The sequence below is a fragment of the Embleya sp. NPDC127516 genome (assembly GCF_044765325.1).
Lineage (GTDB): Bacteria > Actinomycetota > Actinomycetes > Streptomycetales > Streptomycetaceae > Embleya.
In genome coordinates this window covers 299892-356960 of sequence record NZ_JBIWJT010000006.1, presented here as the reverse complement: position 1 = coordinate 356960, position 57069 = coordinate 299892, and the positions used below count along the sequence as shown (strand labels likewise).

Here is a 57069-nt window from a genome sequence, read left to right as displayed (position 1 = left end):
TCGGGGATCGCCGGAGCGGCCGGCCCGCAGGGGACTAGAGTCCGGACGGCACGTATCGAGGGGGGAACTCGCACATGCGCATATCGGGCGTTCGTCTGCCGAAAACCGCTTCCGTCCTGCTTCCGGGGACCGTCGCGTTGACCTTGACCCTGATGTTGACCCTGACCGGATGCGACGGGGACGGCGGCGGGAAGTCCGATCGGCCGAAGTCGTCGCCGAGCGGCACCGCGCCGGCGAGCACGCCGCCGGCCACGTCCGCGCCGCCGAGTTCGGCGTCGCCGAGCAGCAAGGCGCCCGGTACGACGTCGCCGAAGGCCACGGCACCGCTCAGCACTGCTCCGGCGCCGGTGCCCGGCGGCTCGAACGCAACCGGCTCGGGCGGCGGAGCGAGCGGAAGCGGTTCCAACGGGGGTTCCGCGTCGGGCGGTTCCACGGTCGGCGGCTCCTCCGGCACGGGTTCCTCCGGCACGGGCTCGACCGGAACCCGCTCGACCGGCGGCTCCGGTGCGAACGGCAGCACGAGCGACGGCAGCAGCACCGGCGGCGGCGGAGCGGTCTACTACAAGAACTGCACGGTGGTCCGGGCCGCGGGTGCCGCGCCGATCCGCCGCGGCGATCCCGGCTACGGCCCCCACCTGGACCGCGACGGGGACGGAGTCGCCTGCGAATGACCCGGCCGCCAGCGCCCGAGCGGCGTCCGGGCCGGCCTGCAGGCCCGCGTCCCGACAGCCGTCCCGACCGGCTCGACCCCACCGACCGCCTTCGCGTCGGTCGGTCCGACACGGCAGGATGTCTTCGAGCGCGGGGGGGCGAACGGGTGAGGGTGGAAGGGCGATAGCGTGGCGAGTCGGCGGAGCACCGGCGTGCTGGGGACCTGGGCCGAGTTGCAGCGGCAACAACAGCGGCAACGCGAGGCCGAGTTGCGCGCGCAACAGCAACAACTGCGGGCCGATGAACGCAATCGGCGCGAGGCGCAGAAGGCCGCCGCACGGGCCGACCGCGAGGCGCAGCGCGCGTATCAGCAGTCACGCGAAGCCGAAGTGGCCCGGCGGACCGCCGAGATCGAGGACCGGGTCGCCGAGTTGCAGGGAGTACTCCGGGCTCGCCTGAGCCAACCCGGCTTCCGCATCGACCGGCTGCGGGCCGCCGTGGAGATTCCACCGTTCCAGCCCGGTGAGCTCGCCCGACCGATCCCGATGCCCGACCCGGCGCGCTACCAGCCGGCCGCGCCGTCCGGCCTGGGCAGTTTCGCGCCGGGCGCGCAGTCGCGCTACGAGCAGGACCGCGCGCAGGCGCAGGCGCGGTACGAGTACGACCTGCGCGCCGCGCAGGCGGCCGAGTACCAGCGGCAGCAGCGATACAACGACTATCACCGGCAGTTCCAGGACTGGGCGAACGGGCAGCGCGCGCTCGCCGCGCAGCGCAACGAGCAGGTCGACGACCTGGTGCGGCGACTCGCGGCGCGTGATCCCGAGGCGATCGAGGACTACTTCGAGGGCGTGCTGCTGGCGTCGCCGGACTGGCCCGAGGGCTTCTCCGACCATGCGACGGTGGCCTTCGACGCCGCCGCGCGCCAACTGGTGGTCGACCACGAACTGCCCACCACCGATGTGGTGCCGGGCATCGCGCGGGTGCGCTATGTGAAGACCGACGACCAGGAGAAGGAGGTCGCGCGCACCGCGACCGACCGGCGCGCGATCCACCGCGACGTGCTCGCGCAGAGCGCGATCCGGATACTGGCCGAGCTGTTCTTCGCCGACCACGAGGGCATCCTCGATTCGGTGGTGCTCAACGGCTTCGTCCAGGCGGTCAATCCGGCCACCGGGCGACACGGGCGCACGTACCTGCTCACCGTGACCGCGCAGGCCCGGGAATTCCGGGAGGTGAGCCTGGATCGGGTGGACGCGCTCGCGTGCCTGGAGGCGATGCGCGGCACGTTGTCCGCGCGCCCGGACCGGCCCACCCCGGTACAGCCGAGCCGGCTCGCGGACAGCGTCGCGTCCGCGCCGGCGCCCGCCCCCACCCCCGTGCGGTCCGGCTCCGGCGACGACGAGCCGGACCTGTTCGTGATGGACCCGATCGAGTTCGAGAACCTGATCGCCGAGTTGTTCCAGCGCATGGGCATGCAGGTCGAGACCACCGCGCGCAGCGGCGACCAGGGGGTCGACGTGGTCGCGGTGGACCCGGACCCGATTCGCGGCGGCAAGATCGTGGTGCAGGTCAAGCGCTACCGCAACACCGTCCCGCCGACCGCCGTGCGCGACCTGGCCGGCACGGTGCAACACCACGGCGCGAACAAGGGCCTGCTGGTCACCACGTCCGGATTCGGGCCCGGCAGCCACGAGTTCATCCGGAACAAGCCACTGGGCCTGGTCACCGGACCGGAACTGGTGGGCCTGCTCGCGCAACACGGGCTGCGGGGCCGTCTGGGTCCCGGCGCGGGCGGTGGTCCGACCGCCGCGCCCGGCAGCCGGATCCTGGTCCAGCTCGCGTGGCAGCCGGGCAACGCACCGCCGCTGGACCCGTGCGCCTTCGTGTGTCAGCGCGGGCGGGTGCTCAGCGACGAGCACTTCGTCTTCTTCAACAACCCGGCCAGCCCCGACGGCGCGGTCCGGATCGGCGACGGCGTGGCCTTCCTGGTGGACCTGGCCCTGCTGCCCGCCCGGGCCGACCGGCTGGTGCTGGCCGCCGCCGTCGACGAGGAACAGGCCCCCGGCGGCGACCTGGCCGGCCTGCGCGGAGCCAGGCTGACCCGCCTGGACCAGGCCGACGGCCACCGCATCGGCGAGACCTCCGTACCCACCCGCCGCCCGGGGGAGACCGCCATGGTCCTGGGCGCGTTCGTGCGCACCGACGACACCTGGACCTTCTCCCCGACCACCAACGGCTTCCGCAACGGCCTGCTGGGCGTGGCCGAATCCCACGGCGTCGAGGTGGAGTAGGGCCGGACGCCCCGAGCCGACGACGAGGCAGGCGCCCGGCCCTCGCGGCCCGCGGCACGGGCGCGCGGCAGCGTCCCGCCGGCGGTTCGCCCACCTGCTCGGCGCCGGCCCGGTACCTGCGCGGGTTCGTCGTACCCGTCTGTCAAGATTCCTGGTGTGGCGAGCAACGATCCGGAGGCGGGCGGCAACGAGGAGGACGAGCAGCTCACGCTCGGGGTCGAGCAGGCGCGGCGGGCGGTCCGGGCCGCGCGGGCGCGCAAACCCAAGCCCAAGGCGTCCGCCGAGCGCCTGCCGGTGGCGCGGGTCCTGGTGGACAAGGGCCTCGTACATCTGGACCGCCTGTTCGACTACTCGGTGCCGGCCAAGCTGGCCGAGGTGGCCCAGCCCGGAGTGCGGGTGCGGGTGCGGTTCGGGGCCAAGGTCGTGGACGGTCGGCGGCAGGGCGGCGGGCTGATCGACGGCGTGATCGTCGAGCGGGTCGAGCGCAGCACGTACGGCGGGCCGCTGGCGCCGCTGGCCGGTGTCACCTCGCCCGAGATCGTGCTCGCGCCGCCGATGATCGAGCTGGCCCGCGCGGTCGCGGACCGGTACGCGGGCACCCTCGCCGACGTGGTCCAGATCGCGCTGCCCGCCCGGCACGCGCGCGCCGAGGCGGAGCCGTCCGGGGAGCCCCTGGTCCGCCCCGCCCCGCCGCCCCCCGGGCCGTGGACGCGCTACCCCTCGGGCGCCGCGCACCTGGCCGAGCTCGCGGCGGGCGCATCGCCGCGCACGGTGTGGACCGCGCTGCCCGGCCCGTACTGGCCCGACGAGATCGCCCGCGCGATGGCGGCGACCCTGGCCGGCGGCCGAGGCGCGCTCGCGGTGGTCCCGGACGCCAAGTCGGTGGACCGGGTGGACGCGGCGCTGACCGCGCTGCTGGGACCGGGCCGGCACGTCGCGCTCACCGCGGGCCTGGGGCCGCAGGAGCGCTACCGGCGCTGGCTGGCGGTCAACCGCGGGACGGTGCGCGCGGTGGTCGGCACCCGGGCGGCGATGTTCGCGCCGGTGGTGGAACTGGGCCTGGCCCTGGTCTGGAACGACGGCGACGACTCGCATGCCGACCTCAACGCGCCCTACCCGCACGTGCGCGAGGTGCTGGCGATGCGTGCCGCGCGCGAGCACGCGGCGTTCACCGTCGGCGGGCACGCCACCACGGTCGAGGCCGCGCAACTGGTGCGCTCCGGGTGGGCCCGGCCGCTGGACGCGGACCGGGCGGCGGTGCGCGCCGCGGCCCCGCTCGTGCGCACCGTCGGCAGCGATCTGGACCTGGCCCGGGACGAGGCCGCGCGGGCCGCGCGGCTGCCGAGTCTGGCGTGGGAGGTGGCGCGCAACGCGTTGCGGACCGGACCGGTCCTGGTCCAGGTCCCGCGCCGGGGCTACCTGGTCCGCACCTCGTGCCAACGGTGCCGCGAACCCGCGCGTTGTGCACACTGCTCGGGGCCGCTCGAACTGCCGTCCGGGGACGGCGTGTTGACCTGCGGCTGGTGTACCCGTCCGGCGCCGGCCTGGCACTGCCGGGTGTGCGGCGGCGATCGCATCCGGGCCGGGGTGATCGGCGCGCGCCGGACCGCCGAGGAGTTGGGCCGCGCGTTTCCCGCCGTGCCGGTGCGTACCTCGGGCCGGGACGCGATCCTGACCACCGTGCCGGACCTGCCCGCGCTGATCATCGCCACGCCCGGCGCCGAACCGGTCGCGCCGAGCGGCTACGCGGCGGCGTTGCTCCTGGACGGCTGGGCCCTGCTCACCCGGCCCGACCTGCGGGCCGGTGAGGAGGCGCTGCGCCGCTGGCTGGACGCGGCAAGCCTGGTCCGGCCGGCGGGGGAGGGCGGCACGCTGGTGGTGGTCGCCGAGTCCACGCTGCGCCCGGTGCAGGCGCTGGTGCGCTGGGACCCGCAGGGGTACGCGCTGGCCGAACTGGTCGAGCGCGCCGAGTTGAACCTGCCGCCGGTGTCGCGGATGGCGTCGGTCACCGGGCCGCCGGCCGGCATCGCCGACTTCCTGGCGGTGCTTCGGCTACCGGACGCGGTGGACGTGCTGGGCCCGGTCCCGGTCGCCCCGACCGCGCCGCGCACCCCGCCGCCGACGGCGCCCGCCAAGCCCGACCCGCGCGCCGCGCGCACCCGCGCCGAACTCACCCGCGCCCTGTTCGGCGACACCCCACCGCCCGACCGCCGCCCGACCGCGGCCCCCGCCCCGCCGCCCCGGCACGAACGGGTACTGCTGCGCATCGAACCGGGGCGAGGCGCGGAGCTGGCCCACGCCCTCAAGGCGGCCCAGACCCTGCGCCTGGCCCGAGCCGCCCCCGACCCGGTACACATCAGAATCGACCCACCCGACATCGGCTGAGAGCCGCCGCGATGCCGAGCGGTACGCGGCGGGCCGTATGCGCCGCGTCATGCACGCCGGGCCGGCGGCGAGACCGTCGGGCGCGCGGGTGGCGCACCAAGCGTTCGGGAATCCTTGCGCCCGCCGGGCGGGTGAGGTGCTCGTCGGGGCATGCGTGTGCGGCGGCTCGTGCCGGCCGGTCGCCCGCGCGACCGGCGGGTGGGGACTCGACCGGCGTGCCGCGTGCGGTGGGTGATGCGCAGCAGGCCCGCACGCGTGCCGGGCCGGGTGAGGCCACCGTCGCGGCGCGCGCCTGCGGCAGGTGGCGCGTGTCGGACGCCGCACACGCGGGGAATCGCGCCCCCGGGTCAGGTGCGCTGGGCCCGTCGTGCCGGGACACCGCCCGGCCTCGCCCGCCGGCCCGGCTTCCCCGCCCGGCCTCGCCCGCCGGCCCGGCTTCCCCGCCCGGCCTCGCCCGCCGGCCCGGCTTCCCCGCTCGGCCTCGCTCGCTCGGCCGTGAACCGCGCGGTCAACCGGCCGGGTCGCCCGGCCGGTTGACCGCCGTCCTTCCCCCGCCGACCCTCACCCCCAGCGGGTTCGGCTCCCGCAGGACTTCGTCATCGGTGCCTGTGCGCAGCGCAGGGATTCCGCGTCGGCCACGCGCTCGTGGAGCAGCGCGCCGGCCGCGTCGTAGGCCCGGATTCGGGCCGGCGCGGTGTCGTTGCCCGGCACGGTCGCGAGCCACACGCCGTTGCGTACCACCGCGCCCACCGTCTTCCCGTCGGGCAACTCGACCACGACCCGCGCCACCGCGCCGGTCGTACGGCCCCACCACGTCGTCGGGGTCGGCGCGACCATCGGGAGCGGCTCGGCCGCGGCCGGGTCCAGAGGGAGAGGTTGTGCCCCGGGCAGCAGCATGACCTGGGTCCGCCGCACCTCGAACGCCCCCGCGAGGATGCCGTCGGCGGCCGTCGGCGCCGGCAGTTCCGGCGGGGACTTCTCGCCGTGGCACACCACCAGGTCCGGCTTGTCGGCCTTGCCGAGCACGAACGGGCGCAGCCCGCCGGCCGCGTCGTGCTCCCACGCGGTGAAGTACGGCCGGAACGCCGCGTCCGGCTCGCGCACCTTCCACACCTGCCGGTCGGGCGCGGTGGCGGTGTCGGTCGGGCGCGGAGTCGAGGTGGGCGGCACGTTCCACCCGGTCGGGGTCCACGACACGGCCGTGGGGGGCGACTGCGGCGGCGGACCGTACGGGCCCGCCGCGTTTCCCGGCGTGTGCGCGGGCAGGTCACCGGCATCGGCACCCAAGGGAGTGCCGGGTGGCAGGGTGTGGCCGATACTCGGCGGGGCGGACCCGGGCGCGCGCGCTCCCGGCGGCGGCATCGTCGGACCGCCCGGGTCGAATCCGGTCGGCGGCGGAGGCGGAACGGCGGCTCGACGGCCGAGTTCCAGACACGAGTTCAGCGCGCGGGTCGCCACGTCCCACGGCACCGGATCGCCCGGCTTCGCCGCGTCCTGGGGCACCCCCCGGATCGGGTCCTGCCCGGCCACCGGGCCGGCCGGCGACAGATCCTGCGGGCCCTGCCACGGTTGCGCGGCCAGGATCCCGGCCGCGCACACCGCGAGCACCGCGCCCGCGGCGACGCCCGGCATCAGGGCCCGGCCCCGGGACGTTTCCCCGGTGTCGAGAATCGCGAGCAGTTCGCGCCTGCGTCGCTCGTGCCCCGGCAGTCGGTCCTGGCTGTACGGGCTCATCGTGCCTCCTCGATGCCTCGGTACGTGCCCGCGTGCACGCCCTCTTCGGCCAACAGGCCGCCCAATCGTTTCCGCGCCCGGTGCATCCGCGCCTTGACCGTGCCCAGCGCGACGCCGAGCGCGGTCGCGGCTGCCTGCTGGTCCAGGCCGCCCCAGACGCACAACTCCACGACGTCGCGCTCGTGCCGGGGCAGTCGTGCCACCGAGCGCCGCAGCGCCTGCGCCGCGTGTTCCTCGTCGATCCGCCGGGCGACCTCGTCCGCGTGGTCGGGGACGTCCGGCGGCAGCGGTACGCGCGCGGCCAGCGTGCGATAGCGCTTGAGCGCGCGCCGCCGGTTCGCGAGCGTGCGATTGGCCGTACCCAGCAGCCACGGCAGCGCGCTGTCCCGGTCGAAGCTCACTTCCATGCGGCGGCGCCAGGCGGTCAGGAACACCGCCGACGTCAGGTCCTCGGCCTCGCCACCGTCCCCGATCCGCCGCAGCACATGCCCATACACCGCCCCCGCGTGCCGGTCGAACACCACCGCGAACGCATCGCGATCCCCCGTCCGGACCCGAGACCACAACACGTGGTCCCCGTCCTCCTGCACCTGATCCGTCGTCACACCCCGAGAGTGTCCGCCCCACACACCGAGGTTGCCTCAGCTCCCGAGGCCCACTCCGGATCCCGCTCCGGATTCGCCCCGCCTGCCGCCACGAAATCCCACCCCGCATCCCGCTGCCGAACCCCGCCCACCCCCTCCCGACCCGCGCCCGCCGGGCCCCACCCCCGCGCCCCCGACCCATGCCGCGGTGTGTGCGCCGGCCGCGGCTCGGGCGCTCAGTAGACTTGCCGCTCTCCGGTTTCGATCGACCGGCGCCACCGCGCGGCCGCACCGCGCCGGAACGCCGCCGCGCGCCGGCGACGTTCGTCACCACGACCGACCACCGATGGGGGAGCACACCCGTGGCAGTCCAGCCGATTCGTCTGTTCGGCGACCCCGTCCTGCGGAGCAAGGCCGACCCGGTCACCGTGTTCGACAAGGAACTGCGGCGCCTGGTCGCCGACCTCACCGACACGATGCGCGACGCGCCCGGCACCGGCCTGGCCGCACCCCAGATCGGCGTCGCCCTGCGGGTGTTCACCTACCAGGTGGACGGCGAGGTGGGTCACCTGATCAACCCGGACCTGGACCTGTCCGACGACGAACAGGACGGCCCCGAGGGCTGCCTGTCGCTGCCGGGCCTGCGCTACGACACCAAGCGCGCGTACGGCGTGGTCGCCAAGGGCTTCAACATGCACGGCGACCCCGTCACCATCGAAGGCACCCAACTGCTGTCGCGGTGCATCCAGCACGAGACCGACCACCTCGACGGCATCCTGTTCATCGACCGGCTCGACCGCGAGCAGCGCAAGGCCGCGCTCCGCGCGCTGCGCGAGGCCCAGTGGGCCGGGCAGGCGCCGCCGCAGGTCAAGTTCTCCCCCCACGGCACCTTCGGGAAGGCCCTCTAAACCCCCATGCGCCTAGTCTTCGCCGGCACCCCCGAGGTCGCCGTACCCGCACTCGAAGCCCTGCTGGAATCCCGGCACGAGGTGGTCGCCGTCGTCACCCGACCCGACGCCCCCGCCGGCCGGGGCCGCAAGCTCGTCGCCAGTCCGGTGGCCGAGCGTGCCGCCCGGGCCGGGATCGAGATCCTGCGCCCGACCAAGCCGCGCGACCCGGAGTTCCTGGCCCGGCTCGCCGAGATCGCCCCCGACTGCTGCCCCGTGGTCGCCTACGGCGCGCTGCTGCCCAAGGCCGCGTTGGAGATTCCCGCGCGGGGCTGGGTCAACCTGCACTTCTCGCTGCTGCCCGCGTGGCGCGGCGCGGCGCCCGTGCAGCACGCGGTGCTCGCGGGTGACGACATCACCGGCGCGTGCACCTTCGACATCGAGCAGGGCCTGGACTCGGGCCCCGTCTACGGCACCGTCACCGACGAGATCCGTCCCACCGACACCAGCGGCGACCTGCTGGAGCGGCTGTCCCGCTCCGGCGCGCGGCTGCTGGTGGCGACCATGGACGGCATCGCCGACGGCAGCCTGGAGGCGCGCCCCCAGCCGCCGCACGGCGTCACCCTCGCGCCCAAGCTGACCGTCGAGGACGCGCGCGTCGACTTCACCGCGCCCGCCCTGCGGGTGGACCGCGTGGTGCGCGGCTGTACGCCCGCCCCCGGCGCCTGGACCACCTTCCGCGGCGAGCGCCTCAAGCTCGCCCCGGTGCGTCTGCGCGGCGGCGACAACGCGCTGGCGCCCGGTGAGATCGCGGTGGAGAAGAAGGTGGTCCGGGTGGGTACCGGCAGCCACGCGATCGAACTCACCCAGGTCCAGCCCCAGGGCAAACGCATGATGGCCGCCACCGACTGGGCCCGGGGCGCACACCCCGAGCCCGGTGAAACCCTCGGCACGAACTGAGCACCGTGACCAACGCCCCCGCCGCACGCCCCTATCGCCGCCCGCGTCCCGACGCCGCGCGCCTGGCCGCCTACGACGTCCTGCACGCGGTCGGCGAACGCGACGCGTACGCCAACCTGGTGCTGCCCGCGCTGCTGCGCGAACGCAGGATCATCCCGCGCGACGCCGCCTTCGCGACCGAACTCGTGCACGGCACGCTGCGCCGCCAGGGCACCTACGACCAGATCGTGGCGGCCTGCACGGACCGGCCGATCAAGGAGATCGACCCGCCGGTGCTGGACGTGCTCGCGCTCGGCGTGCACCAACTGCTGAGCATGCGCACCCCCGTGCACGCCGCCGTCTCGGCGACCGTGGAGCTGGCCCGCGCGGTCCTGGGCGACGGCCGCGCCAAGTTCGTCAACGCGATCCTGCGCCGGGTGTCCAAGCAGGACCTGGAGACCTGGCTGCGGCAGATCGCGCCGCCCTACGACGAGGACCCCGAGGGCCACCTCGCGGTCCTGCACTCGCACCCGCGCTGGATCGTGCAGGCGCTGTGGGACGCGCTGGGCGCGCGCGGCAACCCGCACGACCGCGCCGCGATGGAGGCGCTGCTCGCCGCCGACAACATCGCCCCGGTGATCTCGCTGGTCGCCCGCCCGGGCCGGGTCGAACTCGCCGAACTCCACGAGGCCGGCGCCACCCCCGGCCGCTGGTCCCCGTACGCGGCCACCCTCCCCGAGGGCGACCCGGCCGGGATCAAGGCGATCCGGGACGGCCGGGCCGCGGTCCAGGACGAGGGCAGCCAATTGGTCGCCGTCGCGCTGGCCAACGCCGAGGTCGAGGGTGCCGAGAGCCGCTGGCTGGACCTGTGCGCGGGCCCAGGCGGCAAGGCCGGCCTGCTCGCGGCGATCGCCACCGGGCGCGAGGTCTCGCTGCTGGCGGTCGAGCGCCGACACCACCGCGCCCGGCTGGTGCGCAACGCGATCGGCCACCTGACCCACCATCAGGTGATCACCGCCGACGGCACCCGGCCGGCCTGGCAGCCCGGCAGCTTCGACCGGGTGATCGCCGACGTGCCGTGCAGCGGCCTGGGCGCGCTGCGCCGCCGGCCCGAGTCGCGCTGGCGCCGCAAGCCCGAGGACATCCCCGAACTGGGCGAACTCCAGCGCGCGTTGCTGCGCAGCGCGGTGGCCGCGGCGCGACCCGGCGGGGCGATCGCGTACGTCACCTGCTCACCGCATCCGGCGGAGACGCGCGTGGTGGTGGACGACATCCTGCGCGCGGGCGAGGCCGAGCTGGTCGACGCCCGGCCGCTGTTCCCGGGTGTGCCGCACCTGGGCACCGGCCCGGACGTACAACTGTGGCCGCACCTGCACGGCACCGACGCGATGTACCTGGCGCTGCTGCGCCGCACGGGCTGAGCACCCGAGGGCCGGCCGGCCGGCGCTTCGCACCCGAGAGCCCGGGCCGGCCGGCGCTTCGCCACGCGCGGATCGGGCCGGCGCGAGGCCCGGGCCGCCACCCACGCGGGCGCCTGTTCACCCACACGCGTCACGCGATCACCCGTACGGACGGGTGACCCGTGGCTGAATTCGGTACAAGTGGGGCATAACGGCGAGAGCGGTCATCACTTTCGGCTCGGCCGCACCGGTCTCCCTCGGGTCCCAGGAAATCCGAGGGCGACCGGCAGCCGCCACCGCAGGAGCCGCCGCACCCATGTCCACGCTCGCCCCCAGCACCCCGCGCCCCGGCCTGCTCGCCCGCACCGGGGGAGCGGTCCGCGGCGAGTGGGGCAGGCTCACCTCGGTTCCGATACGCGAGTTGCGCGCGCACGGCGTGTGGGCGATCCCGCTCACCTGCTGCACGGTGCTGCTGACCCTCGGCTTCTGGCTCGCCTGGCGCACCGCGTGGGGCGGCGACGTGGTGCGCGTCCTGGGCGGCGTGAGCGCGGGCATCCCGCTGCCGCTCGCGCTGCTGCGCACCCCCGTGTCGCTGTTCGTCCCGGCGCCGGACCTGCCGGTGTGGGGCGCCCTGATCCAGGTGCTGATCCTGTTCGGTCTGGCCGAACTCGACCTGGGCGCACGGCGAACCCTGGTGATCGCGTACCTGGCCACCCTGTGCGGCACGCTGACCGCGCGGGTGATGATCGCGCTCGGCCCGGACCACCCGCTGGGCATCGACGCCCGACACGGCGACGTCCTGGACACCGGCCCCTCGGCCGCGGTGGTGGGCCTGGTGGTGTGCATCGCGATGGTGCGCCGCGCGCCGATCCTGCTCGCCGGCGTGTGGATCCTGATGATCGTCGAGGTCGTGGTCAAGCCGAACCTGGCCGGCCGCGAACATATCGCCGCGATGGCCGGCGTCGCCGTGTGCACCTGCGCCTACCTGGCCTGGCAACGCCGCAGCGCACCCGCCTGACGCCGGCGCGCGGATAGGGCCTCCCGCCCCGGCGAGGACGACGAGAGGCCCAACCTTCACTCTTTGTGACGAAGCCCGCGAGGCCCCGGGTGCCCCACGCCGAGGCCGAATCCCGCAGCCCTGTTCACGCAGCGCAACGGGCCGGCGGAAGCGACACCACATCCGCCCTAGTGAGCGCAGCGCTCCGCGGCCCCCGCGGCCAGCGCCCGCAGCCGGTCCACCGCCGCCCCCGGATCACGCCCGTCGAACACCGCCGACCCCGCCACGAACACGTCCGCGCCGGCCTCCGCGCACATCTCGATCGTCTTCGCGGACACCCCGCCGTCCACCTGCAGCCACATCTGCAGGCCGTGCTTGGCGATCAACTGCCGGGTCCGGCGGATCTTCGGCAGCATGATGTCCAGGAAGCTCTGCCCGCCGAAACCCGGCTCGACCGTCATCACCAGGAGCATGTCCAGCTCCGGCAGCAGGTCCTCGTACGGCTCGATCGGCGTGGCCGGGCGCAGCGCCATCGACGCCCGCGCGCCCTTGGCCCGCAGGTCCCGAGCGAGCTTGACCGGGGCGGTCGCGGCCTCCACGTGGAAGGTCACGCTGCCCGCGCCGGCCTCCGCGTAGGCGGGCGCCCAGCGGTCCGGGTCCTCGATCATCAGGTGCATGTCGATGGGCGTGTCGGTGGCCTTGATCAGGCTCTCGACCACGGGCAGGCCGATGGTCAGGTTGGGGACGAAGTGGTTGTCCATGACATCCACGTGGAGCCAGTCGGCGTTGCGCACCTGCGCGACCTCGTCGGCGAGGCGGGCGAAGTCGGCGGACAGGATGCTCGGATTGATCTGCACGGTCATGCGCACAGAATCTCATCGCCGCCACAGTCCTTCGGCACCGCCTTCGGCCCCCAAGCTGACGACACGTCAGATCATCCACGCCGCAGTCGTGTTCCGGTATACGAACGCACCGTGACGGACGGCACAGGTTGCCCAAGGTCAACGTTGTCGGCCGTCGTGGCACACTTCGAGGTGTACGAAAGTCACGTACGCGCGCTCCGGGGTCGGTGAAAATCCGAACCGGCGGTTACAGTCCGCGACCCGGTCGACGCCCCGCACCCGTGGAGCGACGGCCGGCTGAACCGGTGGAATTCCGGTACCGACGGTCAAAGTCCGGATGGGAGGCAGCGCGCGGCGAGCGACTGCGGCGTGTTCGCGTACCCTCGGTGCGCCCTCATCCCCGCACGTCACTTCGTCGTGCCGTCCTGCCCGAAAACACCCCGGTGCCCCGCGTCGAATCGCGAGGAGGCACGAGGTGCAGGGCAACACCACCCCGCCGGTCGACGAGACCGCCGCGATGCGCCGCGCCATCTCGCTGGCGAGCCGCGCCCTCGGACACACCAGCCCCAATCCCGTGGTCGGCTGCGTCGTGCTCGGCGTGGACGGCACCGTGGTCGGCGAAGGCTTCCACACCCGCGCCGGCGCCCCGCACGCCGAGGTCGAGGCACTGCGCGCGGCGGGATCCGCGGCCCGCGGCGGCACCGCCCTGGTCACCCTCGAACCCTGCTTGCACACCGGCCGCACCGGCCCGTGCACCCAGGCCCTGATCGACGCCGGCATCCGCCGGGTGCGCTACGCGGTCGCCGACCCCAACCCGGCCGCGTCCGGCGGCGGCGCGGTGCTGCGCGGGGCGGGCGTCGACGCCGAGGGCGGCCTGTTGGCCGCCGAGGCCGAGGCGGGCAACCGGGCCTGGCTGACCGCGACCCGACTGGGCCGCCCGCACGTCACCTGGAAGTACGCCGCAACCCTGGACGGCCGCAGCGCCGCCGCCGACGGCAGCAGCCGCTGGATCACCGGCGCCGCCGCCCGCGCGGACGTGCACACCCTGCGCGCGAGCGTGGACGCGGTGCTGGCCGGCTCCGGCACCCTGCTCGCCGACGACCCGCACCTGGCCGTCCGCGAGGTCCCCGACGTCCGGCAGCCGCTGCGGGTGATCGTGGACACGCACGCCCGCACCCCGGCGAACGCCCGGGTCCTGGACGACGCTGCGCCCACCCTGATCGCGGTCGGACCCGACGCGGACGCCGCCCACCTGCCCGAGGCCGCCGTACTGCGCGTGCCGCGCGCCGACGCCGGCCTGGACCTGCCCGCGTTGTTGAAGGAGCTGTACGCGCGCGACGTACGCGCCGTGCTGCTCGAAGGCGGTCCGACCCTGGCCGGCGCGTTCGCCGCGGCCGGCCTGATCGACACCGTCGTGGGCTACCTCGCCCCCGCTTTGCTCGGCGCCGGGCCCGCCGCCCTGGGACCGGCCGGAATCGGCACCATCTCCGAGGTGTTGCGACTGGACGTCGACGACGTCGCGCGCCTTGGCACCGACATCCGCATCACCGCCCGCCCCCGGCCGGAATCCGCCGGCCGAACGAAGGAGTCCTGACGCATGTTCACCGGAATCGTTGAGGAACTCGGCGAGATCGTGGCCATCGAGCGGCTGACCGACTCGGCCCGGATCACCATCCGCGGCCCCGTCGTCACCACCGGCGCCCGGCACGGCGACTCGATCGCCGTCAACGGGGTGTGTCTGACCGTCGTGGACGACAAGGTCGACCCGGTCGAGGCCACCTTCACCGCGGACGTGATGCAGGAGACGCTGGACAAGTCGAGCCTGGGCGCGCTCACCACTGGCGCGCGGGTGAACCTGGAGCGCCCGATGGTGCTCGGCGGACGGCTCGGCGGCCACCTCGTGCAGGGCCACGTCGACGGCACCGGCGAGATCCTCGCCCGCACGCCCGGCGAGGAGTGGGAGGTCGTGGAGATCGCGCTGCCCGCGCACCTGGCCCGCTACGTGGTGGACAAGGGCTCGATCACCGTGGACGGCATCAGCCTCACCGTCGTGCGCGCGCACGACGCGAGCTTCACCGTCAGCCTGATCCCGACCACGCTCGCGCTGACCACGCTGGGCGTCAAGACCGTCGGCGACCCGGTCAACCTCGAGGTCGACATCATCGCCAAGTACGTCGAACGGCTGGGCACACACGGGCTCGGTACACAGGTGAGGGCATCGTGATCGGCTGGCTCAACGACGCCGCGTTCACCGTCGCCGACAAGCCGGTGCCGTGGTCCGACCTGCTCGGCCAGATCGCGTCGCTGGCCACCGTCGGGCTCGCGCTGCGCCGCAACCTGTGGGCGTGGCCGGTGCAGATCCTCGGCGCGGCACTGCTGATCGCCGCCAACACCTCGGTGCACCTGGGCGGCAGCGCGATGCGCAACGTCGTCATCATCATCGCGGCCGGCTACGGCTGGTGGCGCTGGGCCCGCGGCCGGCGCGACACCGGCGAGGTGCAGATCCGCTTCGGGACCGCCCACGAGCGCATCGCGCTTCTCGCGGTGATGGCGGCCGGCACCGTCGGCTTCGCGCTGCTGCTCGAGCGCACCGGCATCTCGTGGGCGCCGTGGCCGGACGCGTACATCTTCGTCGGCTCGGTGGTGGCGATGCTCGCCCAGGCCCGCGGCCTGTTCGAGTTCTGGCTGGTGTGGATCGCCGTGGACATGGTGGGCGTGCCGCTCGCCGTGCAGCACGGCCTGGTGTTCAGCGGACTGGTCTACGGCGTCTTCTTCGTGATGTGCGTCGCCGGACTCGTCGACTGGTGGAACCGCTCCCGGCGGTACCGGGACAACGGGGCTGCCCGTGTGGCAGATCGGCACCTGGAAGGGGCAACGGCGTGAAGACCAGCAGCGAAACCACCGACATCGAGGTGCCGGCGCAGAAGGCGGCGCCCGAGGCCGCAGCGGAGGAACTGGTGCTCGACTCGATCGAGGACGCGATCAAGGCGATGGCCGCCGGCGAGGCGATCGTGGTGGTGGACGACGAGGACCGCGAGAACGAGGGCGACCTGATCTTCGCCGGCGAACTGGCCACCCAGGCGCTGATGGCGTTCATGATCCGCTACTCCTCGGGCGTGGTCTGCGTGCCTATGCGCGGCGCCGACCTGGACCGGCTCAAGCTGCCGCCGATGACCGCCGTCAACGAGGACCGCAAGGGCACCGCGTACTCGGTCTCGGTGGACGCCAAGGACGGCGTGGACACCGGCATCTCGGCGGCCGACCGCACGCACACCGTGCGCCTGTTGGCCGACCCGGACACGGTGGCCGGCGAGCTGACCCGGCCCGGCCACATCTTCCCGCTGCGCGCGGTCGAGGGCGGCGTGCTGGTGCGCCCCGGGCACACCGAGGCGGCCGTGGACCTGGCCGAACTGGCCGGCCTGGCGCCCGTGGGCGTGATCTGCGAGGTGGTCAACGACGACGGCACGATGGCCCGGCTGCCGCAGCTGGTCCCCTTCGCCCGCGAGCACGGCCTCAAGATCGTCACCATCGCCGACCTGATCGCCTACCGGCGGCGCACCGAGCGCACCATCGAGCGGGCCGCGGAGACCCGGCTGCCCACCGCGCACGGCACCTTCCAGGCGATCGGCTACCGCAGCACCGCCGACGGCGTCGAGCACATCGCGCTGGTGGCCGGCGACATCGGCGACGGCGAGGACGTGCTGGTGCGGGTGCACTCCGAGTGCCTGACCGGCGACGTGTTCGGCTCGCTGCGCTGCGACTGCGGCCCGCAACTGGAGGCCGCGCTGGAGCGGGTCACCGCCGAGGGCCGCGGCGTGGTGTTGTACATGCGCGGCCACGAGGGTCGCGGCATCGGGCTGATCCACAAGCTCCAGGCCTACCAACTCCAGGACGCCGGCCACGACACGGTGGACGCCAACCTGGAACTGGGCCTGCCCGCCGACGCCCGCGACTACGGCACCGGCGCGCAGATCCTGGTCGACCTGGGCGTGCGCTCGATGCGCCTGCTCACCAACAACCCGGCCAAGCGCGCGGGCCTGGAGGGCTACGGCCTGGAGATCACCGGCCGGGTCGCGCTGCCCGTGCACGCCACCGCGGACAACCTGCGCTACCTGCTCACCAAGCGCGACCGGATGGGGCACGACCTGCCCTGGCTGGACCCCTCCGACGAGGCCGCGACCGCGCCCTCGGTCGGCGAGGTCGCCGAGGTCGTCGACGCGAAGGGCCACGCGGTCAGCACCGCCTGACCGACCGCGGCCTCACCCGTATCGGTGACACGCGCGCGGCACCGTCCCCGCCGCGCCGATAGGTTCGACCCGCGCGAACCCGTTCGACCCGCTCCACCGGCGAACCCGATGCACCACACCGGCGCACGACTCGCCGTACTCCACCACCGCAATCAGGCTTCCAGCCGTTCCAGCCGAAGGACACCGACAGACATGAGTGGCGCAGGAGCCCCGAAACTGACCGTCGAGGGCTGCCGTGACCTGCGCGTGGGCGTGGTCGCCGCGCAGTGGCACACCGCCGTGATGGACGGACTCGTGGACGGGGCCCTCAAGGCCCTGAGCGAGCTGGGCATCACCGAACCCACGCTGATCCGCGCCCCCGGCGCGTTCGAGCTGCCCGTGCTCGCCAAGGCGCTGGCCGGGAGCGGCCACGACGCGGTGGTCGCGCTGGGCGTGGTGATCCGCGGCGGAACCCCGCATTTCGAGTACGTGTGCTCGGCCGCCACCGACGGCCTGACCCGGGTCGCGCTGGACACCGGCGTTCCCGTCGGCTTCGGGCTGCTCACCTGCGACACCGAGGAGCAGGCCCTGGACCGGGCCGGCGTGCCCGGCTCGCGCGAGGACAAGGGCCGCGAAGCGGTGGAGGCGGCCGTCGCGACCGCGATGGCGTTGCGTACGCTCTCCGAACCGTGGCGTTCGGCCTGATCGAGGCAACCGACGAGTCGTTCGCGCCACGCCACCCACAACCACGCGATGGGCACCATGAAGACGTTTGAACAGCTTTTCGACGAGCTGCGGGCCAAGGCGGCCTCCGGCCAGGAGGGCTCGCGCACGGTCGAGCTCGTCACCGCCGGTGTGCACACGATCGGCAAGAAGGTCGTCGAGGAGGCCGCCGAAGTGTGGATGGCCGCCGAGCACGAGGGCGCCGACCGCACCGCCGAGGAGATCTCCCAGCTCCTGTACCACCTGCAGGTGATGATGGTCGCTCGCGGCATCTCGCTGCAGGACGTATACGCTCACCTGTGACATCCGCCGTCCCCGGCCCGTCGTCCGGGCCGGGGACGCAGCCGTACCGCAACCTCGTTCGGCACCTCCCGAAGGGTCATTCCATGCTGCGCATCGCCGTCCCCAACAAGGGTTCCCTCTCCGAGCCTGCGTCGGCGATGCTGCATGAGGCGGGCTACCGCCAGCGCAAGCACTCCAAGGAACTGGTGCTGACCGACCCCGACAACAACGTCGAGTTCTTCTTCCTGCGCCCGCGCGACATCGCCATCTACGTCGGCTCCGGCCGGCTCGACGCCGGCATCACCGGGCGCGACCTGCTGATGGACTCGGGCGCCGAGGCCGAGGAGATCCTGCAACTGGGGCTGGCCCCGGCCACCTTCCGCTACGCCGCGCCCGCCGCGCTGGCCCGGGAGCTGGACGGGCAGGGCAAGAAGGGCCTGGCCGGGCTGCGGGTGGCGTCCTCCTACATCGGGATCGTCGAGCGCGACTTCGCCGACAACGGCATCGAGGCCGCCGCGCTGGTCAAGCTGGACGGCGCGGTGGAGACCGCGATCCAACTGGGCGTCGCGGACGTGATCGCCGATGTCGTGGAGACCGGCACCACGCTCGCGCAGGCGGGCCTGGAGGTGTTCGGCGAGCCGATCCTGCGCTCGGAGGCGGTGCTGATCCGCCGGGCCGGCGCGGAGACCTCGGCCGCGCTGGAGCAACTGGTCCGCCGGCTCCAGGGCGTCCTGGTCGCGCGCAGCTACGTGATGATGGACTACGACATCCGGGTCGAGCGGGTGGAGGCGGCGGTCACGCTGACCCCGGGCCTGGAGTCGCCCACGGTCAGCCCGCTGCACAACGAGGGCTGGGTCGCGGTGCGCGCGATGGTCCCGCGCAAGAACGCCCAGCAGATCATGGACGACCTGTGGGAGATCGGCGCCCGCGCGATCCTGGTCACCGGCATCCACGCCTGCCGTCTTTGACACCCGGTCGGTCCGTCCCCGCCGCGCGGGCGGACCGACCACCCTCACCCCCCGGAGAACCGTCCCGCCATGAGCGCCAGCACCCCCGCCGCCGACCTTCCGCGTACCTGGTACGCGAAGCGCAGTCGTCTCATCACCGCCGTGCTCGGCGTGGTCATCCTGGTCGGGTTGTGCGTGCTGGCGCTGATGTTGCCGGAGAAGGGCGGCTGGGGGTTCGGCTCGCGGATGGGGGTCGCGCTCACCGGCGTGCTCGGCCTGGCCGCGATGCTGATGCTCGGCCGGCCGAAGGTGGTCGCGGCATCGAGCGGGGTGACCGTGGTCAACCTGCTGCGCACCACGCACCTGGAGTGGGCCCAGATCGTCCGGGTCTACCTGCGCCAGGGCGACCCGTGGGCGCAGATCGACATGTCCAACGGCGACACGCTGGCGGTGATGGGCATCCAGACCTCCAACGGCAAGGCCGACGCGATCACCGCGACGCGCGAGCTCCGGGCCCTGGTGGACAAGTACGGGACGGCCGCCGAGGCGCGCTAGGCGCGCCCCGCCTTCGACGCCGCCCGGCCCGCCCGGTCACGGCCTCGGCACGTTGCGCAGGTTCGACCTGGCCATCTGGACCATCCGGCCGACGCCGCCGGCCAGCACCGTGCGCCCGGCGCTCAGGGCGAAGCCCTGGATCTGCTCGGCGGTGATCTTCGGCGGGATGGACAGCGCGTTGGGGTCGGTGACGATGTCCACCAGTGCCGGACCCTGGTGCGCGAACGCGTCGCGCAGCGCGCCACGGACCTGCTTGGGCTTTTCCACCCGCACCCCGAACGCGCCCGCCGCACGCGCGATCGCGGCGAAGTCCGGGTTCTTGTTGGTGGTCCCGAACGGCTCGAGCCCGGCGACCATCATCTCCAACTCGACCATGCCGAGTGACGAATTGTTGAACAGCACGATCTTCACCGGCAACGCGGACTGCACCAGGGTCAACAGGTCGCCCATCAGCATCGAGAAGCCGCCGTCCCCGGACATCGACACCACCTGCCGGTCCACGTCCAGGAACTGCGCGCCGATCGCCTGGGGCAGCGCGTTGGCCATCGAGCCGTGCGAGAACGAACCGATGACCCGGCGCCGCCCGTTCGGCGTCAGGTAGCGCGCCGCCCACACGTTGCACATGCCGGTGTCGACGGTGAAGATCGCGTCGTCGGCGGCCTCCTCGTCCAGGATCGAGGCGACGTACTCGGGGTGGATGGGCACGTGCTTCTCCACCTTGCGGGTGTACGCCTTCACCACGCCCTCGAGCGCGTCCGCGTGCTTGCGCAACATCCGGTCCAGGAACCTGCGGTCGGTCTTGGCCCGCACCATCGGGGTCAGCGCGCGCAGCGTCTCGCGTACGTCGCCCCACACCGCCAGGTCCAGCTTCGTGCGCCGGCCCAGGTGCGCGGGTCGTACGTCCACCTGCACGGTGGCCACGTCCTGCGGCAGGAAGGCGTTGTACGGGAAGTCGGTGCCCAGCAGGATCAGCAGGTCCGCCTCGTGCATCGCCTCGTACGCGGCGCCGTAGCCCAGCAGTCCGGACATGCCCACATCGAAGGGATTGTCGTACTGGATGTGCTCCTTGCCGCGCAGCGCGTGTCCCACCGGCGCGTTGATCCGGTCGGCGAAGGCCATCACCTCCTCGTGCGCGCCCGCCGTGCCCGCGCCGCAGAACAGGGTGACCCGCTCGGCCTCGTCGATCATCCGGGTCAGCGTGGCCAGGTCCGCGTCCGCCGGGCGCACCGTCGGGAGCGACGTGGGCAGCGCAACCTGATGGGCCTTCTCCGGCGCGGGCTTGTCCGCGACATCGCCCGGGAGGGTGACCACCGACACCCCGCCCAGGCCCACCGCGTGCCGGATCGCCGACTGCAGCACCCGCGGCATCTGCTCGGGGGTGCCGATCATCTCGCTGTAGTGGCTGCACTCGACGAACAGTCGTTCGGGATGCGTCTCCTGGAAGAACGCGGTGCCGATCTCGCCGCTGGGAATGTGCGACGCGAGCGCCAGCACCGGGGCGTGCGAGCGATGCGCGTCGAACAGGCCGTTGATCAGGTGCAGGTTGCCCGGGCCGCAACTGCCCGCGCACGCGGCCAGCGTGCCGGTCAGTTGCGCCTCCGCGCCGGCCGCGAACGCGGCCACCTCCTCGTGCCGTACGTGCACCCAGTCGATCGCGGCGTTGCGCCGCACCGCGTCCACGATCGGATTGAGGCTGTCGCCCACCACGCCGTACAACCGGCGCACCCCCGCCTGGGCGAGGATGTCCACGAACTGCTCGGCGACGCTCTGCTTGGCCACGGGAGACCCTTCCGTCCGGCTCGTCCGGCGGCCCGGCGCGCGCTGCCGCGCCCGCCCGACGGTCGAAAAGCGATGATCGGTTAGCCCTACCCGTGCCTCGCCCGGCTATCCCCGGCCGTCGGCCAGATCCCCGTATGCCTGGAAGAGGTCGGACAGGCGCAGCGTGGTCAGCTCGGCCAGGTCCGGACCCTCCGCCAGCTCCACCAGCCGCACGTCCCGGTACATGCAGCACTTCTCGTACAGGGTGCGGACGAAGCGGGCGTTGCCCAGCTCGTCGATCCAGCCCTGTTCGCGCACGTGGCCGGTGATGCTGCGCAGCTCGGCCGCCGCGTCCTCGTCCCACGTGTCGCCGCCGACGGCCGCCATCACCTCGGCGATCCGGGCCAGATCCTCGGCGCCGTAGGAGGGGAACTCGACCCGGGTGGTGAACCGTGACATCAGGCCCGGGTTCGAGGTGAGCAGCCGGTCCATGCCCTCCGGATAGCCGGCCAGGATGATGACCAGCCGGTCCCGGTCGTCCTCGGCCCGCTTGAGCAGCACCTGGAGTGCCTCGTCGCCGTACGCGTCGCCCTTGGAGTAGCCCACGTTGGTCAGGCCGTACGCCTCGTCCACGAACAACACGCCGCCCAGCGCCGAGTCGATCAACTCGCCGGTCTTGACCGCGGTCTGGCCCAGGTACTCGCCGACCAGGTCGGAGCGCTGGGCCTCGACCAGGCGGTCGCTCTCCAGCAGACCCAGCGCGGCGAAGACCCGGCCGAGCAGCCGGGCCACGGTGGTCTTGCCGGTGCCGGAGGGGCCGGAGAAGACGAAGTGCCGCTTGGGGGCCTGCGCGGGCAGGCCCTGCGCCTCGCGCAGCCGGGCCATCCGCATCTGCGCGGACAACGCGCGCACCTGGCGTTTGACCGGCTCCAGGCCGACCATCGACTCCAGTTCGGCCAGCACCAGCGCGAGTTCCTCGGGGGCGGCGGCCGGGCGCATCGGCGCGGATCGGCCGGCCGCCCGGACGTCCGCGTCCGGCTGCGATTCGGCGTCGGCACCGTCCGGGACCGGGTCCGGCTCGCGCTCGACCTCGGCGGCGGGCGGTGGCCCGGCCGGCGGGGGAGCGGTCGCGGGTATCGGTGGCAACACGTCCGGCAGCGGTCCCCGGCCGACCACGGGACCGGCCAGGCGCGCGGTCATCCCGCCGTACTCGTCCAGTGGTTCGCCGGCCGCCAGCGAGGACAGCCGTGCGGCGGTGTCCATGAACGAGGGATCCGCCTGGTGCACGGCGCGGTACAGCGGCAGCGCGGCCGGGGTGCGGCCGGTCTCCTCGTACGCGCGCGCGAGCCAATAGCGCAGCTCCTTGCGCTGCGGGTGCTCCGAGCGGCAGCGCACCAGGGCGGTGGCGAGCACCTGTTCGGCCTTGGCGTACAGACCCAGTCGCACCCGGGCCATGCCCGCGAACAGGCCCGCCTCGACGCCGAGCAGCGCGTCGTCGTCCAGCCCTGCGGTGTGTCGGAGCAGTTGTTGCCAGTCCTTGCCCAGATAGGCCCGGCAGGCCAGGAGGAACCGGGTGGCCGCGTCCTGTTCGGCGGGCGGGCACAGGGCCAACGCCGCGTCCAGTTCTGGCAGATGGCGCCCGTCCAACCAGTGCGAGGCGTGCGCGAGGGCCAGGTCGCGCGGGGTCTCCAGGACCAGTTGCACCCACCAGCCCAGCCAGTACCAGGAGTTGAGCGGCCGGCCGTATTTCGCGCGTTGCTCGCCGAAGCGTTCTCGATGGGTGTGCATGGCCACCACCGCGGCGGCCACCTCCACCTTGAGCGCGTGCAGCCCCAGCCACGCGTCGGCCATGCCCGGGTCGGTTTCGACCGCGGCCCGGAACTGCACCTCCGCCTGGCCGTATTCGCCGGCGACGTAGGCGTCCATGCCGCGCAACCAGGCCAGTTCGGCCGGGCTTCCGGTGCGTGCGCCACGATCGGTCTGTCCCACGGTGGACCCCCCTTCCCCCGGCCGGTCCTCTCCGCGTGCCCGTGTCCCCGAGGGGACTTCGAGAGGATGTCGGCCCGCTGCCGATGAATCCCGGTGCGTCCATTCCGCCCGATCGGCGACGCCCCTTAGAGCCTCTCCCGTTCCGCTGCCCGTCACGCCGTCTCGTGCGAGGCGGTCACGGATGGTGTCCGCTTCGCCACGCGTTCGTCCCCGCGCATCGTACCGAGCGGGGCCCGGCAATCCGAGGGGCGAACGGTATTTGGGGTGGTGAGTGCCGCCGTCGGGCGTGTGCCGGTGGTGAGGCGGGGGCCCGCGGATCCGCGGGGCGGGTGCCGATCGACCCGGCGCGGTACGAGGAAGCCTCCGGCCGCGGGGGAACGACCGGAGGCTTCGTCTCGCGCGGGGCCGGCGGGGGTTCCGACGCTGCCGCTGGACCGCAAGCTATGGCGATCCGGACACAACGGTCAAGGACGCCACGCCGGGAAATCTCCGGACGGAACGTGATCTTCGCGAAACGGTCCCGATCAGGGATCGTGCGCCCCGCGCACTCCGGGTGTGCACTGCCCGCGCGCTCTCCATGGTGCTGACGCGCTCGTGTTCGTAACGCTACGGTCGGTATATGGGCAACCTCGGGGACGCGGGCGGAACGGCAGCCGGGGGCGAGCCATCGCTTCGTCCCGGTGACAAGAGCGGTGGCGGGAGCGGCCGCGCGGCGGTGGCGGGCGCCGCGCCGCGACGGCTGCCGCCGCGGCGCCGCAAGGCGGTCGGCGGCGGGACCAGCGCACCGGAGCCGGGACTGATGCCGAGGGCTCGGGTCGCGGGGGCGTCGACGGCGTGGGACGCGGACGGCGACCCGCGGCCGGTGCCCGCGCAGGCAGGACCCGCCGCGCCGACCGCCGCCCCCGCCGCCGCTTCCGCCGCAGCCGCCGCTCCCGCGAAGGTCGGGCGTCAGGCCGGGCGTCCGCTCGTGGAGACCGCGATCGGCCTGGCGGGCCGGCTTGCGCAGGCCGCCTCGGACGTCAAGTACCGCAGCGACCTGATGCGCGATCTGCTGACCGGGCGCAGCACCGACCTCACCGGCTGGACCGCGCTGCCCAGCGGCCCGCTCCTGGTCGTGGTCGCCGAGCCCGATCCGCCCGCGGCGAGCGGCGACCCGCGGGCGATCCGGGCCGGTCAGGAGGCGCTCGCCCTGGCGTGGTCCACGGCCCTGGGCGCCCGTGCCCCCGAGGCGGCCGTCGCGGCGTACCCGCGCGAGGTGGTGGTCCTGCTCGGCGCGCCCGACGACGGCCAGTCCGCGCGTGTGGTCGCCGAACTCGCCGCCGTGGTGCACGCCGACTGCGGCACGGTGATCCGTTCGTTCACCACCGGCATCAGCCGCCCGGCGGACTCCCTGGACGCGCTCCCGGCGGCGTACGAGCAGGCGCGGCGCGCGGTGACGGCGGGGCGGCGCATCCACGGACCGGGCGCGGTGGCGGACTTCGATCAACTCGGCGTCTTTCGCCTGCTGAGCCTGATCCCGGACCCGAGCGAGCTGGACCGCTTCGCGCGTGAGGCGTTGCGCTCGCTCGCGCATCCACGCGATCCCGAGGCGGCGGACCTGCGCAACACGTTGCAGGCGCTGCTGGACACGAACCTGAACGTGGCCGAGACCGCCCGCAGGCTCTACGTGCACTACAACACGCTGCGCTATCGCATCACCAAACTCGAGCGCCTGCTCGGGCCGTTCACCCAGGACCCGCACCTGCGGCTGAATCTGATGATCGCGCTCCAGATCGTGCGCATGCAGGGACGCTGACCCCGGTGGGCGGGCGGGTGCGCCCGGCGCGCCGATCCCGGCGCGGGCCCGGCGCAACGGGCCGGCCCGAGCGGGCGACACGGCGCGGGCGTTCTGCTTGACTGTGCCAGGCAATTGGGCGTGGCGTGGGGAGTGGGCATGGGTGCGCTGGATGGCGTCAAGGTGGTCGAGTTGGCCGGGATCGGGCCCGGGCCGTTCGTCGGCATGATGTTGGCGGATGCCGGGGCCGGTGTCATCCGGGTGGATCGGCCCGGTGGCGCGACGATGCCCTCGATGGTGGTCGGGCGCGGCCGGTTGGGCACGCTGGAGGTCGATCTCAAGGATGTCGCCGCGCGGGACTCGGTGTTGCGGCTGATCGAGGGCGCCGACGTGCTGATCGAGGGCTTTCGCCCCGGCGTCACCGAGCGGCTGGGACTGGGCCCGGACACCTGCCTGGAGCGCAACCCCGCGCTGGTCTATGCCCGGATGACCGGCTGGGGCCAGCACGGGCCGCTCGCGCCGCGGGCCGGGCACGACATCAACTACATCTCGATCTCCGGGGTGTTGCACTCCTTCGCCCGCGCCGGCGAGCGCCCGGTGCCGCCGCTGAACCTGGTCGGCGACTACGGCGGCGGCGCGATGTTCTGCGCCTTCGGCATCCTGGCCGCGCTGCTGGCGGCGCGTACGACCGGGCAGGGGCAGGTCGTCGACGCGGCCATGACGGACGGCTCGGCGACGCTGAGCGCGTTCATCCACGGGATGCGCGGACTCGGCGGCTGGGCGCAAGATCCCGGCGGCAACCTGCTCGACACCGGCGCTCCGTTCTACGACGTGTACACCACCGCCGACGGTCGCCACCTCGCCGTCGGCGCGATCGAACCACAGTTCTACGCCCTGCTGTTGGCCGGTCTCGGACTCGCCGACGAGGACCTGCCCGGGCAGAACGACCGGGCCGGCTGGCCGCTCCTGCGTGAGCGCTTCGCCGCCGTGATCGCCGGCCGTACCCGGGACGAGTGGACCGCGGTCTTCGAGTCGACGGACGCGTGCGTGACCCCGGTGCTCACCTGGGACGAGGCCACCGAGCACCCGCACAACCGGGCCCGGGACACTTTCGTGCGCCCCGACGGCACCCTCCAGCCCGCGCCGGCTCCCCGGTTCTCGGGCACGCCCTCGCTCGTCGGCGACGCCTCCGGCCGTCTGGACGCGGCCCTGCTTCAAACCTGGGGGCTGACCCCGGACGAGGCCGCGAAGCTTGCCCCCGAGGGCTGAGGGGAGCAGGACCCGAAGCCCACCGGAAGCCCCCCGAACTCCACTTGAAACCGTGGTCGTTCGGCGGTCCTCGCGCGCGCGGCGCGCATCATGGCACGCCCGTGTCACGCGCGCCGGGTATTGCGCGACAAATGTTTCGACGCGTAGCGCTCTCTCTACGATCGGTAGCCGCAGCCGCCGACCACACGCGAGGAACCATGGACCCCACCACGCTCACCGGCAACATCGGCACGATCGACACCACCGTCCCGCAGGCGCGCGCGACGAACGCCGACCCCATCGCGCGGCTGCTCGGCGAGACCGCCCCGGTGCGGCAACGCGTGCTCCGGCACACCGTCTACCGCGACCTCACCGACCTCACCGCCATCCGGGTGTTCATGGCGCACCACGTGTTCGCCGTCTGGGACTTCATGTCCCTGCTCAAGAGCCTGCAACGGCACCTGACCTGCGTGGAGATCCCGTGGGTGCCGCGCGGCGACGCGGAGATCCGGCGGATGGTCAACGAGATCGTGCTCGGCGAGGAGAGCGACACCACCTCCCTGGGCCCGCTCAGCCACTTCGAGCTCTACCTCGCCGCGATGGACGGGGCCGGCGCCGACACCCGACCGGCCCGCCGCTTCCTGGGCCTGCTCGCGGACAAGGTCCCGGTGCCCGAGGCGGTCGCCGCGTGCGGGGCGCCCGCCGGGGCCGCCGCGTTCGTCACGCGCACCTGGCAGGTGGTCGAGCACGCGCCGCTGCACTGCGTCGCCGCGTCCTTCGCGCTCGGTCGCGAGGAACTCATCCCGCGCATGTTCGACCACCTCACCGCGCTCGACGACGTGCACGCGGGCCGGCTCGCGGTGTTCGGCGAATACCTGGCCCGGCACATCGAGGTGGACGGCGACGACCACGGCCCGATGGCGCTGCGCCTGCTCGGCCGGCTGTGCGCCGCCACCCCGGACCCGGCCCGCGCGTGGCGCGAGAGCGCGGGCACCGTCACCGTCTCGCTGCGCGCCCGCGCCGACCTGTGGGACGCGGTGCGCGCCGCGATCGACGCGGCCCGTACCGCAGCCGGATGAAACGCGGCCTTGCCCGGAGCCGTGTGACGTGTCATATGTTGGGCGCGTGACCCACGACGCAGCCCCGCACCCCACAGACCGCCTCGGCCGCGCCCAAAAGGCCGCCGCCGACGCGGGACTGGACGCCCTGCTCATCTCGCCCGGCGCCGACCTGCGCTATCTCACCGGCTACGAGGCGCTTCCGCTGGAGCGCCTGACCTGCCTGGTGGTGCCCGTCGGCGCCGAACCCTTCCTCGTCGTACCCGGCCTGGAGAAGCCCGCCGCCCTCGCGTCGCCCGCGGGAGAGCTGGGCATCGACGTGGCCGGCTGGGGCGAGACCGAGGACCCGTACGCGCTGATCGCGGGCCGACTGCCGCGCGGCGTGGCCCGGGTCGGCCTGGACAACCACATGTGGGCGGAGAAGGTGCTCGCCTTCCGCGCCGCTCTGCCCGCCGCCGAACAGTCGCTCGCCGGCGACGTGTTGCGCGAACTGCGGATGCGCAAGTCGGCCGCCGAGGTGGAGGCGCTGCGCCGGGCCGGCGCGGCGATCGACCGGGTGCACGCGCGCGTGGGCGACTGGCTCCGGGCGGGCCGCACCGAGCGCGAGGTCGGCGCGGACATCGCCGACGCGATCATCGCCGAGGGCCACGTGCGGGTGGACTTCGTGATCGTCGGCTCCGGCCCCAACGCCGCGAGCCCGCACCACGAACTCTCCGACCGGGTGATCGAGACCGGCGACGTGGTCGTCGTCGACATCGGCGGCACCACCGCCGACGGCTACTGCTCGGACGAGACGCGTACCTACAGCGTCGGCGAACCGCCCGCCGAGTTCCGCCGCTACTACGACGTGCTCGAGCGCGCCCAGGCCGCCCAACTCGCGGCGGTCCGGCCCGGGTTGACCTGCGAGCAACTCGACGCGGTCGGTCGCGACATCATCACCGAGGCGGGCTACGGCGAGTACTTCATCCACCGCACCGGTCACGGCATCGGCATGGAGAGCCACGAGGACCCGTACATCGTCCAGGGCAACACGTTGCCCCTGGAGCCGGGCATGGCCTTTTCGATCGAGCCCGGCATCTACCTGCCCGGTGCGCACGGCGCACGCATCGAGGACATCGTGGTCTGCGGCGAGAGCGGCGCCGACCCGATGAACGTGCGTCCGCACGGGTTGGCCGTGCTGTAGGGCTGTTCGTGGTGGCACCGGCCGCGGCCCGCCGCGCGCGAACCCGGATCCGGCCGCGGCCGGCCGGCGTTCGGGGCGCGGGCCGCGTCGGTGTCGGACGCGGGCGGGGGTGGCGCCGTACGATCGTGCGCAACGGCCGGGGGGCGAACCCCACCCGGTCCGCCGCCGGCCACCGCCGGGCCCGGCCACATCCGGACCGCACGGAAGGACGTCCCATGGCCCTGACGCGCACTCTGCCCACCGACGAGTCCCGTGCCCTGCTCGACCTCACCCGGGAGATCACCGCCCGCGAGATCGCCCCTCGGGCCGCCGCCGACGAGGCCGCCGGACGCTTCCCGCGCGAGGTGTTCGCGACCCTGGGCGCCGCCGGGTTGTTGTCGCTGCCGTACGCCGAGGAATACGGCGGCGGCGACCAGCCGTACGAGGTCTATCTCCAAGTGCTCGAGGAACTCGCCGCCGGCTGGCTGGCGGTCGGCCTCGGGGTGTCGGTGCACACGCTGGCGTGTCACCCGCTCGCGACCTTCGGTACGCCGGAGCAACGGGCCACGCACCTGCCCGCGATGTTGTCCGGCGACCTGCTCGGCGCGTACTGCCTGTCCGAGCCGCACTCGGGCTCGGACGCCGCGGCGCTGAACACCAAGGCACTGGCCGCGACCGACGGGTACGTGCTCACCGGGACCAAGGCGTGGATCACGCACGGCGGGGTGGCCGACTTCTATACCGTGCTCGCCCGTACCTCGCCCGACGGCTCGCGCGGGATCAGCGCGTTCCTGGTCGACGCCGACACACCGGGCCTGTCCGCCGCCGCGCCCGAGCACAAGATGGGAATGCGGTCCTCGCCCACCGCGCAGATCCACCTCGACGGCGCCCGGGTCGCGGCGGAACGGCGGATCGGCGCCGAGGGCCAGGGTTTCCCGATCGCGCTGGCCGCGCTCGACTGCGGCCGATTGGGCATCGCCGCGTGTGCCACCGGCGTTGCCCAGGCCGCGTTGGACCTGGCGAGCGACTACGCCAAGAACCGCTCGCAGTTCGGCGGTCCGATCGCCGACAAGCAGGGCATCCGCTTCATGCTCGCCGACATGGCCACCGCGATCGAGGCGGGCCGCGCGCTGTACCTGTCCGCCGCGCGACTGCGCGACGCGGGCCTGCCGTTCGGCCGCCAGGCGGCGATGGCCAAACTCTTCTGCACGGACGCCGCGATGCGGGTGACGGTCGACGCGGTGCAGGTCCTGGGCGGCTACGGGTACACCACCGACTTCCCGGCGGAGCGATACCTGCGCGAGGCCAAGTGCCTGCAGATCGTCGAGGGCACGAATCAGATCCAACGCATGGTCATCGCCCGGGACTTGCTGCTGAACGGATGATCCGGGGGCGCCGGCCGGCGGGCGGCCCGGGGCCGGGGTGGGTCGGCGCCGGGGAGCGGGCTGCTCGGCGCGGGGCGGATTGTGGCCTTTCGGATCGGGCGGCGGGGGTCGGGTACGGTTGCGTGATCCGGGGGATCGCGCTTCGCATCCGAAGCCGCGCGAGTCGAGGACGAGGAGGCGGCGGGCGTGACGACGGAGCGTACCCCGGGGGCCTCGGCCGAGGACGGCCTGAGCACGGACGAGGCGATTCGGGCCATGTTGCTGCTGATGCCGAGGGTATGGGCCCGGCTCAAGCGCACCCGGATCCCCGAGCGGTTGCAGTCGATGAACCTGGCCCCGCGACACCTGTCGCTGCTGGCCTACCTGCTCTTCGACGGCCCGATGTCGGTCAACCACCTGGCCGCGCGGCTCGAGGTGGCCCCGACCACGGTCAGCCTGATGGTCAGCGACCTCGGCCGACAGGGCGTCCTGGAGCGGCACACCGACCCGAACGACCGGCGCCGGTCGATCGTGGCGATCACCGAGGACCCGCAGACCCGGACCGCGATCGAGAGCTGGCTGGCGAACGGCGCCGACGCCTGGCGTCGCGCGTTCGACCCGCTCTCACCCGAGGATCGGGCGATGTTCGTGCGGACGATGGGCGCCTACGAGGGCGGGGCCGTCGGCGACGGGGAGTGAGCGGTGCGGTCGACCGGCTTTCCACGCGGCGCGGGAGGGCAGGCGGCCCACGTGCGCATGCGGTCGGCTTCGAAGGCGGTCGGATCGATGCCCGGGCCCGGAGCGGACCCGGTGGCTCACAACGTGTGCGAGAACGGCTGGGCCCGCCAGTCCAGGCCCGCCGGCAACACCGTGACCGCGGGCCGCGGCAGCGGCTCGGGCGTCGCGGAGCCGGCCCGGTCGAGCGAGTCCCCGAACACCGCGCCCGAGCCCGGGCACGAACGTATCCCGAACGGATCCCGCGCACTGGGGCACACCGCGTGATCCGGCACCGTCGCCCCGTCAGGGGCCACGTCCACGACCAGCACGACCGCACACTCCGGGCATGCCCGACGTGCGGTCGCGGCGCCGGACGGGTCCCCGTCCGGCTCGAACTCGAACGCGTCGTCGAAGTCCGTGATCGGACGGCGCGCCCCCTTACCCGCGGGCACGTCTACGGCGATACTCATGGGGCTCCCCCTGTCGCCACAGCGCCGCGGTGACGGCGCGCTCCGCCGACGATAGTGCGCCCGACCGGAACGTTGCAGTACTCATCCGAGCCCAATTCGCGCGACGCGCGAAACGGATGGCATCGCCACCGGCCGAGTCGGCGCGCCGTACCGCGCCCGCGCCCCGGTCGGCTCGCGCCGAACACGCTCACACCCGCGTGCCGTCCGCGGCCTCCGCCCCCGCCACGGGCTCGAACTCGACCGCCCGGCGCAACTGCTCCAGCCGATAGGGAATCGGCTCCCATCCCGGCCGCCCGGCCATGTCCACGTTCAACTGCACCACCGTGCGCGTATAGGCGCGGGCGAGCCCGCGCGGCATCAGCGGCATCCCGACCGGTCGGCGCCGGGAGTTCCCGTCCCGATCCGGCACCCCGGCGTGGTTGCCCCGTACCGACACCCACACCGCGGCCACCGACCCCTGTACGTGCCGCACCAGTTCCTCGCGTACGTCCAACCAGCGTGCCAACGCCGCGCGGGTGGGGCCGGAGAGCGGCAACACCTCGGTCACCGCCGGGTTGACCGAGCGCGCCTGCGGGCGCCGCACGATGCGCACCGTGCGCTCGTCGGGCGCCAGGTCGGTCAGCCGCAGCGCGCACAACTCGCCCGCCCGGGCGCCGGTGTCCAGAACGACGCCGATCAGCGCGAACAGCCGGACCCGGCCCGGGTCGGCGCCGGAGCGATCGGCGTGCGCGGTCAGCCAGTCCAGCAGCAACGAGCGCTGCCGGGCGCCCACCGGCGGCTTGAGGTCGGGCATCGCGGGGCGTTCGGGCAAGGCGATCGGCACCGATCCGGCCCGGGCCAGGATCTCCAGACAGTCCATCCGCACCCGAATGCTCGCCGTCGTCGAGACGCCGTCGCCGGCGACCGTGCGGGTGCGCAACCGGCCGCTGCCCGCCAACTCCAGATAGCGCCGCATCGGATCGGCGGACAGCAGTGCCGCGAGCGAGGCGCGCGCCTCGGGCGGGAAACCCTCCTGGACCAGCGCCCGACGCAACTCGCCCACCACCCAACGCAGTTGCCGAGCCCGGGCGGCGGAGGTGTCGGCCCGCGCGGTGACCCGAAGCAGGGCACGGTCGAGCTGATCGAGCGCGGGAGCACGGTCCTGGTCGGCCATGGGGGCACTGTAACCACGGCCACCGACGATCAACCCCGATCGCCAACCGCACCGGTGCCCGCGCCGCGCCCCGCCGCCCGCCGGGCCGCCGAAGGTCCCCGAACCGCCCGCACGGCGCCACGCGCGGTCGCCATGCCATAGGTTCATCGTGTGGAGGACCTCGACCGACAGATCGTCAAACTGCTCCTGCTCGACGGGCGGATGAGCTACACCGACCTGGGCAAGGCCACCGGCCTGTCCACCTCGGCCGCACACCAGCGTGTGCGCCGACTCGAACAACGCGGGGTCATCCGCGGCTACGCCGCCGTGGTCGACACCGAGGCCATCGGGCTGCCGTTGACCGCGTTCATCTCGGTCAAGCCGATCGACCCCAGCGCCCCGGACGACGCTCCCGAGCGCCTGGCGGACCTCGAGGAGCTGGAGGCGTGCCACAGCGTGGCGGGCGACGAGAGCTACATCCTCAAGGTCCGCGTCGCCACCCCCGGCGACCTGGAGACGCTGCTGGCCCGGATCCGGCTCCAGGCGGGCGTGTCCACCCGTACGACGGTGGTGTTGTCGACGCCCTACGAGGCCCGCGCGCCCCGATTCTGAGCGGATCCGCCCGCGCCGAACCCGAATCAACCGCCCGAGCGATCGCCGGCGGACCGCCCGCGCCGATCCGGGGGAGCGCGCGGGGGCGGCCGTCGACGAAGCAGCCCGGACCCGAGCGGGTGTGCGCGGCGCGGGTCGCACGCCCGAAGGGGTGACCTCCGGCTCGGGGTTCGATCCGGGCGGGCCACACTGGTGCCCATGACCACGCTCCTCCTGCGCAACGGCGCCGTGCACAGTCCGGCCGATCCCTTCGCGACCGCCATGGTCGTCGAGGACGACACCATCGCCTGGATCGGCGCCGAGGGGGCCGCCGCGGCCCATGTCGACGCCGTCGACGCGGTGCTCGATCTCGCGGGCGCCCTGGTCACCCCCGCGTTCGTGGACGCGCACGTGCACGCCACCGCGACCGGCCTCGTGTTGACCGGCCTGGACCTGACCGGCGCGCCCTCGTTGACGTACGCGCTCTCGGCGCTGGAGGACCACGCCAAGCGGCGCGGCCTGTACGGAGCCGGCCACGTGCTGCTCGGGCACGGCTGGGACGACAGCGCGTGGCCCGAGGGACGGCCGCCCACCCCGGCCGAGTTGGACCGGGCCACCGGCGGCGCCACCGTCTACCTCTCCCGGATCGACGTGCACTCCGCGGCGTGCTCGCCCGCGTTGCTCGCGCTGGTCCCGGGCGAGCACGGCGACGCGCCCCTGGCGGGCACCGTGCACCACGTCGCGCGGGCCGCCGCGAACGCCGCGCTGACCGCGGCCGATCGAGTCGCCGCGCAGCGGGTCGCGCGGGCCCGGGCTGCGGCGCTGGGCATCGGCACGCTGCACGAGTGCGGCGGGCCGGAGATCGCCGGCGAGGCCGACTTCCGGGCGCTGCTGGCCCTGGCCCGGGACGAGGCCGGCCCGGACGTGGTCGGCTACTGGGGCGCGCTCGCCGCCGACGCCGAGCACGCCCGCACGCTGCGCGCCGACCTGGGCGCGCACGGACTGGGCGGCGACCTGTTCATCGACGGCTCGCTCGGCTCGCACACCGCGTGCCTGCACGCGCCCTACTCCGACGACCCCGGCGCCGGCACCGGCCTGACCCACCTGGCGGCCGAGCAGGTCGCCGAGCACCTCGCCGCGTGCACCCAAGCGGGCATCCAGGCCGGCTTCCACGCGATCGGCGACGCCGCGATCGGCGCGGTCACCGCCGCCGCCCGCGCGCTGATCCAGGGCCCGCACGGCGCGGCCTTCCGCGCGCTGCGACACCGCGTCGAACACGCCGAACTGCTCGACGCCGAAGCCGTCGCGGCCTTCGCCGAACTGGGCCTGACCGCCTCCGTACAGCCCGCCTTCGACGCCGCGTGGGGCGGCCCGGACGGCATGTACGTCCGCCGCCTGGGCGCCGAACGCGCCGCGCTGATGAACCCGTTGGCCGCACTGAGCGCCGCCGGTGTACCGCTCGCGTTCGGGTCGGACGCGCCGGTGACCCCGCTCGACCCGTGGGGCACGGTGCGCGCCGCCGCCTTCCACCGCACCCCGGAGCAACGCATCAGCGTGCGCGCCGCGTTCGCCGCGCACACCCGAGGCGGCCACCGCGCGGTCGGCCGGGACGACGCCGGCGTCCTGGTGCCCGGCGCACCCGCCACCTACGCGGTGTGGGACACCACCGAACTGGTCGTGCAGGCACCGGACAGCCGGCTCTCCGGCTGGTCCACCGACCCGCGCTCGGGCACCCCGGGGCTGCCCGACCTGGCCCCCGACCTGCCGTTGCCGCGCTGCCTGCGGACGGCGGTGCGAGGCACCGCGGTGTACACGGCCGAGGGAGCTCTCGACCAGGCGTGAGCACGATCGCGGACGCCGACCCCGGAGCGGCCCCGGGGTCCGTCCCGGGACCCGCCCTAACCGGCCGGGGCCGGCTCCGGCGTCCCGTGCCGGCCCGGCCCGGCCGATCCCGCCGCCCCCGCCGCGCCGGGCCCGGCCTCGGCCGCCCGCGGTCGCTCCGGGACGGTCAGCAGGGGCAGGAAGACCTGCACCAGCGGCCCGATCGCCAGCGCGTACACCACGGTGCCCAGGCCGATCGACCCGCCCAGTACGAAGCCCACCGCCAGCACCGTGACCTCGATGCCGGTCCGGACCAGCCGCACCGAGCGGCCGGTCCGCCGCACCAGCCCGGTCATCAGGCCGTCCCGGGGCCCCGGGCCCAGTCGCGCGCCGATGTAGGCGCCGCCGGCCACCGCGTTCAGGACCACCCCGAAGACCAGGAAGGCCGCTCGCCAACCCAACGCTTCCGGCGTGGGCAGCCACCGCAGCGACGCGTCCACCGCGATGCCGATCACGAACACGTTGCTCACCGTGCCCAGGCCCGGGCGCTGCCGCATCGGCCACCACAGCAGCAGTACCGCGGCGCCGACCACGATCGTCACCACGCCGAAACTCCATCCGGTGCGCTCCGCGAGGCCCTGATGGAACACGTCCCACGGATCCAGGCCCAACTCGGCCCGGATCATCAGCGCCATGCTGAACCCGTAGAGCGTGAGCCCCGCATACAACTGGACCAAGCGCCGGACCCACGACCAAGCCACCGTGCACCTCGTTCTTTACCGGACTGCCAAAAAAGAGCCAACGGTGAAAGAATCGCCGACACCGGATCACGGATCCATAGCCAATTCGACAGGAGTGGACTGATGAGCGCGCCTCACCTGACCGTCAGCAGCACCCGCCTCGCCGACCTCCTGCACCCCTGGACCACCACGACCCAGTCCGCGGCGCGCACCGGGCCGGCGTACCGCACGCTGGCCGATCGCATCCGCGCGCTGCTCCTGGACGGTCGGATCCCGCTGACCGCGCGCCTGCCCGCCGAGCGCGGCCTCGCCGACCGACTCGGCATCAGCCGCACCACGGTCGCCGCCGCGTACGAACTCCTGCGCACCGACGGCTACCTGACCAGCCGGCGCGGCTCCGGCAGTTGGACCACCCTGCCCGGCACGCACACCGAGATCCCCACCAAGGGATTGAGCCCGAGCACCACCACCGGCGTGATCGACCTCGGCGTCGCCGCCCTGCCCGGCCCCGGCCGGGCCCTGCACCAGGCGGTCGCCGACGCCACCGACTCGCTGCCCACCTACACCACCGGCCACGGCTACCTGCCCGGCGGCCTGCCGGTCCTGCGCGACACGCTGGCCCAGCGCTACACCCGGCGCGGCGTACCCACCACGCCCGACCAGATCCTGGTCACCCCCGGCGCGCTCGCCGCGGTCACCCTGGTCCTGCGCACGCTGGCCGGCCCCGGCGACCGGGTCGCGGTGGAATCGCCCACGTACGCCAACGTGCTGGACGCCATCCGGCAGGCCGGGAACCGGCTGGTCCCGGTGCCGATGACGGACACCGGGTGGGACCCGGAGACCTGGCGCGACACGCTGCGCACCGCCGCGCCCCGACTGGCCTACCTGATCCCGGACTACCAGAACCCGACCGGCCACCTCGCCGACGCGGGCATCCGACGCACCCTGGTGGACCTGGCGCGCAACACCGGGACCACGCTGATCGTCGACGAGACGTGCTTCGACCTGGCCCTGGACATCGACCCGAGCGACCGGCCGCTGCCGATGGCCGCGTTCGACCGGACCAACAACGTGGTCACCATCGGCTCGACGTCGAAGACCTTCTGGGGCGGGTTGCGGATCGGCTGGATCCGGGCCACCCCGGACCTGGTCCGGCGGATCGCGGCCACCCGCGCGTCCTTCGACGTCGGCGCGCCGGTGCTGGACCAACTGGTCACCCACCACCTGATCACCGACCACGAGGACACCATCCTGGAGAGCCGGCTGCCCGCGCTGCGCACCGCCCGAGGCGCCCTCGCCGACGCGCTCACCGACCGCCTGCCGAACTGGACCTTCGCGATGCCGGTGGGCGGGCTGTCGTTGTGGGTGCGCACCGACGGGACGTCCAGCCTGTCCCTGACCGAGGCGGCGGCGCGCCACGGCGTGCGGATCGCGGCGGGCACCCACTTCGGCACCGACGGCACCTTCGAGCACCACGTGCGACTGCCGTACGCGCACGATCCGGCGACGCTGACCGAGGCGATCCGCCGGCTTGCCACGGCGGTGGGGGAGACCGAGCGCAGCCGACCCGGCGCCTACGCGGGCTTCTCCGGAGCACCCTGCGTGGCCTGAACCGAGGTGCCGGCGGTGACCGGATGCACCGATGTGGGTGAACGTAAGCCGGGGTCTCGCTCGCGCGTCGGGCCCCGACCCGTGTACAACAACCCGGGAAGCCCGCAACGCGCGACACGCCGACGTTCCCGCCGCCCCGACACCGGCCGGGAACGGGCCGGCACCGGCTCACGATCGGGTCGGGTCCGGATCGCGATCGGGGGCGCGACGCACGTGCGCAAGGGGTGCGGAAGCCGCGAGGAGACCCATTAGGGGAACGATTGCGCCACCTGGTGGGCGCACACCACCCACACCAGTGGCGCACCACCCCGGGTCCTGACCTGCACCGATACCGCATCCGTGCAGGTCAGTGCGATGTTGACACCGCGCCCGCATCGCCCAGTACGTTCGACCCGGTCCACCGCAGGACGACCGGCAGGAGAACACCCTCCCCGAGCACGCGCACGCCTCCGGGCCACAGGTGGCACAGCCACCGGGCGCCAGGTCCGGAACCGACGTGACACGTGCCCGGGAGGCCGCCCCACGCGGCCACGAACGGCAGAGCGGCACCCGTGCAGCCGCCCCGCCGGACGCGAGCACACCCCGCGCCGGAAGGTGAGACCGCGGCAGAGCCCGGTCGCCCAGTAGACAACGACCACCGCGACCGACAGCCAGCCGGTCCGGGGCCGGCCCGAAGGGCGACCGAGCTCCCGCTGCCCCCACCGCACTGTCGAGAACGATCCGAAACCGCTCACCCACCTCGAACGTTGTAACGTCACTGCATCACCCGACCGGCGCAACTCCGTGCCGAAGCCGGCAGCAGTGATCAGCGACGACCCAGCGAGGGGGCCCCACGGTGCCGCAGCTCGACAGCGCCACAGTGCCCGAGGGCGCCCCGCCCCCGGTCTCGGCGCCCGCCCGCAGGCGGCGTTTCCGACGCACCCGGGCCACCGCCGTGAGCATCTACCGCAAGCCCGCCCGCCCGGCCTACGCGCTGATCAGCGGCCTGCTGCTGGCGCTCGCGTTCCCGCCGTACGACATCTGGCCGCTGAGCGTGCTCGCGGTCGCCGTGCTCACCGTCGCGGTGCACGGGCAACGCACCCGCACCGGCTTCGGCTACGGCCTGCTGTTCGGCCTGCCGTTCATGTTGTGGCTGCTCAAGTGGCTGCGCGTGGTCGGGCCGGACGCGTGGATCGTGCTGTCGGTGGTGCAGGCGCTGTACATCGCCGCGTTGGCCGCCGCGCTCACCCTGATCGGCCGACTGCGGTTGTGGCCGCTGTGGACCGCGTGCCTGTGGGTCGCGGAGGAACTGGTGCGCGACCGCGTCCCGTTCGGCGGCTTCCCCTGGGGTCGACTGGCCTTCGCCAACACCGCGACGCCGTTCACCCCGATCGCCGCGCTCGCCGGCGCACCCGGGGTGACCTTCGCCGTCGCGCTCACCGGCGCCCTGCTCGGCTGGGCCGGGCTGCGCCTGTACGCCCGATACACCGCGTCCGCGGACGAGATCGCCGAGTCGGGCCCCGAGGTCGCGCGTACGCCGCGTGCCGCCGTGCCGCTTGCCCTGGGCGCCATCGGCCTGGCGATCGCCATCCCCGCGAGCGCCTACGCGGTGCCCATCCCCACCGAGGGCGACGCCGCGGGCCCGGACAGCGCGACCATCGCGGTGATCCAGGGCAACGTCCCGCGCACCGGCCTGGACTTCCTCGGCCAGCGGCGCGCGGTCCTGGACAACCACGTCCGCGAGACCCACAAGCTCGCCGCCGACGTGCGCGCGGGCAAGGTCAGGAAGCCCGAACTGGTGATCTGGCCGGAGAACTCCTCGGACCTGAACCCGTTCGAGGAGCGCGACGCGTACGTGGCGATCGACGGTGCGGTCAAGGACATCGGCGTCCCCGTGCTCACCGGCGTCCTGGTCGCCGGCCCCGACGCCACACACATCCAGAACCAGGGCATCGTGTGGGACCCGGTCACCGGACCCGGCGCCTCCTACACCAAGCGCCACCCGGTGCCGTTCGGCGAGTACATCCCGATGCGCGAACTGCTCACCAAGTTCATCAGCCGGCTCGAACGCGTCCCGCGCGACTTCTACCCCGGCAAGACCGTCGGCGTCATGCAACTGGGCCCGGCCCGGATCGGCGACGTGATCTGCTTCGAGATCGCCTACGACAACGTCACCCGCGAGGCGGTCACGCACGGTGGCCGGGTGCTGGTCGTGCAGACCAACAACGCCACCTACGGCCGCAGCGGCCAGCCCGAGCAGCAACTCGCGATGTCCAGGCTGCGCGCGATCGAGCACGGCCGCGCGGTGCTCATCGCGGCCACCTCCGGGATCAGCGCGATCGTCATGCCGGATGGAAAAGTGGTCGAACGCACCCGCGAATTCACCGCCGACACGCTGGTCATGGACGTGCCGCTGCGCGACGACCGCACGCCGGCCACCCGACTCGGTTCGGCTCCCGAGTGGATCCTGGCTATCGTCGGTCTTCTCGCCTGCGCGTACGGCATCCTCCGCCGTCGGCGCCAGGCCCGGACAGTCAACACCCCCGGCATCCAGCCGACCACAGCCGACGCCGGCGTCGACACCCTCGCCGACGCCAACGCCATCAAGGAGATGATGTGACCGACAGCGAGCAGACCAGCTTCGCCGACCTCGGCAAGGTGCTCGTCATCATCCCCACCTACAACGAATCGGAGAACATCGAGCCGATCGTCTCCCGCCTGCGGGCCGCCGTGCCCGACGTCGACGTGCTGATCGCCGACGACAACAGCCCCGACGGCACCGGCGACATCGCGGACACCCTCGCCGAGCACGACCCGCACGTCCAGGTCATGCACCGGGCCGGCAAGGAGGGTCTGGGCGCCGCCTACATCGCGGGCTTCCGCTGGGGCATCGACCGCGGTTACGACATCCTGGTGGAGATGGACGCCGACGGTTCGCACCAGCCCGAACAACTCCCGCGCCTGCTCGAAGCGGTACGGGACGCGGACCTGGTGCTCGGTTCGCGCTGGGTCCCCGGCGGCGGCGCGGTCAACTGGCCCGGACACCGCAAGCTCATCTCCAGGGGCGGCAGCACCTACTCGCGCCTGATGCTCGGCGTCGACATCCACGACGTCACCGGCGGCTTCCGGGCGTTCCGCAAGGACACCCTGCTCGGCATCGGTCTGGACGAGGTCGCCTCCCAGGGCTACTGCTTCCAGGTGGACCTGGCCTGGCGGGCGATCCGCAAGGGCTACCGCGTCCTGGAGGTGCCGATCACGTTCATCGAACGCGAGCGCGGCAACAGCAAGATGAGCAACTCGATCGTCGCCGAGGCGCTGTGGCGGGTCACCGCGTGGGGCGTCGGCCGTCGGGTCGGCAAGTACCCCGACGAAGCCACCCCGGAGGCGGCGGCAGGCATCGAGGGCGGCGCCGAGGGCGCGAGCAGGGTCGACAGCGCGCGCGAGGGCCACGACGCGCCGGGCACCGGAGCCACCGACACTGCGGGAGCCACCGGAGCGGTCGATACCGCCGAATCCGCCGGATCTCCCGACACCGCCGAGGCCGCCGACACCTCGAGCACTACCGGCACCACCGGTACCACCTCGCCGAGGAAGTGATCGCGTGAGCACCCCGCTGCGCCGAGCGGCCACGCTCCTGCCGATCGTCGCCCTGCCACTGGCCGAGATCTACGTGATCAGTCTGGTCGGCAGCGAGATCGGCGCGGGCCGGACGTTCCTGCTGATCCTGGCCGGCGTCGCGCTGGGCTCACTGGTGATCCGCTACGAGGGCCGCCGGGTGCTGACCCGGCTGCGCGAGCTCGGTGAACAGGCCCAGCGCCAGAGCCAGAGCGACCCGACCGTGCTCGCGGCCCAGGGCAAGGAGGCGACCAAGGCCGCCGCCGACGCGGGCGTGGTCATCCTCGGCGGCATCCTGCTGATCATCCCCGGGTTCATCACCGACGCACTGGGCCTGCTGTGTGTGCTGCCGTTCACCCGGCCGCTGATCCGGCGCCTGATCGGCACAGTGGTGGCCGCGAAGGTGGCCAACAGTCCGAGGTTCTCGGGCGCGGTGCGGGACGCCCGGATCCACCGCCCGGACGGCAAGATCGTGCGCGGCGAGGTGATCGATCCGGACGAGCGCCGCGACGACGACCCGCCGGCGCCGCCGCGCGAACTGCCCTGAGGCTTCGGGGCCCCGCGACCTCGAGGGCGGCGTTCGCAGACAGCACGACGCCCGGGGCGCCACGATCGTGAGATCGTCGGCGCCCCGGGCGTCGGTGCCACCTGTCGACGGGATCCGCACGCGCCCGGAGCGGGCTCGCGCGGTGCTCGCTCAGGCGCTCTTGCGGTTGTTGCGCGGATCGTGGTGGAGATTGATCCCACCCGACCGCAGTACGGCGAGGCGCTCGGCGAGGACCTCTTCCAGCTCTTCCCGGGTACGCCGCTCCATGAGCATGTCCCAGTGCGTACGTGTGGCCTTGTTCTTCTTCTCCTCCGGCGGCGCGCCATCCACCAACTGCGCGATGGCACCGCAGCTGCGGCACTCCCACGTCGAAGGGATCTCCGCCTCGACGGAGAACGGCATCTCGAAGCGGTGCCCCCGGGGGCAGTCGTATTCCACGGTGCGACGCGGCGCCAGATCGATACCGCGATCGGTCTCGTAGCTGGTGGCGCCAAGGCGTGTGCCGCGGAGAGCTCGCTCACTCATGAATCGTGCCTCCTGGCTTGTCAACCCACATCGACAGGTCTTGCTGTCTCGTCCGATTGCAGAACGCGTGACGGGCCCCGAAGATTCCCGACCGAGGGGGCGGAGGGGGCGATCGGGGGCCGTGACGGTGAGTAGCTACCCGAAAACGGATGATTCACCACATCGACGGTGGAAAGTGACATAAAACTCGCCTGAACGGCCCGGGGTCGCCGAGGGTACGCCTGCCCGGAACGCGCGCCGCCACGCACAGCGAATGCGCGCCGACCCGAGCGGCCGGTGTCGGGCGACCGCGCCCGGTGCGGGTGGTAGGGGCGTGGCGGGTGGGTTCGCCGACCGGGGCCGTGGTGGGCCTCAACGATCGCGGATCTCGGCCCAGACGATCTTCCCGGTGTCGGTGGGACGCACGCCCCAGTCGGTGGTCAGGCCGGCCACGATGCACAACCCCCGGTGCCGCTCGTCGTGGCCGGGAGAGGCGATCTCCTTGGGCAGTCGGCCGTCGTGGTCGACCACCTCGACGATCAGCCGGCCCGGGTGGTGCCGGAGCCTGAGCTCCATCGGGGTGCGGGCGTGCTCGGCGGCGTTGGAGACGAGTTCGGTGACCACCGAGCAGGTGGTGTCGCTGTGCTCGGCCAGCTCCCAGCGGCCCAGCGTGGCGCGGACGAAGTCGCGGGCCTCGCGCGCGGAGCGCGGCGTGGGCGGCAGGTCGAGGCCGGCGGTGCGCTCGACGCTGTGTCGGGCACGGACCAGCAGCAGCGCGACGTCGTCGGGTTCCTGGCCGGTGAGCATGGTCTTGGCGAGCAGGTCGGCGACGTCGGCGACGTTGTAGGCGCCGCCGGTGGTGCTGTCGATGTGCTTGGTGAGTTCCTGCAGGCGGTCGGTGAGCGAGGCGTCGTGCGATTCGACTAGGCCGTCGGTGTACAGGAGCAGTTGGTCGCCGGTGTCGAAGCCGACCACCGCGTCCTCGAACGCGGTGCCGTCCAGGCCGAGCGGTACGCCCAGGTCGTCCTCCAGGAGTTCGACCTTGCCGTCGGCGCCGATCAGGGCCGGTGGCAGGTGGCCGGCGTTGGACCAGTGGATGGTGGCGTCGCCGGGGTCGTAGACGGCGTACACGCACGTGATGATCTGGTCTTCGCCGCCGAGCCCGGTCACCAGCCGGTTGAGATGCCGCATGACCTGCGCGGGCGGCAGGTCCATCACCGAATACGCCCGTACCGCGGCCCGGAGTTGGCCCATCACGGCGGCGGCCTGCAGACCTCGACCCATCACGTCGCCGACCACCAGGGCGATTCGGCCGGCGGACAGCGGGATCACGTCGAACCAGTCGCCGCCCACCTGTTGGCCCTTGGCGCCGGGCAGGTAGCGGAAGGCGATGTTGAGTTCGTCCAGGTCGGGCGGGACCTGCGGGAGCAGGCTGCGCTGGAGTTCGACGGCGGTGTCGCGCACGCTGCGGAACAGCCGGGCGTTCTCGATCGCGGTGGCCGCCTGCGCGGCGATGCCCAGGGCGAGTTGTTCGTCGCGTTCGGTGAACACGTCGGCCCGGGTATGGCAGAAGGAGAAGGCGCCCAGGTCCTCGCCGGTCGCGGTGGTGACCGGGATGGTCAGCAGGCTGCGTACGGGGGGCTGTCCGTCGGGGCTCACCCGGTAGGGCAACAGGTTTGTGGCGGCGGGGTCTTCGGTGAGGTCGCCGCGGCGCACTGTGGCCGGCGGGGCGGCGGTGGTCTGCGGTCGGCTGCGCGCGGCGAGGGAGGGTCGCGGTCGGGGCAGGCGGTCGATCAGCGTGGGGTCGGGGCTGGTGACGGCGTAGCGGGTGTCCGCGACGCCGCCGGTGTCGTAGTCGATGTAGCGGAAGATGCCGTGCTCGGCGGCGATCACCGAGGTGGCGGCGTCGGTGGCGGCTTGCACGAGGCGTTCGAGATTGAGCTCGCGGGTGAGTTTCTGGCCGACGCGGTAGAGCGTCTCGACGATCCGGGTCTCCTGGTCGAGTCGGCGCTGTTTGTGGGCGAGTTGCTCCTGCTGCGAGCGGACCCGGTCGCGGGCGTCCTCGGCGACCAGGGCCTGTTGCGCGGTGGTGCCCTCGTGGGCGGCCAGGAGTTGTTCCAGGGCGTCCAGGCGGGCGGCGGCGACGTGCGTGGTGGGGGTGGGCCGGCCGGGGCCGCCGGCGAACAGGGGCGCGGTGTTGAGCGGGAGCAGGGCCAGGCGGGTGGACACCGCGACGGTGCGGAAGAGTTCGGCGATCCGGGCCGGAACGTGGACGCGGGTGAACATCAGCACGGTGAACAGTTCGCCGTCGGGGAGCTTGCCGGCGTAGCCGACCACGGATTCTATCCCGCTCGCCCGGATGAACTCCTTGTCCGGGACGGCGCTGCTGGTGAGCGCGTCCGGGATGTGGTGGATGTCGTGCCGGTCCCACTCGTTGTCGGTGGGCAGCGGCCCGGCCACGATCTCCTCGGCGGTGACCCCGAGTTGCTCGAGCATGGCGCTGATCATCGGCGCCCGGCGGACCGCCTCGGCGCTGGGGAAGGCGACCACCTGGTGGTGCCGCGAGCGGGTGCGGTCACGCCAGTCCGGGTGGTCGCCGGTGGTGGCCAGCAGGGTCAGGCAGCGCAGGTCGGGGTGCGGCGTGAGGCCGGGCTGCCGGCGCAGCGCGCACTGTTCCAGGTCGGGGGTGAGGTTGCGCCAGGGCATGGTCTGGAACAGGCGGGCGAGGACGAGTTGGGGTTGCCCGGTGAGCGGGTCGCGGAAGGTGGTGCGCAGGTGTCGCACGATCGCGCGGGCCGCGTCCTCGGTGGTGGCCGAATCGGCGGTGACCTGGCGCAGTTCGGAGCTGCACACGACCATGTCGCTGACGGTGAAGTTGGCGAGGTCGAACACTGGGCGTCCACGTCCTCCGTGGGGGTGCGGGCCCCCATCATGGCGCGAGGGTGCGGGCGGAGTGGTGCGTTTTGGGTATTTGGTGGTGACGTGACCATGCGTCGAGGCCCCCCGAGCGCGGCTGCTCGGGGGGCCTTCGCGAGGATGGACGCCGGGTCGGCGCGAGTCGGCGCGGGTCGGCGCGGTGCCGCGCCCGGGGTCAGCCGGTGGGCTCGGGCTCGCGTTCGGGGGCCTTGGCGAGCGAGATCGCGGGCGCGTCGACGGGCAGGGTGTCGGTGTGCCGGGGGAGCAGGGCGAGCAGGCGCTCGCGCTCGGCCTCGGGGGTGTCCTCCTCCAGCGGGTCGGGGGTGTGCGGGATCTGGATGCGCACCACGGGGCCGTTGCCGATCCGGATGTAGCCGCGGCCGGGGGGCATGCTCTCGCCGCCGGAGACGCCGGGGGCGGCGCCCAGGACGGTGTACGTGGTCTCCGGGTCCAGCGGGCCCAGCACGACGCGGGTGTGCGTGTCGGCGATCAGCGCGGGGCGCAGTCGGTCCAGGTGGGTGGGCCGGGCGCTGGTGATCACCCCGACGTGTGCGGCGCGGCCCAGGCGCAGCGGGAGGTCGAGCAGTTCCTGCGGGTCGGTGCTGCCCTGTCCGGCGGCGAGATCGCTGAGTTCGGTGATCTCGTCGAGGATCAGCCACAGCGGTCGGCGCGCGTTGTCCGGTACCGCGGTGCCGTATTGCTTGGCGTGGGTGACGGCGGCGATCCGGCGTTCGGTCTCGTGCCGCAGCCAGGTCAGCATCTCCAGCGCGCCGTGGTAGCCGGTCTCGATCCGCAGGATGTTGCGGCGACCGGCCAGGCAGGCGTAGTCGCCGGAGCCGCTGCCGTCGATGATCACGATGTCGCCGTCGCGGGCGGCCTGGAGGGCGATGGTGCGCAGCAGGTTGGACTTGCCCGCGCCGGGGGCGGCGACGGCGAGCAGGTGCGGGTCGGTGCTGCGGTGGCCGGTGCGCCAGATGACCGGCGGGAGTTGCCGGATGGTGTCGTCCACGCGGATCGGGACGCGGCGGTTGGTGCTGCCGGCGTCGGTGACGCCGAGCAGGATCTCGCTCGGCGCGGTGATGAAGTGTTGCGCGGGCACGGCCGAGGGCAGCGGGGGCAGCGCGGCGACGGTGAGGTGGTTGTTCTCGGTGTCCCAGTCGTAGAGGTACTCGCGGCCGCGGCCGGTCTTGGCCTGGAGCACACGTTCGATTCGGGCCCGGGCGGTGGGGTCGTCGTCGGTGAAGTACGGGCTGTAGGTCAGTTCGAGGCGGGTGATCCGGTCACCGTCGAGTTCCCAGTGCCGGAAGGCGTTCTGGTACGGGCCGCCGGGGTGGAAGAGGCGGGCCGGGTCGTGGTCGTCGGCGAGATAGGGCACGAGGCCGTTGTAGACGGCCTGGAGTTTGACGTCGGTGGGGTCGGGGGCGGGCTCGGCGGGCGGTTTCTCCGCGCGGCCGAGCCAGGCGGCGCCGGCCAGGATCAGCAGCAGTGCGATCAGCGGGGCGTAGGGCAGGAAGTAGAGAGCGAGCAACACACCGGCGACACCGGCGACACCGGCCTTGCGCTTGTCCGCCGAAGCGCTCTTCCACCACGCGCGCGCCCACGCGAGTTGTCGGTTCAGCCCTCGGCTGAGGGTGAACACGGGCGAGAACGTGTCGCGGGTGTGGTGGTGGATGCGCTGGGCGCGCGTGCGGGTGTTGCCGATGCCCTCCTTGGCGCGCTGGGCGATGGTGACGAGGGACTTGGGGCCGGGGGACATGCGGTCTCCGTGAGGGGTTGGTACGGGTAGGCGGGAGGCCCCGGTTCGGGGGGACGAGCCGGGGCCTGGGGCCTTGCTGCGGTGGGGGACGGGCGCGGTCAGAAATTGAGGCCGCTGAGCAGGTTGGCGATGCTGTTGCCGCTCGCGGTGATGTGTGGGGCGATCGAACTGCCGGCCAGGTAGAAGCCGAAGAGGGCGCAGACGAGGGCGTGCGGGATTCTCAGCCCGTCCTTGCGGAAGAAGACGTAGGCGATGACGCCGAGCAACAGGACGCCGGAGATGGACAGAACCATGGGTGCTCCTTCGGGCGGTGCACTCAGTGTGTGAGGTGCGGGGTGAGGATCCCGGTGCGGCCGAGGCCGTACAGGATCAGGACGGTGGCGCCGAGGCGCCCGGGGGTGGACAACGCCCAGAGGGCGGCATGGAGGGCGATCACCAGGGGGAGGGTGGCGATCGCGTACACGGTGTGGAAGGTGCGCGATTGCGGGGTGCCGGCGCGGGTGGCGGGGGCCAGGGTGCGGCGGACGACCGAGACGAGGGTGGGCGCCGCGGGGGCGGCCGGGGCGGGGGCTTGGTCGGGGACGGGGGTGGGGCCGGCTTCGGGATTCGGGTCGGTGGGGGACGTGCCGCGGGGGTCGGGCAGCAGTCGCTTGTGGATCAGGCGCATGTGGGTGCTTCTCCCCGAGGTGCCGGCCGGTCGGCCTATCGGTGCAGTACTCAAAGTGCTCTTATCGTTACAAATGGTGCACATCTGTCAAAGCATCAAACGGGTGGAATCGCCACGATTTTCCCGAGGGTCCACTCGCATGGGTGACGTGATGAACCTGTTTGCCCAGGTGGGATCGCGGGTCGCGACCCGCCGGCGGCCGACGGGGCGGCGTCGCGGCACGATCGACGTGATGTCGATTTCCCGACGAACTCACCCATCGGAGTGGCGGTCGGTGGGCGGGTCGTTTCGGCTCCGGCCCGGTTCTGGCAGCGTGAGGCCATGGCCATCCTGCTCGTGGTGCACCACACGCCCTCGCCGACGCTCGCCGAGATGCTGGAGGCGACCCTCGCCGGCGCCCGCGACCCCGAGATCGAGGGCGTCGAGGTCCGGGTCCGGGCCGCGCTGACCTGCTCGCCGGTCGAGGTGCTGGAGGCGGACGGCTACCTGCTCGGCACCCCCGCGAACCTGGGCTACATGTCCGGCGCTTTGAAACACTTCTTCGACGGCGCCTATTACCCGTGCCTGCACGAGACGGTGCGCCGACCGTACGGGCTGTACGTGCACGGCGGCAGCGACACCACCGGCGCGGTGCGCTCGGTCGAGTCGGCGGCCGGCGGATTGCAGTGGAAGCGGGTCCGCCCGCCGGTGGAACTGGCCGGGCCGGTCACGCGCGACGCGCTGGCCGCGTGCACCGAACTGGGCGCTGTGGTGGCGGCGGAACTGATGGACGCGAACTGACGCGGGTCCGGGCGGGCTCGTGGTGGTCCGGGGCTCGCGCCGGCCGGCGGGAGAGGCGGGTACCGCCCTCGCGCCCGCCCCGAGTGACGGCCGCTCGGGTCCCCGTACGCCGGGGGGTGTCAGTTCGGGCGGGCCCAGTGCGGCGGGTGGGTCCGGGCGGTCTCCAGGGCGGAGGCGGTGGGTCGCTCGACCGTGTCGGGGACGGCCTCCAGCGGGATGGACAGGGCCCGGGCCCAGGTGCGCCGCCAGCCGAGGCGGCGCTGGGTGCGGGCGGCCTCCCGACGGGCGCGCGCGGTGGCGCGGCGCGCGATCTCGGCGCGGGCCAGCGCCTGGCTGCGCAGCCACAGCGGGCGCGTGTGCAGGAGCTCCTCGACGTAGGCGGTGGTCCACTTGTTGCTGCGCGGACGCAGGTCCAGGACCAACTCCACGGGCAGCCCGAAGAGTTCGGCGACGGCATCGTCGGTGAGGTGGTCGATCACCGCCTCGGCGGCGCGGCAGACCGCCTCGGCGCGCCGCTGCTGGGCATGCCACTCGCGATCCAGCCAGCGGGTGACCGCGGCGCAGGCGTGTTCGAGTTCGCGGTCCGCGTGCAGTTCCAGCAGCCAGTTCGGTGGGTCGGTGGCCAGTACGTGCAGCAGGTCGGCGCTGACGTGCTGGTCGATGGACGGGACGCGGTGCGCGATGTCCTCGGCCGGCACGCCCAGCGTCGCCCACACCCGATGCGGCCGGGCGAGCGAACGCAGCGCGGTGATCGCGCGCGGGGTGGCGGCGGCGAGCAGGTCGGCGATCTCGCCCGGCTTGTAACGGCACTGGGCGCCGATCTCGGCGATGTCGCGCACACGCGGGTCGCCCATGAACCTGCGCAGCCGGGCGGGCGCGGTGCCGTGCAGCCGGGCCAGCGCGCACGCGAAGGCGATCACGTCGGCCGGGTCGGTCTGCCGGTCGGGGGCCAGGGTCGCGAGATACCGGCGCGCGTTGTGGGCGCGCTCGCGGTTGTGCGCCCGGGTGGCGGCGGCCTTGCTCGCGGCCAGCGAACGGGCCACCCGGCGGGCCGCCTCGCGCAGTTCGCGGTCGGCGGCGATGTGCGGGGGCAGGGTGTCCACGTCGGCGGTGCGGTAGTAGCGCACCTCCGACTCGCGGCCGTAGCGCAGGACCCGCACCCGGTCGACGACGGGCAGCCCGGCGGCCGGTGCGATCCGGCGGAAGCACTCCCGGCTGATGCCGAGGCGGTGCGCGGCCTCGGTGGCGGTCAGCGGCTCTTCGCGGCGCAGCGCGGTGAGGAAGGGGACGGGGTCGGCTGCGGCGCGGGCGACCGCGTCGGCGTCGAAGGTGCCGTCCTGGTGTTGTGCGAGCAGTCCGGTACGGGCGGCGAGGCGGACCTGACGGGGGACGAGCCCCAGCGCCTTGCCGACGCGCGCCGCACCGATGCCTCCTCGGGTCACGACCGGCCCCTTCCGTACGGGTGACACCGAACGGGGCGACGATAGAACGGCTGCGGGTCGCGAGGGAGGGCAAAGGGCGAAATCCGCCCGATCGTGCGGGGAAGCGATAGGGCAGGTTACGGCAAATGGGGGACGGTGGGCGGGTTCGTCGGGAGGGTGCCGGCGGAGTGTCGCAAGCCGGGCGCCTCGGGCCGGCGGCGGCCGGCGCGAGCGTCGGTGGCGGGCGCCTTCGATCGTGTCGATCGGTGGTGCGCAGCCGAACAGTGGAACCTGATCGTGTCGCGTGGCCAGGCCGGCGCATGTCCTGGTTCGTGACCTTACGGTCGGATACATGCGTATTGTCATCGCGGGTGGACACGGAAAGATCGCACTTCGGCTGGAGCGGCTGCTCGCCGATCGCGGACACACGGTGGTCGGGTTCATTCGCAACCCCGACCACGCGAACGACCTGGTCGCGGCCGGGGCCGAGCCGGTGGTGTGCGACCTGGAACGGGCGCCGGTCGAGGAGGTGGTCGAGCACCTGGTCGGCGCGGACGCGGTGGTGTTCGCGGCGGGCGCCGGGGCGGCCGGCACCCGGGAGCGCACGATGACGGTCGACTACGGCGGCGCGGTGCTGCTGGCCGACGCGGCCGAGGACGCGGGCGTACGGCGCTACGTGATGGTGTCCTCGATGGGCGCCTCGACCCGCCCGCCCGCCGACACCGACCCGGACTTCGCCCTCTACCTCAAGGCCAAGGGCGAGGCCGACGAGGACCTGCGCTCGCGCGGCGCGCTCGATCTGACCGTGCTGCGCCCGGGGCGGCTCACCGACGACCCCGGCACCGGGCTGATCGCGCTGTCCGAACGCGAAGGTCGGGGAGCGATCCGCCGCGACGACGTGGCGGCCATCGTGGCCGAACTGCTCGACGAGCCCGGCACGATCGGCAAGACCCTGGAGGTGGTCGGCGGCGACGTGCCGGTCGCCGAGGCGGTCAAGTACGCGGCGGCGAAGCCTCGCCCGTGAGGTCCAGCGCCATCAGCACGTCGTCGACATAACGTCCGCCGAGCAGGAACTCGCCCTCCAGCACGCCCTCGATCCGGTAGCCGCAGGCCAGGTACAGCGCCCGCGCGGAGGCGTTGCCACCGAGCACCCGCAGGGTGATCCGCCGGGCCCCGCGTCGGCGCGCCCGGGCCTCGGCGGCCGCGAGCAGCAGTCGGCCGACCCGGCGGCCCTGATGGTCGGGATGCACCGCGAGCCCGTTGACGATCTGCACGTGGCCGGAGGCCGGGCACAGTGTGGAGCGCTCCAGCAGCACGTAGCCCACGACGAGGTCGCCCTCGTGGGCGACCAGGGTGTCGCGCACGTGCTCGGCGCTGCGGAAGAAGACCTTGTCCGCCGCCCAGCGCGGCGCGGGGGTGACGTCGGGGGACCACGTGAGGTGGTCGATCTCGGCAAGACTCGTACCGTCGGCCTCGGTCGCGGGGCGGACCTGGACGCGGGTTTCCTCCGATGTGCGCGACATCCGATCATCGTCCCACCCGGGGCCGGGCGCCGGGCAGATCGGGTCGCGGACGATCTTGACGACCGCTTCGTGTGCGCCGCGTCCGCGCCGCGTACGCGCCCTGGACTCGCGCGCATGACTTCGCCCCGGGTGCCCGAGGACCTCGATCGCCTCGCGGCCGGCAAGTACGTCCTGTTGACCACGTTCCGCCGGGACGGGCGCGCGGTGGCCACGCCCGTGTGGGTGGTCCGCGACGGCGCCGCGCTCGGGGTGTGGACGGCGCGGGACTCCGGCAAGGTCAAGCGCATCCGCAACGACGGGAAGGTCACCGTCGCGGCGTGCGACGCGCGCGGGAACCCGCGGGGCGCGGCCGTGCCGGGACACGCCTCGCTGCTGGACGCCGCCGGGACCGAGCGGTATCGGGGACTGATTCGGCGCAGGTTCGGGGTGATCGGGCGGTTGACCCTGTTCGGCAGCCGACTGCGGCGCGGGGCGGCCGGGACGATCGGCGTCCGGATCGAGTTGGGCGAGCGGGAGTAGGACCGAGGTCCCGCCCCGGGAGCACCGATCGGGCCGTCGCCGGGCGGTGCCCGCCGAGGTGTTGCGGGTCGACGGTCGCGCGGTGGGCGGTTCTACGGTCGAAGGGTGAGCTTGAAGCCCACGTGCGAGTCGGTGAAGCCGAGGTTGCGGTAGAAGCGGTGGGCGTTCTCGCGGGTGCCGTTGGAGGTGAGCTGGACCAGCGTCGCACCGCGTTCGCGGGCACGGTCGATGGTCCAGTGCATCAGGATCGTGCCCAGGCCGCCGCCGCGCTCGCTGCCGGCGATGCGTACCGCCTCCACCAAGGCCCGCGTGGTCCCGCGCTGGGACAGGCCCGGAATGATGGTCAACTGGAGCGTGCCGATCACCGTCCGCTCACCCGTCGCCGGGTCCGGTCGGGTCATCACGACCAGTTCCTGGTTCGGATCGGCCGTCACCCGCTCGAAGGCCGCCAGGTACGGCGTCAGGTCCTCCTGCGAGTCCCGCCCCGAGCCGAGGGCGTCGTCGACGAGCAGACCCACGATGGCCGAGATGTCGTCCCGGCCCGCCGGCCGGATTTCGATGTCGTTCATGACGCCCAACGTAGAGGGAGCCTCCGCCGGCCATCCGTCCGGTCCCGGGCGCGGCGTCGGGGGCGGTCGGTGACGGATGACTAAGGTCACCCGCGTACGGCCAGGGGAGTAGGCGGGAATTCGGCCGCGCGCAGGATCCGTTGACACCATTGAGGGCGGATGCTTGTCAGGCCACATGGCAAGCGGCCTAACGGGGAGGTTCCACGTGGATGCCGTGCACGAGTGGGTGGAGCGGTTGGGTGATCTACCACCCTCGTACGCCTATGTCGTGATCGCGCTGGTCGCCGTCGTCGAGACCGGTCTGCTGCTGGGCGTCTTCGCGCCCGCCGAACCGGTGCTGCTGCTGGCTGGGCTGCTCACCTCCACCGGCCACTTGGCGCTGGTCCCGGTGTTGATCATCGCGACCGCCGCCGCGCTCGTCGGGGACACCCTCGGTTACCTCTCCGGCAGACATCGCAGCGAACGCATAAGGACCGGACGGCTGGGTCGCCGGGTGGGCGAGCACCGCTGGGAACGGGCCGAGGAGATGTTCACCCGCGGTCGCGGCGCCGGCGGCGTGACCGTGATGCTGGGTCGCTGGGTCGCGTTCGCGCGAACCCTGCTGCCGCGACTCGCCGGCGCGGCGGGCATGCCCTATCGGCGGTTCGCGCCGTGGAACGCGGTCGGGATCCTGGTGTGGGTGCCGGGCTCGATCATGCTGGGCCGCCTCGCGGGCAGCGCGTACCCGTCGGCGGCGAGCGTTCCCGGTTGGATAGGGGCCGCGATCGTCGCGATCGGTATCGTCGCCGGCATCGTCACCTACGTGCGCCGGCGTCGGCGTCGCAAGGCCGAGGAGAACCGTTCCTCGGCGTTCGGGGACCCCGCGGCCAAAGGGCCGGGGGGTTCGCGGCGTGATTTCGCCGGTGCGACGGCGGCGGTCCGCGAGGACAGCGCCGCCTGATCCGGGCGCCGCCGGCGGTCAGCCGCGCAGTGCCGTGTCGCCGTGCTTGGACACGTGTTCGTCCAGCGCGGCGAGAGCCCGGGTGACCTCCTCGTGCGAGCCGCCGGCGCGCTGCTCCTTCCAGTACGCGGAGCCGAGCTGCTTGAGCAGTGCGGACGCGTCCCGGCCCACCTGGACCTCCTCGACCTTGTGCTTGCCGGTGTTCATCGTGTCTTCGGCCATCTTCCTGGCCTTGTCGAGGAAGCCGCTCATCGCGCCGTTCTCCGTTCCCGTTCGGGACGGACATCGCTGCCGCCCCGAGGTCGCTGCCGTACCGGGATCACCGTCCGCAACGCGGCGTAGTCCCGCCGAGATCATTCGATGATCGATCAACGAATGGCACGGATGCGAAGATCCCGAACGGAAGTACACCGATTCGGCCGGGCATTTCACTCGTTCGGCACTGACGGCGGTGCCCTCCCACGCCCCTTCGGGTACCTGCCGATTCCCGTCAGGTATGCGCGACACTGGCGATCATGCGCGCGAGCCGACTGCTGACCATCCTGCTGACCCTGCAGACCCGGGGCCTGGTCACCGCGACCGAGTTGGCCGAGCAGTTGGAGGTGTCGGTCCGCACCGTCTACCGCGACGTCGAGGCGCTGGGCGCGGCGGGGGTGCCGGTCTACGCCGAACGCGGTCCGGCCGGTGGCTACCGTCTCCTGGAGGGTTTCCGGACCCGGATCAACGGGCTCACCCAGGACGAGGCCGACGCGCTCTTCCTGACCGGACTGCCCGGGCCCGCGGCCGAGCTGGGGCTGGGCGCGGTGGTCGCGTCCGCGCAGCTCAAGGTGCAGGCGGGACTGCCGGCCGAGTTGCGCGATCGGGTCGGGCGGGCGCAACTGCGTTTCCACCTGGACGCGCCCGGCTGGCATCGCGAGGCGGACCGCTCGCCGGAGCTGGCCCGGATCGCGGGCGCGGTGTGGACCGACCGGCGGATCCGGGTGCGCTACCGGCGCTGGGCGGGTGAGGTCACCCGCGATCTGGAGCCGTACGGCCTCGTGCTCAAGGCGGGCGCGTGGTATCTGGTGGCGCGCACCGTGCGCGAGGGCGAGCACCGCGACCGCACCTACCGCGTGGTGCGGATCGAGGAGCTGGACGTGCTCGACGAGATGTTCGAGCGAGATCCGAGCTTCGACCTGCCGGCCTACTGGCGGGCCTGGTCGCAGGACTTCGTCGAACAGTTGCGCCCGATCCTCGCGGACGTGCTGGTGACCGAGGACGCGCGGGCGATGGTGCGGCACCTGTTCGGCGCGCATGTCGCGGACACCGTGGAGGCGAGCGCGGGCGAGCCGCTGCCGGACGGCCGGGTCCGGGCCGACTTCCCGATCGAGACGATCGAGGTGGCCGTGCCCGAGTTGCTGCGCCTGGGGCCGCAGATCGAGATCCTGGGACCTCCGGAGCTGCGCGCGAGAGTGGCCGCCGAAGCACGCGCGACGGCGGCGCGGTACGCGTGAGCGCCCGCGCCGCCGTCGGCGCGGTGGGTCGAGGTCCATGCCCCGACCGGGGGGTTACGCCCCGTTCCGGCGGAACAGACGTACGGCCAGGGCGACCGAGACGGTGGCCAGCGCGAGTGCGGTCAGCACGCCCGTCCCGACCGTGCCGCCGTAGTCGCCCACGAACGCGGACCGGACCGCCTGCACCTGGTAGCGCAGCGGATTGGCCCGGGACAGCCCGTCCAGCCAGCCCGGGGCGAGCGACATCGGCAGCAGGATGCCGGACAACAACATCACCGGCAGGTTCACCGAGTTCACCACCGGCGCGAACTCCTGCGGACTGTCCACCCGCATCGCCAGGGCATAGGACAGGGACGCGATCGAGGCGGTCATCAGCGCGACGAAGCCGAACCCGATCAGCACGCCGACCAGCGGCGCGCGCAGCCCGAACGCCACGCCGACCAGGACCAGCAGCACGGATTGGGCGAGCAACTGCACGATGTCCTTGAGCACGCGCCCGAGCAGCAGCGCGAGTCGGCTCACCGGAGTCACCCGCATGCGCTCCACCACGCCGTGCTGCTTCTCGATCAGGATTGCGAAGCCCGCGAACGCGGCGCTGAACAGCCCGAGTTGCACCAGCAGGCCCGGGACCAGGGTCTGCCACGAGTCGCCGTCGCCGCCGAGCGGGACGTCGCGCAGCAGCGGGCCGAACAGGATCAGGAACAGCAGCGGTTGCACGAGCCCGAAGATCAGGCCGATTCTGCTCGCGACGGTCTGCCGCAGGTAGCGGCCGAAGATCAGGAGCGTGTCGGCCGCGAGGGCGGAACCGGCGGACGGCGCGGCCGGCGCGACCCGGCCGGTCGGTGTGGTCGGGTCGGCGGGCGCCGAGGAGGTCGACGGTGCGGACGGTGTGGTCATGGCTACCTCGGCCGGATCAGACGGCGATCGGAGTCTCGCTCGGCGCGGGGGTGCGCCGACCGGTGATGGCGATGAACGCGTCCTGGAGCGAGGCGTCCGGGGAACCCGCGTACTCGGTCTTGAGCGCGTGCGCGCTGCCCTGGGCGACGATCCGGCCCCGGTCGACCACCACGAGCCGGTCCGCGAGCGCGTCGGCCTCGTCGAGGTAGTGCGTGGTCAGGAAGATCGTGGTGCCCCACTCGTCGCGGATGCGCCGGACCAGGTTCCACAGGTCGACCCGGCTGCCCGGGTCCAGACCGGTGGTCGGCTCGTCCAGGAAGAGCACATCGGGGCGGTGCAGCAGGCCCATCGCCAGGTCGAGCCGGCGTCGCTGGCCGCCGGAGAGCGCCGCGCACGGACGGTCGAGCAGGTCGAGCAGGTCCAGGTCGGCGGCCAGTTCGGCGGCCCGGGCCCGGGCGTCCGCCTTGTCCAGGCGGTACAGCCGGGCCTGGGTGGTCAGCTCCTCGCGCACCGACACGGCCGGGTCGACGCCGCCGGACTGGGCGACGTAGCCGATCCGTCGGCGTACGCCCGCCGGGTCGCGCAGGAGGTCGTGGCCGGCCACGACGGCGCTGCCGCCGGTGGGCGCGAGCAGCGTGGTCAGCATCCGCAGGGTGGTGGTCTTGCCGGCGCCGTTGGGGCCGAGGAAGCCGAGGATCTCGCCCGCCGGGACGGTCAGATCGATGCCGCGGACCGCCTCGACGGTGCCGCGCTTGGTGCTGAAGGTCCGGGTGAGCCCGGTGGTGTGGATGACCGGTGTCATGGCCCTACCGAAACACAGTCGATTCAATTTTGCAATGACCCCAAAATTTGAGTGCCACCATGAAGGCTAGGATGGCGGTATGACGGAGTCGGAACCCGCCGAGGGCCTGCGTGAACGCAAGAAGCGCCGGACCCGCACGCACATCTCGGACGTCGCGACGGGCCTGTTCCTGGAGCGCGGGTTCGACGCGGTGACCATCGCCCAGATCGCCGAGCTGGCCGAGGTGTCGGTGAACACCGTCTACAACTACTTCCCGGCCAAGGAGGACCTGTTCTTCGACCGCGAGGCCGAGGCGGTGGACCGACTGGCCCGCATCGTGCGCGAGCGCGAACCGGGCGAATCGGCCACGCGCGCGGTGCTCGGCGCGCTGCGCCGCGACATCGAGACACACTCCCCGTACGCGGGCCTGGTCGAGGGCTACGAGCGGTTCGCCCGGGTCATGCACGAGTCGCCGGCGCTGATGGCCCGGCTGTGGCGGATGCAGCAACTGGGCGCGGACGCGCTCGCGCTGACCCTGGCCGAGGAGGCGGGCGCCGCGCCGGGCGACCCGGTGCCGGCGCTGATCGCGGGCCAACTGGCCGGGATCCAGCAGGCGGTCTTTCGCGACATCGGTCGACGGATCGCCGCCGGGGGCGGCCCGGAGCCGGCGGTGGAGTACGCGCTGGCGCAACTGGACGCGGTCGAATCGCTGCTCGGGGCCCAGGTGTTGGGCTACGCGGTCCGCGCGCGGGATTCGGCCGGGCCGGTCCCGGCGACGGGGTGTGCCGGCGGCGGCGTCGGGGAGGAGCATGACATCGGCGGCGACGGGGCGATCGATCCGCGATGATCTGCGTGGTCGGCGCCGCCGGGCTCGGCCGACGGATGCTCGGCCGTCACAGGCCAGACAACAGGAGAACCGTGTGACCTCACCAAATGCTTCCGACCGACGCGGACCGCTCGTGTACGTGGGTGCGTACACCCCCGACATGGAGGGTCGCGGCACCGGCATCACGGTGTGCCGACAGGACCCGGCGACCGGGCTGCTCGGCACGCCGTCCGCGGTGATCCCCGCGATCTCGCCGTCGTACCTGGCCCGGCACCCCTCGGGTCGCTTCCTGTACGCGGTGAGCGAGCGCGGCGGCGAGGGCGCGGTCGGCGCGTACTCGGTGCAGGACGAACGGCTGGTGCCGTTGGGCGAGGTGTCCACGCTCGGCGCGGGGCCGTGTCACCTCGCGGCCGATCCCACCGGGCGGTTCATGGTGGTGGCCAACTACGGCGGCGGCA

General features: G+C 73.3%; 52 protein-coding genes, 2 pseudogenes and 1 riboswitch (1 of these 55 cut by a window edge). Of the genes and pseudogenes, 34 read left to right on the top strand and 20 right to left on the bottom strand.

All coding sequences use genetic code 11. From position 1 onward, the window contains the following. Positions 1-34: 34 nt before the first annotated feature. Positions 35-538 (bottom strand): hypothetical protein, encoded by a 504-nt coding sequence (locus ACIRL2_RS14730; protein ID WP_402232391.1) that lies wholly within the window; start codon positions 536-538, stop codon positions 35-37. Positions 539-572: 34 nt separating this feature from the next. On the opposite strand from ACIRL2_RS14730, the pseudogene ACIRL2_RS14725 reads away from it, so the two are divergent. The 3 genes and pseudogenes from ACIRL2_RS14725 to ACIRL2_RS14715 all read left to right on the top strand — a co-directional run. Beyond that, positions 573-671, top strand: a pseudogene (locus tag ACIRL2_RS14725) (excalibur calcium-binding domain-containing protein); the annotation flags it as partial. A gap of 192 nt (positions 672-863) precedes the next feature. Next, positions 864-2942, top strand: coding sequence for a restriction endonuclease (locus ACIRL2_RS14720; RefSeq protein ID WP_395865736.1), 2079 nt, complete (start codon positions 864-866; stop codon positions 2940-2942). A gap of 156 nt (positions 2943-3098) precedes the next feature. Then, positions 3099-5327, top strand: a complete 2229-nt coding sequence (locus ACIRL2_RS14715; RefSeq protein WP_395865734.1) for a primosomal protein N' — start codon at positions 3099-3101, stop codon at positions 5325-5327. Positions 5328-5888: 561 nt separating this feature from the next. Here ACIRL2_RS14715 and ACIRL2_RS14710 read toward each other — a convergent pair. Continuing rightward, positions 5889-7061 carry a hypothetical protein gene (locus ACIRL2_RS14710; protein WP_402232275.1) on the bottom strand — a complete coding sequence of 391 codons (1173 nt, stop codon included), beginning with the start codon at positions 7059-7061 and terminating at the stop codon, positions 5889-5891. Continuing rightward, positions 7058-7666, bottom strand: coding sequence for an RNA polymerase sigma factor (locus ACIRL2_RS14705; protein ID WP_395865730.1), 609 nt, complete (start codon positions 7664-7666; stop codon positions 7058-7060). Before ACIRL2_RS14705 ends, ACIRL2_RS14710 begins: the two co-directional genes overlap by 4 nt. A gap of 341 nt (positions 7667-8007) precedes the next feature. On the opposite strand from ACIRL2_RS14705, the gene def reads away from it, so the two are divergent. From def to ACIRL2_RS14685, 4 genes are all read left to right on the top strand, one after another. Beyond that, complete coding sequence (def, locus tag ACIRL2_RS14700; RefSeq protein ID WP_395865728.1) at positions 8008-8553, top strand: peptide deformylase; 546 nt, start codon at positions 8008-8010, stop codon at positions 8551-8553. 6 nt (positions 8554-8559) lie between these two features. Then, complete coding sequence (fmt, locus tag ACIRL2_RS14695; RefSeq protein WP_395865726.1) at positions 8560-9492, top strand: methionyl-tRNA formyltransferase; 933 nt, start codon at positions 8560-8562, stop codon at positions 9490-9492. Next, positions 9489-10892, top strand: coding sequence for an RsmB/NOP family class I SAM-dependent RNA methyltransferase (locus ACIRL2_RS14690; RefSeq protein ID WP_395865923.1), 1404 nt, complete (start codon positions 9489-9491; stop codon positions 10890-10892). The genes fmt and ACIRL2_RS14690 overlap by 4 nt, the downstream gene beginning before the upstream one ends. A 295-nt stretch (positions 10893-11187) precedes the next feature. Continuing rightward, entirely contained in the window at positions 11188-11889 is a 702-nt protein-coding gene (locus tag ACIRL2_RS14685; protein WP_395865724.1) for a hypothetical protein, read from the top strand. A gap of 167 nt (positions 11890-12056) precedes the next feature. Here ACIRL2_RS14685 and rpe read toward each other — a convergent pair whose 3' ends face one another. Beyond that, positions 12057-12731: a ribulose-phosphate 3-epimerase gene (rpe, locus tag ACIRL2_RS14680; protein ID WP_395865723.1), complete on the bottom strand. Its 675-nt coding sequence runs from the start codon at positions 12729-12731 to the stop codon at positions 12057-12059. A 188-nt stretch (positions 12732-12919) separates the two neighbouring features. Next, a riboswitch (FMN riboswitch) is annotated at positions 12920-13065 on the top strand. A 162-nt stretch (positions 13066-13227) separates the two neighbouring features. Here rpe and ribD point away from each other — a divergent pair. The 8 genes from ribD to ACIRL2_RS14640 all read left to right on the top strand — a co-directional run bounded on the left by ribD (position 13228) and on the right by ACIRL2_RS14640 (position 19443). Next, positions 13228-14304 (top strand): bifunctional diaminohydroxyphosphoribosylaminopyrimidine deaminase/5-amino-6-(5-phosphoribosylamino)uracil reductase RibD, encoded by a 1077-nt coding sequence (gene ribD, locus ACIRL2_RS14675; RefSeq protein ID WP_402232385.1) that lies wholly within the window; start codon positions 13228-13230, stop codon positions 14302-14304. Between the two features lie 3 nt (positions 14305-14307). Beyond that, positions 14308-14934: a riboflavin synthase gene (locus ACIRL2_RS14670; protein ID WP_020549935.1), complete on the top strand. Its 627-nt coding sequence runs from the start codon at positions 14308-14310 to the stop codon at positions 14932-14934. Then, entirely contained in the window at positions 14931-15593 is a 663-nt protein-coding gene (locus tag ACIRL2_RS14665) for a nicotinamide riboside transporter PnuC (protein ID WP_402232271.1), read from the top strand. The genes ACIRL2_RS14670 and ACIRL2_RS14665 overlap by 4 nt, the downstream gene beginning before the upstream one ends. Further along, positions 15590-16957 (top strand): bifunctional 3,4-dihydroxy-2-butanone-4-phosphate synthase/GTP cyclohydrolase II, encoded by a 1368-nt coding sequence (locus ACIRL2_RS14660; RefSeq protein WP_395865719.1) that lies wholly within the window; start codon positions 15590-15592, stop codon positions 16955-16957. The genes ACIRL2_RS14665 and ACIRL2_RS14660 overlap by 4 nt, the downstream gene beginning before the upstream one ends. Positions 16958-17149: 192 nt before the next feature. Then, a complete protein-coding gene (ribH, locus tag ACIRL2_RS14655; protein ID WP_395865718.1) occupies positions 17150-17641 on the top strand; it encodes a 6,7-dimethyl-8-ribityllumazine synthase in 492 nt (163 codons plus the stop codon). 57 nt (positions 17642-17698) lie between these two features. Beyond that, complete coding sequence (locus ACIRL2_RS14650; RefSeq protein ID WP_395865716.1) at positions 17699-17962, top strand: phosphoribosyl-ATP diphosphatase; 264 nt, start codon at positions 17699-17701, stop codon at positions 17960-17962. Positions 17963-18045: 83 nt separating this feature from the next. After that, entirely contained in the window at positions 18046-18909 is an 864-nt protein-coding gene (hisG, locus tag ACIRL2_RS14645; protein WP_402232268.1) for an ATP phosphoribosyltransferase, read from the top strand. A 69-nt stretch (positions 18910-18978) separates the two neighbouring features. After that, entirely contained in the window at positions 18979-19443 is a 465-nt protein-coding gene (locus ACIRL2_RS14640) for a PH domain-containing protein (RefSeq protein ID WP_395865712.1), read from the top strand. Between the two features lie 36 nt (positions 19444-19479). Here ACIRL2_RS14640 and ACIRL2_RS14635 read toward each other — a convergent pair whose 3' ends face one another. Continuing rightward, complete coding sequence (locus ACIRL2_RS14635) at positions 19480-21222, bottom strand: pyruvate dehydrogenase (protein WP_402232266.1); 1743 nt, start codon at positions 21220-21222, stop codon at positions 19480-19482. Positions 21223-21327: 105 nt separating this feature from the next. After that, positions 21328-23127 (bottom strand): AAA family ATPase, encoded by a 1800-nt coding sequence (locus ACIRL2_RS14630; protein ID WP_395865919.1) that lies wholly within the window; start codon positions 23125-23127, stop codon positions 21328-21330. 682 nt (positions 23128-23809) lie between these two features. On the opposite strand from ACIRL2_RS14630, the gene ACIRL2_RS14625 reads away from it, so the two are divergent. The 6 genes from ACIRL2_RS14625 (at position 23810) to ACIRL2_RS14600 (ending at position 30495) form a co-directional block, all read left to right on the top strand. Continuing rightward, positions 23810-24985, top strand: a complete 1176-nt coding sequence (locus ACIRL2_RS14625) for a PucR family transcriptional regulator (protein ID WP_395865708.1) — start codon at positions 23810-23812, stop codon at positions 24983-24985. Positions 24986-25123: 138 nt separating this feature from the next. Next, positions 25124-26233 carry a CaiB/BaiF CoA transferase family protein gene (locus tag ACIRL2_RS14620; RefSeq protein WP_402232264.1) on the top strand — a complete coding sequence of 370 codons (1110 nt, stop codon included), beginning with the start codon at positions 25124-25126 and terminating at the stop codon, positions 26231-26233. Positions 26234-26430: 197 nt separating this feature from the next. Next, positions 26431-27291: a DUF3050 domain-containing protein gene (locus ACIRL2_RS14615; protein WP_395865705.1), complete on the top strand. Its 861-nt coding sequence runs from the start codon at positions 26431-26433 to the stop codon at positions 27289-27291. A 46-nt stretch (positions 27292-27337) separates the two neighbouring features. After that, positions 27338-28453, top strand: a complete 1116-nt coding sequence (locus ACIRL2_RS14610; RefSeq protein WP_402232262.1) for a M24 family metallopeptidase — start codon at positions 27338-27340, stop codon at positions 28451-28453. A 215-nt stretch (positions 28454-28668) separates the two neighbouring features. Beyond that, positions 28669-29817, top strand: a complete 1149-nt coding sequence (locus ACIRL2_RS14605) for an acyl-CoA dehydrogenase family protein (RefSeq protein ID WP_395865701.1) — start codon at positions 28669-28671, stop codon at positions 29815-29817. 186 nt (positions 29818-30003) lie between these two features. Then, complete coding sequence (locus tag ACIRL2_RS14600) at positions 30004-30495, top strand: MarR family winged helix-turn-helix transcriptional regulator (protein ID WP_402232260.1); 492 nt, start codon at positions 30004-30006, stop codon at positions 30493-30495. A 116-nt stretch (positions 30496-30611) separates the two neighbouring features. Here the strand turns inward: ACIRL2_RS14600 and ACIRL2_RS14595 are convergent, their stop codons facing one another. Together ACIRL2_RS14595 and ACIRL2_RS14590 are read right to left on the bottom strand one after the other, a co-directional pair. Beyond that, a complete protein-coding gene (locus tag ACIRL2_RS14595) occupies positions 30612-30983 on the bottom strand; it encodes a hypothetical protein (RefSeq protein WP_402232258.1) in 372 nt (123 codons plus the stop codon). Positions 30984-31170: 187 nt separating this feature from the next. Then, the gene (locus tag ACIRL2_RS14590; protein WP_402232256.1) at positions 31171-32136 is read right to left on the bottom strand and encodes a hypothetical protein; all 966 of its coding nucleotides are present in this window, start codon (positions 32134-32136) and stop codon (positions 31171-31173) included. A gap of 150 nt (positions 32137-32286) precedes the next feature. On the opposite strand from ACIRL2_RS14590, the gene ACIRL2_RS14585 reads away from it, so the two are divergent. Next, positions 32287-32727 carry an Lrp/AsnC family transcriptional regulator gene (locus ACIRL2_RS14585; RefSeq protein WP_395865692.1) on the top strand — a complete coding sequence of 147 codons (441 nt, stop codon included), beginning with the start codon at positions 32287-32289 and terminating at the stop codon, positions 32725-32727. A gap of 198 nt (positions 32728-32925) precedes the next feature. Continuing rightward, positions 32926-34548 (top strand): amidohydrolase, encoded by a 1623-nt coding sequence (locus ACIRL2_RS14580; RefSeq protein ID WP_402232254.1) that lies wholly within the window; start codon positions 32926-32928, stop codon positions 34546-34548. Between the two features lie 56 nt (positions 34549-34604). Here ACIRL2_RS14580 and ACIRL2_RS14575 read toward each other — a convergent pair whose 3' ends face one another. Next, entirely contained in the window at positions 34605-35222 is a 618-nt protein-coding gene (locus ACIRL2_RS14575; protein ID WP_395865917.1) for a YitT family protein, read from the bottom strand. 168 nt (positions 35223-35390) lie between these two features. Here ACIRL2_RS14575 and ACIRL2_RS14570 point away from each other — a divergent pair, with 168 nt between their 5' ends. From ACIRL2_RS14570 to ACIRL2_RS14555, 4 genes and pseudogenes are all read left to right on the top strand, one after another. Continuing rightward, the gene (locus tag ACIRL2_RS14570) at positions 35391-36878 is read left to right on the top strand and encodes a PLP-dependent aminotransferase family protein (RefSeq protein WP_402232252.1); all 1488 of its coding nucleotides are present in this window, start codon (positions 35391-35393) and stop codon (positions 36876-36878) included. Between the two features lie 835 nt (positions 36879-37713). Continuing rightward, positions 37714-39477 carry an apolipoprotein N-acyltransferase gene (gene lnt, locus ACIRL2_RS14565; RefSeq protein ID WP_395865685.1) on the top strand — a complete coding sequence of 588 codons (1764 nt, stop codon included), beginning with the start codon at positions 37714-37716 and terminating at the stop codon, positions 39475-39477. After that, positions 39474-40229: pseudogene (locus ACIRL2_RS14560) on the top strand (polyprenol monophosphomannose synthase); the annotation flags it as partial. The gene lnt and the pseudogene ACIRL2_RS14560, both read left to right, overlap by 4 nt. Positions 40230-40458: 229 nt before the next feature. Beyond that, on the top strand, positions 40459-41019 hold the full coding sequence (locus ACIRL2_RS14555) for an FxsA family protein (RefSeq protein WP_395865683.1): 561 nt from the start codon (positions 40459-40461) through the stop codon (positions 41017-41019). Between the two features lie 150 nt (positions 41020-41169). Here the strand turns inward: ACIRL2_RS14555 and ACIRL2_RS14550 are convergent, their stop codons facing one another. From ACIRL2_RS14550 to ACIRL2_RS14530, 5 genes are all read right to left on the bottom strand, one after another. Next, a complete protein-coding gene (locus tag ACIRL2_RS14550) occupies positions 41170-41544 on the bottom strand; it encodes an RNA polymerase-binding protein RbpA (protein WP_395865681.1) in 375 nt (124 codons plus the stop codon). A gap of 351 nt (positions 41545-41895) precedes the next feature. Beyond that, entirely contained in the window at positions 41896-44415 is a 2520-nt protein-coding gene (locus ACIRL2_RS14545; RefSeq protein ID WP_402232249.1) for a SpoIIE family protein phosphatase, read from the bottom strand. Positions 44416-44614: 199 nt separating this feature from the next. Further along, positions 44615-46195 (bottom strand): hypothetical protein, encoded by a 1581-nt coding sequence (locus ACIRL2_RS14540; RefSeq protein ID WP_395865678.1) that lies wholly within the window; start codon positions 46193-46195, stop codon positions 44615-44617. Between the two features lie 98 nt (positions 46196-46293). Beyond that, positions 46294-46488, bottom strand: coding sequence for a DUF2304 domain-containing protein (locus tag ACIRL2_RS14535; RefSeq protein WP_395865676.1), 195 nt, complete (start codon positions 46486-46488; stop codon positions 46294-46296). A gap of 23 nt (positions 46489-46511) precedes the next feature. Then, complete coding sequence (locus ACIRL2_RS14530) at positions 46512-46862, bottom strand: hypothetical protein (protein WP_395865675.1); 351 nt, start codon at positions 46860-46862, stop codon at positions 46512-46514. Between the two features lie 321 nt (positions 46863-47183). Here ACIRL2_RS14530 and ACIRL2_RS14525 point away from each other — a divergent pair, with 321 nt between their 5' ends. Next, the gene (locus ACIRL2_RS14525) at positions 47184-47642 is read left to right on the top strand and encodes a flavodoxin family protein (RefSeq protein ID WP_395865673.1); all 459 of its coding nucleotides are present in this window, start codon (positions 47184-47186) and stop codon (positions 47640-47642) included. 119 nt (positions 47643-47761) lie between these two features. Here ACIRL2_RS14525 and ACIRL2_RS14520 read toward each other — a convergent pair whose 3' ends face one another. After that, the gene (locus ACIRL2_RS14520; RefSeq protein WP_395865671.1) at positions 47762-49084 is read right to left on the bottom strand and encodes a hypothetical protein; all 1323 of its coding nucleotides are present in this window, start codon (positions 49082-49084) and stop codon (positions 47762-47764) included. A gap of 331 nt (positions 49085-49415) precedes the next feature. Here ACIRL2_RS14520 and ACIRL2_RS14515 point away from each other — a divergent pair, with 331 nt between their 5' ends. Continuing rightward, positions 49416-50087, top strand: coding sequence for an SDR family oxidoreductase (locus ACIRL2_RS14515; RefSeq protein WP_395865669.1), 672 nt, complete (start codon positions 49416-49418; stop codon positions 50085-50087). On the opposite strand, the gene ACIRL2_RS14510 is transcribed toward ACIRL2_RS14515, so the two are convergent. Next, complete coding sequence (locus ACIRL2_RS14510) at positions 50056-50586, bottom strand: GNAT family N-acetyltransferase (protein WP_395865667.1); 531 nt, start codon at positions 50584-50586, stop codon at positions 50056-50058. The genes ACIRL2_RS14515 and ACIRL2_RS14510 overlap by 32 nt on opposite strands. A gap of 114 nt (positions 50587-50700) precedes the next feature. Between ACIRL2_RS14510 and ACIRL2_RS14505 the strand changes: the two genes are divergently transcribed. Beyond that, complete coding sequence (locus ACIRL2_RS14505; protein WP_395865665.1) at positions 50701-51105, top strand: PPOX class F420-dependent oxidoreductase; 405 nt, start codon at positions 50701-50703, stop codon at positions 51103-51105. A gap of 92 nt (positions 51106-51197) precedes the next feature. Here ACIRL2_RS14505 and ACIRL2_RS14500 read toward each other — a convergent pair whose 3' ends face one another. After that, on the bottom strand, positions 51198-51674 hold the full coding sequence (locus ACIRL2_RS14500; RefSeq protein WP_402232244.1) for a GNAT family N-acetyltransferase: 477 nt from the start codon (positions 51672-51674) through the stop codon (positions 51198-51200). A gap of 205 nt (positions 51675-51879) precedes the next feature. Here ACIRL2_RS14500 and ACIRL2_RS14495 point away from each other — a divergent pair, with 205 nt between their 5' ends. After that, entirely contained in the window at positions 51880-52614 is a 735-nt protein-coding gene (locus ACIRL2_RS14495; protein ID WP_395865660.1) for a DedA family protein, read from the top strand. Between the two features lie 18 nt (positions 52615-52632). On the opposite strand, the gene ACIRL2_RS14490 is transcribed toward ACIRL2_RS14495, so the two are convergent. Next, positions 52633-52866, bottom strand: coding sequence for a hypothetical protein (locus ACIRL2_RS14490; RefSeq protein ID WP_395865658.1), 234 nt, complete (start codon positions 52864-52866; stop codon positions 52633-52635). A 263-nt stretch (positions 52867-53129) separates the two neighbouring features. Between ACIRL2_RS14490 and ACIRL2_RS14485 the strand changes: the two genes are divergently transcribed. Beyond that, positions 53130-54107 carry a helix-turn-helix transcriptional regulator gene (locus ACIRL2_RS14485; RefSeq protein ID WP_402232242.1) on the top strand — a complete coding sequence of 326 codons (978 nt, stop codon included), beginning with the start codon at positions 53130-53132 and terminating at the stop codon, positions 54105-54107. A gap of 54 nt (positions 54108-54161) precedes the next feature. On the opposite strand, the gene ACIRL2_RS14480 is transcribed toward ACIRL2_RS14485, so the two are convergent. Continuing rightward, positions 54162-55004 carry an ABC transporter permease gene (locus ACIRL2_RS14480; RefSeq protein ID WP_395865654.1) on the bottom strand — a complete coding sequence of 281 codons (843 nt, stop codon included), beginning with the start codon at positions 55002-55004 and terminating at the stop codon, positions 54162-54164. Positions 55005-55020: 16 nt separating this feature from the next. After that, complete coding sequence (locus ACIRL2_RS14475) at positions 55021-55806, bottom strand: ABC transporter ATP-binding protein (RefSeq protein WP_395865653.1); 786 nt, start codon at positions 55804-55806, stop codon at positions 55021-55023. Positions 55807-55885: 79 nt separating this feature from the next. Between ACIRL2_RS14475 and ACIRL2_RS14470 the strand changes: the two genes are divergently transcribed. Together ACIRL2_RS14470 and ACIRL2_RS14465 are read left to right on the top strand one after the other, a co-directional pair. Then, complete coding sequence (locus tag ACIRL2_RS14470) at positions 55886-56632, top strand: TetR/AcrR family transcriptional regulator (protein ID WP_395865651.1); 747 nt, start codon at positions 55886-55888, stop codon at positions 56630-56632. A 73-nt stretch (positions 56633-56705) separates the two neighbouring features. After that, positions 56706-57069, top strand: partial view of a lactonase family protein gene (locus ACIRL2_RS14465; RefSeq protein ID WP_402232240.1) — the start only. The gene runs 686 nt beyond the window's last position; 364 of the gene's 1050 nt are visible here — the first part of the coding sequence; its start codon is at positions 56706-56708; the stop codon falls past the right edge of the window.

Coding starts and splice junctions, on each gene's coding strand:
- ACIRL2_RS14630 (WP_395865919.1), bottom strand. CDS start 23,127: ATGGACGCCTACGTCGCCGGCGAATACGGCCAGGCGGAGGTGCAGTTC.
- ribD (WP_402232385.1), top strand. CDS start 13,228: ATGCGCCGCGCCATCTCGCTGGCGAGCCGCGCCCTCGGACACACCAGC.
- ACIRL2_RS14470 (WP_395865651.1), top strand. CDS start 55,886: ATGACGGAGTCGGAACCCGCCGAGGGCCTGCGTGAACGCAAGAAGCGC.
- ACIRL2_RS14485 (WP_402232242.1), top strand. CDS start 53,130: ATGCGCGCGAGCCGACTGCTGACCATCCTGCTGACCCTGCAGACCCGG.
- ACIRL2_RS14710 (WP_402232275.1), bottom strand. CDS start 7,061: ATGAGCCCGTACAGCCAGGACCGACTGCCGGGGCACGAGCGACGCAGG.
- ACIRL2_RS14580 (WP_402232254.1), top strand. CDS start 32,926: ATGACCACGCTCCTCCTGCGCAACGGCGCCGTGCACAGTCCGGCCGAT.
- ACIRL2_RS14625 (WP_395865708.1), top strand. CDS start 23,810: ATGGGCAACCTCGGGGACGCGGGCGGAACGGCAGCCGGGGGCGAGCCA.
- hisG (WP_402232268.1), top strand. CDS start 18,046: ATGCTGCGCATCGCCGTCCCCAACAAGGGTTCCCTCTCCGAGCCTGCG.
- ACIRL2_RS14480 (WP_395865654.1), bottom strand. CDS start 55,004: ATGACCACACCGTCCGCACCGTCGACCTCCTCGGCGCCCGCCGACCCG.
- ACIRL2_RS14650 (WP_395865716.1), top strand. CDS start 17,699: ATGAAGACGTTTGAACAGCTTTTCGACGAGCTGCGGGCCAAGGCGGCC.
- ACIRL2_RS14535 (WP_395865676.1), bottom strand. CDS start 46,488: ATGGTTCTGTCCATCTCCGGCGTCCTGTTGCTCGGCGTCATCGCCTAC.
- ACIRL2_RS14620 (WP_402232264.1), top strand. CDS start 25,124: ATGGGTGCGCTGGATGGCGTCAAGGTGGTCGAGTTGGCCGGGATCGGG.
- ACIRL2_RS14575 (WP_395865917.1), bottom strand. CDS start 35,222: ATGGCGCTGATGATCCGGGCCGAGTTGGGCCTGGATCCGTGGGACGTG.
- ACIRL2_RS14500 (WP_402232244.1), bottom strand. CDS start 51,674: ATGAACGACATCGAAATCCGGCCGGCGGGCCGGGACGACATCTCGGCC.
- ACIRL2_RS14570 (WP_402232252.1), top strand. CDS start 35,391: ATGAGCGCGCCTCACCTGACCGTCAGCAGCACCCGCCTCGCCGACCTC.
- ACIRL2_RS14550 (WP_395865681.1), bottom strand. CDS start 41,544: ATGAGTGAGCGAGCTCTCCGCGGCACACGCCTTGGCGCCACCAGCTAC.
- ACIRL2_RS14595 (WP_402232258.1), bottom strand. CDS start 30,983: ATGAGTATCGCCGTAGACGTGCCCGCGGGTAAGGGGGCGCGCCGTCCG.
- ACIRL2_RS14670 (WP_020549935.1), top strand. CDS start 14,308: ATGTTCACCGGAATCGTTGAGGAACTCGGCGAGATCGTGGCCATCGAG.
- ACIRL2_RS14685 (WP_395865724.1), top strand. CDS start 11,188: ATGTCCACGCTCGCCCCCAGCACCCCGCGCCCCGGCCTGCTCGCCCGC.
- ACIRL2_RS14510 (WP_395865667.1), bottom strand. CDS start 50,586: ATGTCGCGCACATCGGAGGAAACCCGCGTCCAGGTCCGCCCCGCGACC.
- ACIRL2_RS14505 (WP_395865665.1), top strand. CDS start 50,701: ATGACTTCGCCCCGGGTGCCCGAGGACCTCGATCGCCTCGCGGCCGGC.
- ACIRL2_RS14640 (WP_395865712.1), top strand. CDS start 18,979: ATGAGCGCCAGCACCCCCGCCGCCGACCTTCCGCGTACCTGGTACGCG.
- ACIRL2_RS14590 (WP_402232256.1), bottom strand. CDS start 32,136: ATGGCCGACCAGGACCGTGCTCCCGCGCTCGATCAGCTCGACCGTGCC.
- ribH (WP_395865718.1), top strand. CDS start 17,150: ATGAGTGGCGCAGGAGCCCCGAAACTGACCGTCGAGGGCTGCCGTGAC.
- ACIRL2_RS14475 (WP_395865653.1), bottom strand. CDS start 55,806: ATGACACCGGTCATCCACACCACCGGGCTCACCCGGACCTTCAGCACC.
- ACIRL2_RS14615 (WP_395865705.1), top strand. CDS start 26,431: ATGGACCCCACCACGCTCACCGGCAACATCGGCACGATCGACACCACC.
- ACIRL2_RS14540 (WP_395865678.1), bottom strand. CDS start 46,195: ATGTCCCCCGGCCCCAAGTCCCTCGTCACCATCGCCCAGCGCGCCAAG.
- rpe (WP_395865723.1), bottom strand. CDS start 12,731: ATGACCGTGCAGATCAATCCGAGCATCCTGTCCGCCGACTTCGCCCGC.
- ACIRL2_RS14525 (WP_395865673.1), top strand. CDS start 47,184: ATGGCCATCCTGCTCGTGGTGCACCACACGCCCTCGCCGACGCTCGCC.
- ACIRL2_RS14605 (WP_395865701.1), top strand. CDS start 28,669: ATGGCCCTGACGCGCACTCTGCCCACCGACGAGTCCCGTGCCCTGCTC.
- ACIRL2_RS14530 (WP_395865675.1), bottom strand. CDS start 46,862: ATGCGCCTGATCCACAAGCGACTGCTGCCCGACCCCCGCGGCACGTCC.
- fmt (WP_395865726.1), top strand. CDS start 8,560: ATGCGCCTAGTCTTCGCCGGCACCCCCGAGGTCGCCGTACCCGCACTC.
- ACIRL2_RS14515 (WP_395865669.1), top strand. CDS start 49,416: ATGCGTATTGTCATCGCGGGTGGACACGGAAAGATCGCACTTCGGCTG.
- ACIRL2_RS14490 (WP_395865658.1), bottom strand. CDS start 52,866: ATGAGCGGCTTCCTCGACAAGGCCAGGAAGATGGCCGAAGACACGATG.